Origin of the sequence: Mesorhizobium sp. WSM3864 (assembly GCF_002294955.1) — a bacterium.
Taxonomy (GTDB): Bacteria; Pseudomonadota; Alphaproteobacteria; order Rhizobiales; family Rhizobiaceae; genus Mesorhizobium.
Genome location: NZ_NSGD01000001.1, coordinates 678,947 through 734,904, shown reverse-complemented (window position 1 = coordinate 734,904; position 55,958 = coordinate 678,947). Strand labels below are relative to the sequence as shown.

The window sequence follows — 55,958 nt, the reverse complement described above, 5'->3', positions numbered from 1 at the left end:
GCCGGCGCTGCCTGCGGACTATACGCATTTCGACTACGTCAATCCCGATGCGCCGAAGGGCGGCAGCGTCACCTATTGCGTCGTCGGCAGTTTCGACAATCTCAACCCCTTCATCCTGAAGAGCCTGCGCACCACCGCGCGCGGCATGATCGACACGGTCTACGGCAACCTGGTCTTCGAGCCGTTGATGCAGCGCAACTACAACGAGCCCTTCAGCCTCTACGGCCTGCTCGCCGACAGCGCCGACATGGACCCGGGTCGCAAGAGCATCGAGTTCCACCTCAATCCCAAGGCCAAATGGTCGGACGGCCAGCCTGTGACGCCGGAGGACGTGCTGTTCACCTACGATGTCTTCAAGGACAAGGGCCGCCCGCCTTACAGCGATCGCATGAGCATGATTGCCAGGCTGGAGAAGACCGGCGACCACAGCGTGAAGTTCACCTTCAACGAAAAGGCCAATCGCGAATTTCCGCTGATCGTCGCGCTGACGCCGATCATCCCCAAGCACGCCTTCGACAAGGAGACTTTCGACAAGACCACGCTGAAGCCGCTGATCGGCAGCGGCCCCTATACCGTGGACAAGGTGCAGCCTGGGCAGCGCATCGTGTTCAAGCGCAATCCCAATTATTGGGGCAAGGACATCCCATCGAAGCGCGGCTTCGACAATTTCGACCAGATCACCATCGAGTATTTCCTCAACGCCAACGCCAAGACGGAAGCGTTCAAGAAAGGCATCTGTGCCCTCGACGACGAGACCGATCCGGTCAAGCGCGACCGCGATATCGACTTCCCGGCCTTTCGCAAGGGTGATGTGAAGCAGGAATATTTCGACACCGGTATTCCGCCGGTGGTGACGGGCTTCCTGTTCAACACCAGGCTGCCGAAGTTTTCCAATCCGGTCGTGCGGCGTGCGCTCGGCATGCTCTACGACTTCGAATGGGCCAACAAAAACCTGTTCGCCGGCAAGTTCAATCGAACCATGAGCTTCTGGCAGAACTCGGAATTGTCCGCGCTCGGCCATCCCGCCGACGAGCGGGAGAAGGCGCTGCTTGCCCCCTACCCCGGCCGCGTCCCTGCCGAGGTGATGGACGGAACCTGGCGGCCGCCGGTCACCGACGGCTCCGGCCAGGACCGCAGGGTGCTGCGAGCGGCTTTCGAGCTCCTGAAAAGCGCTGGCTATCACGTAGAGGACGGCCGGATGCTCGACCCTGAAGGCAATCCCTTTGGCTTCGAGATCATGACGTCATCGCAGGACGAGGAGCGGCTTGCGGCTCTCTATCAGCGCACGCTGGAGAAGATCGGCATCGATGTAACCATCCGCGGCCTCGACGGCGATCAAATCCAGTCGCGCAAACAGCGCTTCGACTTCGAGGTGCTGATCGGCACAAGCGGTTTCAACAATTCGCTCTCGCCCGGCAGCGAGCAGGTGGGGCGCTGGGGATCCGTCGCCGCCAAGCAGGAGGGTTCATTCAACCTGGCCGGCGTCGCCGATCCCGCGGTCGACGCGGCGATCAACGCGATGCTGAATGCCCGCACGAAGGAAGACTATGTCGCCGCGGTGCGCGTTCTCGATCGGTTGCTGATATCGGGCAACTACATGGTGCCCATGCAATACAACACGCAGCAGTGGCTGGCTTACTGGAGCTACCTGGAACATCCGCAAAAGACGCCCATATTCGGCTATCAGCTGCCGACATGGTGGCGAAAGCCCAACTGACGCGATCCCCCGCCTGACACCGACCAAGCAAGGAGACGAGCATGAGCGCGGAGAACTCGATCACCATCGATGTGGTGTCGGATGTCGTCTGTCCCTGGTGCTTCATCGGCCAGAAGCGGCTGGACAGGGCGATCGCCGCTGCCGGCGATATCGACGTGCACGTGCGCTGGCGGCCGTTCCAGCTCGATCCGACCATTCCGCAAGGCGGCATGGATCGCCGCGAATACATGCTGGGCAAATTCGGCAGCGAGGAACGCATCCAGCAGATCCATGCGCGCATTGAGCCGCTCGGCGAGGCGGAAGGGATCCATTTCGCCTTCGGCGCCATCAAGGTCGCTCCCAACACGCTGGACGCCCACCGCGTTATCCGTTGGGCGGGGCCTGCCGGCGAGGACGTGCAGAACCGGCTGGTGCGACGCCTCTTCCAGCTGAATTTCGAGGAAGGCGCCAATCTCGGCGACCATGCCGTCCTAACCGACGCCGCCCGCGAAGCCGGCATGGACGGTTCCGTGGTCGAGACGCTGCTGCCCACGGATGCCGATGTCGAGGCGGTGCGCAACGAAATCGCCACCGCCTCGCGCATGGGTATCACCGGCGTGCCCTGTTTCCTGCTCGAAGCCAAATATGCCGTTATGGGCGCGCAGGACGCCGACACGCTGGCCGATGCTATCCGCCAGGTCGCTGCGGCCAAGGCGCGCGGTGAGCTCGAAACGGCGGGCTAAACCAAGTTCGCATCACCCCTCCGCCTAGCGGACGCGGAAGTCTGCTGAGAGAGATCCCCGCGGTCTACGGCGTTGATTCGAGGTAGCCCGAGGTCTCCTGACGGCCACTTTCGAGCCCTTCAACCCGTGGACCAGCCGAGCATCGGGCTGAATATCCCTTCACAAAACCGTGTTTTCGGCTTCCCCTGGGGAAAGTCCTTTCCAGCCGAAACTCTGTTCCCAAACGGCTGAAACAAAACACGAATTCCCCGCCGATGGATATCAGCCGGCAAAGCTTTTCTGTTGCCTTCATGCCACGGCCGGTAACCCTGTTCCCATTCGGAGGAAGAAAATTAATGGAAAATGATCAATTGGTGTTACCATGTGTAACAAAACAGGAAAGGTTCGGGCGGGATCGTGATTCGGGTCGGTAGACCGCGACGTACAGTACCGGAGCAAACATCCAGCGAGGCGGCAAGGCCCTCGCCCCTGACGCCGGTATCGTCGATGCGCACATTCTGGGGGCTGATGCGAGCCTACTGGTTCTCCGACCGGTGGAAGGAAGCCTGGACCCTCACCCTCGTCATCGCGCTGCTGACAGCGCTCTCCAGCAAGGCTGGCGTGTGGTTTGCCATGGCATCGGGCGAGCTGGTGAATTCGATCGCCTTCTTCCACGACGCCGCCAATATCAATCCGCTCCAGACGCTTCTTACCAATGCCGGCATATTGGTGCTGTTGGTCGTGCTCAAGGACGCCGGGTTCACCGGAGTGCGAAATCTCGTTTCCGCAACCTTGCATCGCAAATGGCGGGGCTGGCTGAACAGCCAATTCAACCGAGCGCTGCTCGACGGCAACCATACCCATTTCCATGCCCAGCATGGCTCGGTTGCCGGCGGTATCGTCGCTCCCGACAACATCGACCAGCGCATCCAGGAATCGATCAAGGACATGACGGGCGGCGCCATCGGCCTCGCCATGGGCGTGCTGGGCGTGGCGACCTCGCTTTATTTCGTCGGCGAGAATTTGATCGGGGCCTCGGTGGAGGTCAAAGGGCTGGAGTTCCTCGGCAGCTACGGCAGTGCCGTGCTCGCCTTCCTGGCGGTCGCGACCTACGTGCCGCTCAACACCTGGATTGCGGTGAAGCTCGGCGGCCTGCTCGAACGTCTCAACATCCGCATGCAACAGGCCGAAGGCAGCTATCGCAGCGAATTGACGACCTTCCTGCGCCGCAGCTTCCACGTCGCCGCCTCACACGGCGAGGATGTGCAGAAGACGATGCACGACAAGCTCTATGTCGACATCGACAAGACCTGGGGGCGGCTGAACGTCGTCAACACCAGCTACATGTCGTTCGAGCTGATCTACAATTTCATCGGCGCCCGCATCGTTTCCTACGGACCCGGTCTCGTGCCCTTCATTCACAACGGCTTCGATCTCAAGGGCTACATAACCGGCTCCGAAATGGTCGCGCAGCTGATCAGCCAGTGTTCGTGGTTCATCCATGTCATGCCCGCGATCGCCACGCTTAGGGCCAACAGCCAGCGTGTGACCGAGCTCGCCAGCGCCATCGAGAACGTCCAGCAGCCGCAGGAGTTCTACCGCCAGACCGGCCGCTCCGACTTCAGCTATGCCACGCAAAATCCCGTTTTCGGCCTGACCATCCAGAAGCTGGAGCTCGCGCATCAGGGCGAGGACGCAACGCCCTTCCTGAGCGCCGCCAACCTGCGCTTCCGCCGCGGCGAGTGGACATTCCTCAAAGGCGAGTCCGGCTGCGGCAAGACCTCGCTGATCAAGGCGATCAATGGTTTGTGGCCCTATGGCCGCGGCACCATCGTGTTCCCGGAAGGGGTCACGAGCTTCTATGCCGCCCAGGAGGTCAAGCTGCAGCAAGTCTCGCTGAAGCAGCTCGTCTGTCTGCCGGGTTCGGAAAACGATCACACCGACGCGCTGGTGGCGGCCGCCCTGCACAAGGCCGGCCTCGGCGAATTCATCGGCCACCTGGCCGATGAGAGCCGCGAAGGCAAGCTCTGGGATCAGGTCCTGTCGGGCGGGCAGAAGCAGAAGCTGGTGGTCGCCCGCATCATCTTGCAGCAGCCGGGACTGCTCTTCCTCGACGAAGCGACCGGCGCGCTCGACCCCGAAGGCAAGATCGCCTTCCACGAAGCGATCAAGGCCAATTGCGCCGATGTAACCGTGATCAGCGTGATGCACGAGGCCGTTCCGCCGCGGTCGCTCTCCGGAGAGGAATTCTATCATAGCGTCGTGGCGATCTCCGATGGCGTCGCGACCAAGAAGCCGCTCGCTCCCGCTCTGCCGCGCGAGCTCACGACGATCCTCGCGCAGCCCCGGCCGGCCGAGGACAAATGGTTGCGCTTCCGGCGGCTCAAGCAGAAATAGCAATCAGCGCAAGCCGTGGTCCGTCGCCTCGGTAGCGGCCACTGTCGATCACAGTCTCGCGATCCGGCAACGCTTCGCTCATTTTCAGCGCTCTTCGCGATTGACTCGGCAAAACGCGCTCCTATGTTGCGCCCGCTCGCAGATTTGAAACCCACAGCGCCACGCGCCCTTCGGACGCGTAAAGGACGCTGTAGAATCTTAGAATTGCGCACGATCCTTTCCGAAAATCGGAGCCGATTTTTCGGGGAGTCATGCGCTACCCCGCGAGCAGAAAGGTCAAACCCGCCATGCCTGGCGACAGTCACAGTCGAACGCAACCGCCGTCCGCCTTGACGTGACCTGACGGCTCACGTCCTGCCGGACGGCAAGGAGTGAGCCATGAATGAATTCGCATCCGTATTGGACGACGAAGCGGTCGCCGTTGCCCGTGTTCTTGCCAACGACCACGTCGCGGACGTCGTCGAAGCCCTCAACCGCGAACCTCGCGAGACGGCCATCGAGCTGCTTTGCGCGGTGCCGTTCGAGCGGTTGGTCGAAATCTTCGACCAGCCGGAGCTCGAAAGCGCGCCGGAACTCGCCGCAGCCCTGCCGCGCGCGAAAGCAGGCAAGCTGCTCACCGCCATGTCGGTCGACCGCGCAGCCGACATCCTGCGCGAGCTCGATGAGCCTGCGCGCTCGGAACTGCTTGGCGCGCTTGCCCCACCGCTGCGCGCGACACTGCTTTCGATTCTCGGTTATCCCGAGGGCAGCGCCGCCTCGATCATGACGACCGAGTTCGTCAGCGTGCCTTCGGACTGGACCGTCGGCCGCACGCTCGACTACATCCGCAAAGTCGAGCGCACGCGCGAGACCGTCTGTGCGATCTACATCACCGACAAGGACACGCAGCTCCTGCTGCGGGCGACGGGCTTGCGCCGGCTGATCTCCGGCGAGCCTAAGGACTCGATCCTGTCGGTGGCGCCGGATCGCATGCCGGTCACGGTCACGCCGCTGACCGATCGCGAAACGCTGGCGCAGACGATCTCCAAATACGATCTGCTCGCCCTGCCGGTTGTGGATCACGGCAAGATCCTCGGCATCGTCACCATCGACGACATCATCGACACCATGGTCGAGGAAACGACCGAAGACGTTCATCGTTTCGGCGGCATGGAGGCGCTGGACGAGCCCTATATGAAGATGGGCTTCCTCGCCATGATCCAGAAGCGGGCCGGCTGGCTCTGCGCGCTGTTCCTCAGCGAGATGCTCACGGCGAACGCCATGCAGAGCTACGAGGGCGAGTTGGAGAAGGCGATCGTGCTCACCCTCTTCATCCCGCTCATCATGAGCTCGGGCGGCAATTCCGGCTCGCAGGCGACCTCGCTCGTCATCCGCGCGCTGGCACTGCGCGAGATCGGCCTTCGCGACTGGTGGCGTGTCGCCTTGCGCGAGCTGCCGACCGGTTTGGTGCTCGGCTCGATCCTCGGCATAGTCGGCATCTGCCGCATCGCGCTCTGGCAGTATTTCGGCTTCTACGACTATGGCCCGCATTGGATGCTGATCGCGGCAACGGTGGGCGCGGCGCTGGTCGGCATCGTGACCTTCGGCTCGCTGTCGGGATCGATGCTGCCTTTCGCGCTGAAGCGCATCGGCTTCGATCCGGCAAGCGCCTCGGCACCGTTCGTCGCCACGCTGGTCGATGTCACCGGGCTGGTGATCTATTTCTCGGTGGCTCTGGTGATCCTGCGCGGCACGCTCCTCTAGCCAAGAAACTTCGCGCCGCCGGCATGGCCGGCGGCGCCTTCCCGGCTTGGCTTCAAACGCGCTCGCCGTTCTTCACGCGATAGGTCGGCTTGTACATGGTGACCAGCTCCTCCGCCGCTGTCGGGTGGACGGCCATGGTGCGGTCGAAATCGTCCTTGCTCAGCCCCGCCTTCAGCGGAATGCCGAGCAGCTGCGCCATCTCGCCGGCGTCCGGTCCCAGGATATGGGCGCCGAGCACTTTCCGCGACGCGCCGTCGACCACCAGCTTCATCAGCATCTTTTCGTCACGGCCCGACAGCGTGTGCCGCATGGGACGGAAAGACGCGCGATAGATCTCGATGTCGGGGAAGCGCCTGACCGCCTCGTCCTCGGATAGGCCAACGGTGCCGATCTCGGGCTGCGAAAACACGGCCGTCGGAATGGTATCATGGTCTGGCGCTGTCGGATTGCCTTTGAAGGCTGTCTCGATGAAACACATCGCTTCGTGGATGGCCACCGGCGTCAGTTGCACGCGGTGGGTGACGTCGCCGATCGCCCAGATATTGTCGATGCTGGTGCGGGAAAATTCATCGACGATGATCGCGCCGGTCTTGCCGAGCTCCACGCCGATGCCTTCGAGTCCCATATTCTCCGTGTTCGGGATGCGGCCGATCGCCAGCATGACCTGGTCGACGGTCAGCGTCTGGCCACTGGAGAGCAGCACGTCCAGTCTGCCCTCAGCGGTCTTGCGCACCCATTCTGAGATCGAACGGCAGAGGATCCTGATCCCCTTCTTCTCCATGGTCTCGTGCAGCGAGCGGCGAAGGTCCATATCGAAGCGCGAAAGAATTTCTTGGCCACGGTAGACCAGCGTGGTGTCGACGCCCAGTCCATGAAAGATGTTGGCGAATTCGACGGCGATATAGCCGCCGCCCTCGATCATGATCGCCTTCGGCAATTCCTTGAGGTCGAAGGCTTCGTTGGAGAAGATGCAATATTCGTGGCCGGAAAGCGCCGGGTGCGGAGCCGGACGGCCGCCCGTGGCGATCAGGATCTGGTCGGCGCTGACGGTGCGGTCTTCGGCAGTGAGATAGACGGAATGCGGATCGACCAGCACGGCGCGCGAGTGGAAGGCCTCGCCGCCCGCACCTTCGACATTCCTCTTGTAGATCGCCTCCAGCCTGGCGATCTCCTTGTCCTTGTTGGCGACCAGCGTCGGCCAGTCGAAGCTTGCCTCGGGCACCATCCAGCCATAGCCGGCGGCATCGGCGAAATGTTCGGGGAATTGCGAGGCATAGACATAAAGTTTCTTCGGCACGCAGCCGCGGATGACGCAAGTACCGCCATAGCGATACTCCTCGGCAATGGCGACGCGCTTGCCGAGCGAGGCAGCCACACGGGCCGCCCTCACCCCGCCGGAGCCGCCGCCGATGACGAAGAGATCATAGTCGTAACCGGCCATCGAAAGGACTCCTGCGCAATGAAAGTGTGTCACAGGTAGGCGGACAGCAGGCAAAAGAAAAGCCCGGAAATCCGGGCTCTTCTGGTCCAGTCGGCCGTCGGCCGCTTGAAACGGATCAGTTCTGCGAATTGTCGGCAGGAGCCGAGTTGTCGGCAGGAGCCTGGTCGTCTGCAGGCGCCGAATTATCGGCAGGAGCGGAGCCGTCGGCAGGAGCGGTCGCATCCTTCGCAGGCTTGGCCGGAGCCGCGGCCTTTGCGGCGGCGGCGAGCGTTTCGCCGACCTGCTGGGCGAGGTCGCGGGCGACCCCGTTCTGCCAAATGTCGGCCGCCTTCACCAGGTCGCGCGTGACCGCCGGGCCGCTGTCGAGCAGCTTCTTGCCGGCTTCCGAGCTGTAGAAAGTGGCGATATCGTTGAGGTCCTTTTCGGAAAACACCTTGGCGTAGGCGAGCGCCGCCTCCTTCTCCAGGTCGGCGCGGCGCGCCGCCAAGCCCATGGCCTTTTCGGTGACCGTCTTGCCGATCAGTTCCTGCATGTCGGGATTCTTCTGGATCAGCTGGTTCTCAAGCGCGGCCGCCGCCTGCGGCAGGATATTGTCGAACGGGTCGGTGGCGTGGATAGCCGCAACTGCGGCCCGTGCGGCCTTCAGATGCGATTCGCTGATATCCTGCGAAAACGCCGGCGAGGACAGCGCAAGCACCGCTGAGGCCGCCAGAATGGTCGAAAGGCGGCGAACCCGTTTATGCAACATCATGGTCGATAGAACTCCCTGGTTTTCGGGCGGCATGGACGGTTTGGATGCCGTCGCCGCCGGCGATGACGGCGGTTGACGCCAGCCCGATGAATAGACCGTGCTCGACGACGCCTGGAATGGCGAAGAGAGCATTCGAAAGCGCTCTTGTATCCGGAATGCGGCCAAAAGATGCATCGAGGATAAAGTGGCCGCCGTCTGTAACAAATGGCTGCTCCCCCGTCATCCTCAATGTCACCGGGCCGGCAAGGCCGAGGCTTGCCGCCGCCGCGCCGACCGCGACCTCGGTGGCGCGCAGGCCGAACTTGTTGACCTCGATCGGCAGCGGGAAACGGCCGAGCGTCTCGACCATCTTGGACTGGTCGGCAATCACGATCATGCGCTGCGACGCCGCCGCGACGATCTTCTCACGCAGCAGCGCCCCGCCGCCGCCCTTGATCAACGTCAGCGCGGGATCGATCTCGTCGGCGCCGTCGATGGTGAGGTCGAGCTCCGGCGTTTCCTCGAGCGTCGACAGCGGCACGCCAAGCTCGCGGCAGAGTGCCGCGGTGCGCTCGGATGTGGGCACGCCGATGACGCTGAGGCCGGTCGCGACCTTTTCGGCGAGCAGCCGTACGAACTCGTCGGCGGTCGTGCCCGTGCCGATGCCGAGCCGCATGCCGCTGCTGACATGGGCGAGCGCTGCACGCGCGGCCTCGACCTTCATCTGCCTTGCGTCCATGCCGCTCCTGTCCCCGATTTCCATGGTTTGGCGCGCCTCCTAGCATTTTTGCCTGTCCCGTCAAAGGCTCTGCCTGTGGACCGATGGAGGCGGCTTGCTTGACCACCGCCCAGCTTGTATCGGCTGCGGAACCTCAATTATTCAGGACTGGCCATGACCCGACCGATCATCGTGTTCGACCTCGACGGGACGCTCATCGACACTGCGCCGGATCTGCTCGACAGCCTCAACCACAGCCTGGCGGCCGCGGAGCTTGCCGCGGTCGACCAAGCCGGCTTCAAGCGCTACGTCGGCCATGGCGGCCGCGTGATGATCGAGCGCGCGCATGCGGCGCAAAACAAGGCGCTGATGACGGAAGAGCACGACCGGCTGCTGAAGCTTTTCCTGGACCACTACACGATCAATATTCCAGGCAAGTCCCGCCCCTATCCCGGCGTGGTCGCGGCTCTCGACCACTTCCAGGCCGCCGGTTATCTGATGGCGGTTTGCACCAACAAGTATGAAGCGAATTCGGCGACGCTGATCGGCGCGCTCGGTCTCGACAAATACTTTGCCGCGATCTGCGGCCAGGACACTTTTGCCTTCCGCAAACCCGACCCGCGCCATCTGACCGAAACCATCAAACTGGCTGGCGGCGATCCGCACAACGCCCTGATGGTCGGCGATTCGCAGACCGACATCGACACCGCCAAGGCGGCCGGTATTCCGGTGGTGGCGGTCGATTTCGGCTATACGGATCGTCATGTGCGCGAGTTCGAACCGACGCTGGTGATCTCGCATTTCGACACGCTGACGCCGGAATTGGCCCAGCGTCTGATCGCGGCGGCGCGCTGAGCGCCTGCCCAGATCGAGCCGGCAGGAACCCGAAATCGGTCCGCAGGATAACGTCGGCACATTGCCTTGACTTCGCGCACCCGCCTCCCTTATATCGCGGCTCGCTTCGGCCTTCGGGCAACGAGCGGGCGATTAGCTCAGCGGGAGAGCACACCCTTCACACGGGTGGGGTCGCAGGTTCAATCCCTGCATCGCCCACCATCCAACTTCCCGAAAGTTGGATGATCCGGCCGCGATGAACCTCTTCAATTTCGTGCAGCGGGGCAGCTCGCGTCCGGGAGGCCGCTTAGATCAGGCCTCGGCGCACATTCAAATGCGTTACTCCCGTCACCAGAATGGCGCCGGTCATGAAGTAGAGCGTGGCTATGATGTTGCCCTGTTGGAAATGCAGCCCGGCAAACAGCAGGGCCATAACCACGGCAAGAAATGCGATTACACGCGAGAAGTTATCGGGCATGGGGCAGCGAACCTATGCAAATAGGATGGATAGCCGCCCTCAATCAGCCGCGTGCTCCATAGATCGGTTTTCGATTTTCCGCAATTGCCTTTTGAAGCACTGCCGCAGTGTGGTGCCTGCTGCGGGCGGTGTCGACAGCCGGGCCGCTGCCCTTGTTGCCGACATTGCATTCGAAGGCGCTGAGTTCGGTCGGGGTCGTCGGCCTGGTCCATGCAGGGTGGCGGCAAGCCGCTGCTGGACAATAGCGACGCTTCTGTGATCGCCTTCACATACGCCGCGGAGGCATCGCGCACAGATATTGCACCGGTGGTACTGGCTTCTGCTTCAATGCATGGGCTCCAACGGCCTCCGGGCCTGAAAGCTCGGCAGGGAGTTTCGATCACCTAGCCATTTTCAGATTTGCTGTTCGCGCGCGTCGGTCGCCTCCCGCCACGCGCGCGAACGGCGTTTCGTAGTTCGGTTCGCGTTCGCCAGCGCGCTCCGGTTTCCCGCTGCAAGGGACAGTTGCCGGACAATTTGATGCCGGCAGCGCACGTCTGGCGCCCGATCTACAAAGGCCGTCGTGTGTTGCCGCAATCGCACCAAAGGAGACAGGCCTTGATCGAGCATGCACTTGTCATACAATTTCCGCTCAACGAGAGGCGGAACCGCATCATGTCCACAGCCAGCGCAGACGACAGGAGCACCCTGCCGCGTCTGGCGCGGATCGATCCGCGCCAGTTCGATTTGCTGTTCGGCGGCTGCAAGGTCGAACGTTATGCCGCCGGCCAGCACCTGTTCGTCCAGGAGGACGCATCCGACCGCATCTACGGCGTGATGAGCGGCACGGTCGAGATTTCGCTCTATTCACCGGGCGGGCAGAAGCTGGTGGCCAATATCGAGCTGTCGCGCAGCCTGATCGGCGAGATCGGCGCGCTCGACGGACGCCCGCGCACGGCTACCGCCATCTGCCTCACCGCATGCGAGCTGGTTTCCCTCAGTCGCGCGCAACTCTTTGATCGCATTGAAAAAAATCCACCGCTGGCGCGCGCCATGATCGAGCTGTTGTGCACGCGGCTGCGCTGGGTCAGCGGCGAACTCGGCGACCAGGCCTTCTTCGGCATCGAGGCCCGGCTGGCGAAACGGCTGGTGTTCCTCAGCGGCGTCATGGCCGACCCCGCCGGCTGGATCCCGATTTCGCAATCGGAACTCGGCGAATTCCTCGGCGCGACGCGCGAGTCGGTCAACAAGACGCTCAACGACTGGCGCAACCGGCACATGATCGACATCAAACGCGGCGGGCTGCGCATCACCAATGCCGCCGCGCTGAACCACATCGCCGCTTCGCAGGACGACGACTGAACGATTCTGACCCGAATCAGAGCCGCGAAATCAGGTAGCGCAGCGCGGACCGGCTCGGCATGAAGAAGTAGCCGCCGCCTTTCGTGGTGACGAATTGCGGCATGTCCCTGAGCACTGTCACCTTTTCCCAGGACGGAATCGAGAATCGGCCGCCGCCGTCGCGCGCGCCGATCGTCGGATCCTTTTCGCCGACAAGGCCTTGGAACGAGCTCGACGAGACCCAGGTCTGCTGAATGAACTCGTATTGGCGTTCGATGTCGGCGTTGAGGCACATGAAGAGAAGCCCCTTCTCGACCTTCCCGCTGCGGTCCTTCTTCTCATAGGTGCGGCCGACGCGCAGGATGCGGTGGCGCTTGCCGATCCTGATCTGCGTCTCGCGATCCTCGCCAAGCGAGTCGCGCGGATTGGAACGGCGTATATGGGAGCCGATCGGACAGCGATGCCCCTGCGGGTCCTCGGCGCCGAGCGCGAAGTCGTTGTCGACGCCACGACCCGGGCGGCCATCGGGGTTGCGCACCAGCGAACTGCCGTCCTGCCAGCGGCCGAGCATCTTGGCCGCGACCCAGCGCGGCGTGATGGCGTTGTCGCCGGTCTCGCGCGCAGCCCGCGCGGCGGCATGCTTGCAATAGTCATCGAATAACTCGACATGCTGCTCGAACTGGCGCACGACCAGGAACGAGCCGTTGCGGCCGAAATCGCGCGGCGGCGGGGGCTGACCGGGGATCTGCCGGTTGCGCCGCACCTGAGACAGGATGCCGGTCCGATCCTGTGCTGCCCGGACGGAGGGCGAGGCTGGATAGAACCCATGCTCGTCGCGATAGCCGAACAGGAACTCGCCCGGCGCGACCAGGTGCATCGGCGCGGCACCCTTGCTGGCGCGCGACGTACCCCTGACGATCGGCTGCGAGACGCCGTCGGCAAAGCCGAAATGCTCGTAGGCGCGGGCGCGCTCCGGCTTGCCGTCGTTGCCAGCATGTTGCGTTGTCCCACCGTCCTTCTTTGGCTCGCGGTTCACGACAAGCGGCAATTCGGCAACGATCTTCATCCCTGCGCCTGTCGTCTTTCGCTTCGCGGCCGCAACCTCCCCCTTCAGTACCGCCGGCTCCGCGGCGTAGCAGATGACGACTGCGTCGACCGGCGCCGTGGCCGAACCCCACTGCCATTTGTCAGGCGCATCGGGGCCGGTGTCGTCGAGGATGCGGCTGCGCTCTGGATTGCCCATGCCGTGGCGAAAGGCAGCTGGGAATGTGTCCAGCGGATCGTCGTCGACGCCGCCCTTCAGCCCAAGACGGCGCAAACCGTCGGGACCGAACGCCACCGTCATGGCGCGTCCGGCCGGCACGCCGTCGCCGAAACTGGTCTTGTCGATGACGAAGTCCAGCCACGCTCTGCGTTGCATGGCCGGCAGTTCTTCCGGCACCCGGATCGCCAGCATATGCGCGTGGCCAAGCGCGCCGAACGGGCCGAAGAAAATGGATTGGATCTCGCCGGCTTCCAGTTCTTCCACGGGCGAAGGCGCCGGTTCACGGCCGACGGTTGCAGCCGGCCTCGCCTGCGGCCGCTGCAGCGAGCCGAACAGGCTCACCCAGTTGCGGGCCTCGCTGCCGGTGGCGGAAGCAATGCCGCGCCGGATCTTCGAGTTGATACGGATGCGCGCGGTGTTGAGATGCGGATAGGCAGAGTACCAGAACAGCGTCGGCACCTGCTGACGCCGCGCCCAGCGCTTGAAGCGGTCCCCGTCGCGCGCGCCGTCGAGGAAGAGCCAACGCGTGCGCGGGTAGCCTTCCGTGTTGCTCCATACGCCGGTCAGGCCCTCTGAGGCCTTGGCGATGAAGTCCTCGAGATAGCTTTCCCAGCTGCCGCCATAGTTGGAGAAGAACATCAGCTTGTCGGTGCCCGGCAGCAGCACCCAGCGGGCAAAGTGAATGGTGTTTATGGTGGCGAGGAACCCCGGCTTGAACACTTTCTGCGCCGATATCGAGATCAGGTAGAAGGAAAGCCTCAGCGCCAGTCGCCGCAAGGTGCCGGCCTTCATCGTCGATATCGCGGTGAGATGGTTTTGCGCGCAGTGGTCCTCATTGGCGAGGATTCTGTCCAGCGCGCCGAGATCGACCGGCGTGTTCTGCGGCCGGTCCTTGTCCTCGAGGCGCCGCAGGCTGAGGAAGCACAAGCCGATGAACAGCAGGGCTATCGCGAGCAGCCCCAGCACCGCCAGCAGAAGCGCGGTGCCGGCAATTGCGACGTTGGTGAAGGTGACGCCGTGGGGATTGCCGAACACGAGCACATAGGTCATGCGCCAGCAGGCAAGGATGACGATCGCGACCGTGGCGAGCACAGCCGGCGCAAGCAGTGTCGTCGTCAAGGCCCGCCACCAGCGGCCCGGAGGCCGCTCCAGCAGGCTCTCAGCCGGCTCGAAGGCCCAGCCGAACTGTCCTAGCGACTGGGCATGCCGGCGCGCCTCGGTGAGCACAGCAAGGGCGTTGCCAGTTCCCGCGCGCGGCTTTTCGACGATCTCGCGCACGCTGTCGGCGAGCTCTGCCTCGGCAAGGATGCGGCGCACCGAATGGCCAGGCGTTCCGGAAAAAACCAGCCCTGCCGTGCTGCCGAAGGACGGCGAGATCTCGATGTGATGCTTCTTGAGGAAGTCCGGCAGCGAAGCCTCGTCGGGCAGACCGCACACGGCCCTTAAGATCGGCCGCAGCCGGTGTCCTATGGCCTGCGTGATGGCACCGATGACATCGTCGGTGCTGCCGTCACCGGAGATTTCGAGGACGAGCGCGCCGGTCTCGAGGTCCGATTTCTCGTCCCTGCCGGTGGCGGCGACAGCCAGGCTGGCGAAGTGGACCGTGCCGACATTGTCGAGCGCATCGCCCACCTCGTCGATCGCCGGGTTGCCAAGTGCGCCGACCTTGTCGCGCACGGCATCCAGCGGCACCGCACGCCTGATCGGGCAAACCACGGTGACCATCGACTGGTCGACCGTGCGGCAAAGCGGCGAGCGCTCGAAATCGACCTTGAGGCTGGCCGGATAGGCGCCGACATTGACCATCTTGCCGGCTCTGCCGCGCGCGCGGCGGAGCTTGGGCTTGCTGAACAGGGCGCGAACGCATTCGCCGATCTGAATGCGGGCGATCTCGGCCCCGATGCACAGATGAATGCCGTGGCCGAACACCATGTAATCGCGATAAGGCCGCGAGGTGTCGAATTCGTTTGGCCTTTGCACGATTTCCGGATCGAACATGGCGGAAAGCGTCGCCGGCATGACGACCGTTCCGGCCTTCACAAGGCGCTCTCGCCGCGTGCCTTGGCCGATGACCGCGTCACGGGCGGTGTAGCGCCACGGGCCGACCCAGATCGGCTTGAAGCGCATGGCTTCCAGGATTGCCCTATCGAGTTTGCCGGTATCGCCCGCTGCAATGGCTGCGTCGACAGCCTGCCTTGCGTCTGACCGCGACAGGATGACGTCCAGGCAGTTGCCGCCGGCAAGCACATTGGTCGGAACGAAGCCGGCAATCATGCCGAGCATGATCGAATGGATATCGGGTTGCGATAGGCGCCCTTGATCCATGAGCGCGACGAGGCGCGCCAGCGGCCGTTCGACCTTCCCTCCCCTGTCCCTGATCGCGGCAATCGAGCGGTCGATGACCTTGATCAGACGATCGCCGGCGACGATCGCGAGCTGACGTGTCGTTGGGCTCGCTGTCGGATCGGAAAAGAACAGCGCGCTGAGCGCGATCGACCAGTCGGCGAATTCGGTTTCATCGTCGATCTCGAGGCCGAAATAGTCGCGACAGATGCGTACCGGAACGATCTTCATCAGCCCGCCGACGGCGTCGAAGCCAGGGCTGGCCCGGGTCATGATGTCGCGCGAATGACGCTCGGCGATCGGCCTGGCGGCGGCTTCGACTTCCGCCGGCGGAAAGGCGCTCAGCACGGCCGATTTCATTTGCCGGTAGGCCGCCCCGTCCTGCATGCCGAGGATGAAGTTCGATCCCCTGGCCAGTTCTGCCATTTCCGGCCCGTACGGTGTCTCGAACTCGTCGCCGCGCTCCAAAATGTCGCGCACATCGACGCCTTTGGTGACAAGCAGGAAATTGCCGAAGGCCAGGTTCGGCCAGAAGCGGCGCAGCAGCGCCAGCAGCCAGCGCGGGTCGTTGAAAAGGAAGCCGGCGATACGGGACGCAAGCCCCTTGGCGCGGAGCCGGTCGATATCGAAGGGCGGCATTTCGGCGACAGGGCGCTGGCTCTTCTGGGCAGCGCGGACAGCAGCGAAATACTTCAACTTGATCATGCGCGTTCGAGCCCCCCGGCTGTCCACGTCACTGCGTGCCGGCTATTGTCTGGCCTAGGTTTGGTTCGGTCCGGCGTATGTGATTTTTTTCACAATCATCGGTGTTCGGTTCCAGCGATCATGCGATGGACTTGGCCTGGCCGAAATTCGCGATCAGGAAGTTGTTCTTCGCAGGATCGACGAACGGTATCCAGCGAATCCGCTGCTCGGAAAAATCGGGATGCCTGGTTGCCAGAATGGCGCGTTCGCGTTCGGCCTCCTCAAGACGGCCGCTTCGCATCAAGGCGCCGATTTTGAGGAACCTGGCGTAGAAATAGCCCGGCGAAAGGTTGAGCGAGCGATCGGCAACCGCAATTGCCGCCGGCCAGTCCTCGACCAAACAGTATGCGGCAGCCAGCTCGCCCAGATTGTGAAAGCGGTAGAGGTCGAACGGGCTCAGCCGCTCGGTATCCAGGAAGAACGGGATCGCGCCGGCGGCATCGCCAAGCAGCAGCCGCGCGCTGCCCATTGCCGAGCGGGCGAAGGCAAAGCTCGGATTGATGTGGATCGCCTCGGCCAGATGCTCCGCCGCCGATGCCGGCTGGCCGCGCATGATGTCGGCCGCCCCGAGATAGGCGTGCGGCCGCGCGTCGAGGCTGTCCATCAAGAGCGACTTGCGCGCAAATTCTTCGACCTTGGCCAGGTCGTCGCTGTCGCCGAAGCGCAGCCATGCCCGCCAGAAATACCACCATGCCAGCTCGTTCAGCACGGCGCTGGAATTCGGATCTTCCTGGTAAGCCTTCTCGAAGAATTCGAGCGCGATCTCGGTGTCTTTGCGCGTGCGCCTGTTCATGTGCCAGCGGCCCCGCCGCACCAGCTGCCAGGTCTCGAGGCTTTCCCACGGCACCTGGAAGGTGCGCACCTGCTCGGCTCGGTCGACCTCCTTGTCGAGGATCGAAACGATCTCGCTGCCGATCTGGTCGCGCAGGCTGAAGATGTCGATGAGGTCGCGGTCGAAGCGCTGCGACCAGACCAGGCGCCCGTTTGACGTGTCGGTCAGCGAGGCGTTGAGGCGTATCTGGCCGCTGTGGCGCGCCAGCGTGCCGCCGACGATGTAGCGCGCGCCAAGCGCATTGCCGATGAGCCTGGTTCCGAGCTGGTCGTCGCGAAACTGGAAGCTGGAGCCCTTCGCGATCACCGAGAGCCAGCGGGTGTTGGACAGGCCGTAGATGATGTCTTCCGCAATGCCGTCGGCCATGTAGCCGACGTCAGGCTCGCCTCCGTTGCTGCCGTGAAACGGCAGCACCGCGATTGCCGGCGGGCCCTTCGATGCGAGTCTGTCATGGACGGGAGCGGTAGGGATGACGGCCAGGGGCGCAGCCATCGCCGCGCCGTTGCCGCCGCGTCCGGCGATCAGCACACGTACAGGCAGGGCGATGTTCTTGAGCATGAACTCGCCAAGATCGGTGAAAACCGCCGCCGTCTTGTCCTTTACGTGGTGCCAGGTCGTCTCTGAGATAGCTAGACCGTCATGCGGAGCGAATTCCTGGAGGCGCGCGGCAATGTTGACGTCGTCGCCATAGAGGCGGCCCTCGCGGACGATGACGTCTCCGGTGTTGATCCCGGCCCGGAACGGCATGCGCATCTCATCCGCGGCCGAGGCATTGAGCGCCATGATCCGGTCCTGGAAATCGAACGCCGCGCGCAAGGCTTCGATTGGATTGCCGAATTCGGCCATGATGCTGTCGCCGGCAACGCCAAACGTGCGGCCGCCAAAGGCGCCGCAACTGTCGGTGATGATATCGCGCCTTTCCTCGAAGGCCGCGACGGCGCGCTCGTCGTCGATGCCCATCAGCCGCGAAAAACCAACGGCGTCGATAGAAATGATTGTCGCAAGCTGACGGGTATAGTTCCGTTCAGCCATGGTTGAGCCCCCGGTCCCTGTTTTCGGTCCAGAACAGGCGACTTCCGCTCCAAAAAACACTTCGCCGTTTGCCGATGGAAGATCCCCGGCAGGCTCGGCGCGCCGTTGCCACCCTGTTGGTCCGGGACTCTAACAGGGTCTGGCCAAAAGCTCTACCACGAACAGCTAATGGAAGGCGGTTTCGGCGCAAGCCATAGTTAGTCGTTCGTTACCTGAAGTCCGATGTTGCAGAAGCCTCCTTACTTGTTGGATTCACGCCGTTTTACTTATTTAAGCTTTCGCGAATAGAGGTCGCGCCGGCCGTGACGGACCAACTGTGGAGCAAGGCGTTGCCCGCCGTTGGCGGAACCAACGGGCCAGGATTCGAGTTGTCAGCGCGTTCATGCCACCACGAGAGATTGAGGGCAGTCATGCGCGGTGTTCTTTTGGCAAGCGGTATCGCGTTTTTCCTTGTCGGCGGGTCGGCTTTCGCGGCCGAAGCGCAAGCGCTGCCGCCGCAAAATGCCAAGAAGCTCTCGGAAATCCTGACCAAGGTCGAGAAGCGGAGCGACTTCCAATATATCAAGGAGGTCGGCTGGAGCAGCGACGGCTATACCGTTACCTATTACACGACCGACAAGGCCAAGGTCGAAATCACCTACGATCCGGTCACCGGCGAACCGAAGTAACGCCTGATACGGCCGCCCGCAGCTGGGCCGGCGCCTCCCTATCCGAGACTTGCGTCGATGCACTTTTGATGGCTGACTGCGCGCCATGATTGCGGGCACGGGGGTGCATGGTAATGGTTGGCTACGTTCTAAAGCGCATCCTGATGGTGCTCGCCGGCTATCTGATCGCGGTGCTCGTCGGATTGGTCGCGTTGGTCGCGATCTATGCAGCGCTGAGCTCGCTGCCCAACGCCCCAAGCTATTTCGAGCTGATGCAGTTCACGCCTGTCGCCGTGCTGGTCGTGCCGCCGCTTGGCATGTTCGTCTATTTCCTGACCATCGTGGCGACCGGCATGCAGACTCTGATCTTTGCGCTTATCGCCGAGGTCTTCTCGTTGCGGAGCTTCTGGCTGCATATGCTGTTCGGCGGCGTGGTTGCGGCCGCCGGTTTCATGCTGCTCTCGCCGGACGCGCCGCACGATCCGGAACGCTGGGCCGACCTTGGCATCATCGTCGCGGCCGGGCTGGTGGCCGGTTTCGTTTATTGGCTCATTGCCGGACGTGACGCCGGTTTCAGGCGCCCGCTCATCGAGCGCTTAGGTTGACGGTGCGCGCACCGCTTCGGTCGCATCCAGCGCCTGCATCAGCTTCGAATCGCGATCGTAGACGTCGTCGAAATATTCGACCTTGCCGGACATGTCCGGCCAAGCGGTGAAATAGGCGACATAGACCGGGATGACGCGCGTGACATTCTCGGTCGAATGACCGTGCTTCAGCTTCTCGGCGATGTCGTCGACCGACGTGCCGAGCACAGCGGCCGCCATGCCGCGCGGATCCTGCAGGCGGATGCAGCCATGGCTCAGCGCGCGCATGTCGCGCCCGAAGAACGACTTCTGCGGCGTGTCGTGCATGTAGATGGCGTGCTTGTTGGGGAAGAGGATCTTCAACTCGCCAAGCGCATTGGCCTCGCTCGGCTGCTGGCGCACGCTGAACGGGATTTTGGCACCGTAGGCGCCCCAGTCCACCGCCGCAGAGGGAACTCGCCTGCCGCTGGAATCCGTCACCTCATAGCCGGCGCGGTCCAGATAGCCCGGATCGCTGCGCAGCCTCGGCAGCATCTCGTTGACGATGATCGACTGCGGCACGCCCCAATAGGGGTGGAAGTCGACCTGCTTGATCTGGTTGTAGAAAAATGCGGTCTGGTTGGTGACCTTGCCGATGACCACGCGGGTCTTCAGCTTCTCCTCGCCATTGTCGATGTAGCTTGCGGTGAAGGCCGGCTGGTTGATGAAGACGCGCGGGCTGCCAAGATCGGAGGGGAGCCAGCGCAGCTCTTCAAGCGCCGCCATGACCTTCTCGACCTTGTCGGCCTTGGACGTTCCGGCGAGCGAGGCGACGGTGCGCGGGCCGATGACGCCGTCGCCCTTCATGCCGGCCCGCTTCTGCACCGCCTTGATCACCGGCACCAGGTCAGGATCGTAAAGCTCGCTCTTGCCGAGCCGGGCGAGGGTCTCGCCAAAGTCACCGCCCATCTCGTCATCGAGGTTGCGCGCGATCAACGTCAAAAGCTTGGGCAGTTCCGGGCTGCTTTCACCGGGCTTAAGAAGCAGCTTCGGATCGACGACGATGTCGTTCTCCTCGCTTGCCTGAAGAGACTCCAACTCGACGCGCAGCGCCTGATATTCAGGGTTCTGCGGGTGCCGCGATTCGAGATAGGTGCGCACCTCTTGCGTGTGCGCCAGCGTCTTCAGCACGCCTTCGAGGTCGAGCGGCTTGGCCGGAAAATCGTAATAGCCGGTCATGCGGTTCGGATCGACTCGGCCGCTCTGGGCGTCATGGGCGTATCGCAGCACGCGCGCCGATAGCGCCATCTCGAAGCGAACCAGTTCCTTGGTCCGCGCTTCGGGCAAGTCGACATTCGTGGCCGCCGCCGGAACATCGACGGAGTAATCGGCAGGTGTCAGGCCGTAGCTCGCCGCTTCGCCAAGCACCCGCACGGCATCCTGCGCCCTGCTGTTGGGTGCATCCCCTGTCACCCAGATGAAATCCGGATTGGCCGAATAGTAGGCGATGAGCGCCTTGGCGATATCGGGCTCGGCAAAGAGTTCATAATCGCTCAGGCCTGCCAGCGCATCGCGGAACGCGCTTCCGCTCACGGAGGGCACAAAGGCAGCATCTTGCGCAGTCGCGGGCGGCGGGGCGGGCAGCAGCGACTTGAAGTCGACGCGCACAAGCTTGTCGGCCCTGTAGGTATTGTAGGTCGGGCTGCTGATCCTGACGCTACCGCCTGTGCCAGGCTGCACCTTGCGCGGCTTTGGCGGCGGCGGAAATTCTCCTTGGGAATTGTGCCGGATGCCGCCGCCGAACAGCATGTCGAACAGCCCCTGCGCGCTCGCCGGCTGCTGGCCGAAGGCAAGTGCCGCCGCGATCGCGATCGGCATGACGGCCTTTTTGTTCCCGAGGATTTTCATGCTTCACCCGCACCGGTTGCAACCGGTTTCCCGTTCCGCGCCGCTAGACGGTCCCGCCCTCCGCATGGCGGATGTAATGCGCGACTGTACCGATTCATACTGATTCCGTTAAGCTTCCATAAATTTTCGCGACCGTGTTGCAGAACAGTTTCACATCCGTGTGAGACACAATGCGGCAGGGCGGCTCCCGGTTTCAGAGGCCTCGGTAACAATCAGGCGTTGGCGCCATGCGGCCTGGGCCACCATGACCGGCCTTCCTGCCTGACAAACATCGGCCCGTGACAAACAGCGGTCTTTGTGATCGAAATTCCGGCGGGCGCGAGCCATGGCCTGGAGGATGCGCAGTGAAGAAGGGATATCGCGAACTTCTTGACGAGGCGAATGCCGAGATCGAGGTGGTTTCGCCTGAGGAAGCGGCCGGGCTGCTGGAGGATGACGGCACCATCTTCGTCGATTTGCGCGACCCCCGCGAGGTCGAGCGCGACGGCAAAATTCCCGGCGCCAAGCATGTAACGCGCGGTATGCTCGAATTCTGGATCGACCCCGAAAGCCCTTATCACAAGCCGTTCTTCGCCTCCGGCAAGACCTTCGTCTTCTTCTGCGCCGGCGGCTGGCGTTCGGCGCTGGCGACCAAGACGGCGCAGGACATGAGTCTCGCGCCGGTCAAACACATCCTTGGCGGCTACACAGCCTGGAAGGCTGCCGGCCTGCCGGTCGAGCCAGGGCAGAAGAAGAAGGCCGACTGAGCCATTCGCAACTACGGACGGAAGACGGCAGCAGGCCCCTCCCGCGTTAATTTTCAATGCAGCGCCGGTTGCCGTTCCTCGGCGACGAAGCCCACGGCGCGCGCGACCACATCCTTGTCGGCAAGGATGCGGCGGTGACCAAGCCCTTCGGCCCAATGCAGGCTCACATGATCGCCGGCTCCCGCATACCGTTTTGCGTGATCGGCATGGACTTCGCGGTCGTCCGGCGCATGGATGATCAGCGTCGGCACCGGAGCCTCGGCGAGCTGGCGGTCGCCCGTGAAATCGCTGAGCGGCCGTCCCGACAAATGCTTCACCCGATCCGCCATGGCGACCCGAGAGCGCGGCCCGACATTGAGCCGGTGGCTGAAATCGTCGAAGATCGCCGGCAGCGAGCTCGGCGCCGCGATCAGAACCAGTTTGTCGGCCGCAAGCGGCGGCATGCCTTTCACTGAAGCGGCAACCGCATTGGCCGCGACAGCGCCGCCGAAGGAATGGCCGACGGCGGCGGCAAACGGGCCGAACCATTCGCCGACGACTCGCACCGCGTCGACCGCGGTCACCATGTTGAGATGTCGGCCGAGCGAATGGCCGTGGCCCGGCAGGTCAAGCGAGACCACCTTGTAGCCGGCGTCGCGAAACCCATCGATCAGAGTTCGCATATATTCGGTGCGCGAGCGCCAGCCATGGATGACGAGCACGGTACCGCGGGAGCCCCTGCCCGGCCCCGGCCGGAACTCATGCACCGCAACGCAATCCGCCTTCGTCTTCAGCCGGTGATGGCGCGCCTCGGCCATGAAGCCTGCAGCGCGCTCGACCGCGCGGCGCTCGCCATCGCTCAAGGCCTTGACGTTTGGCGTGCGGCAGAACAATTCGAACGCGGCGCGGCCACTGAGACGCGGCGCGACACGCTCGGCCGCCCCGAAGACGCCTCGGATGACCTTCAATCCAAATGATGCCATAGTGTCGGTCCAACCATTCGTTCAAGCATGAACATAATAGTTCAAACATGAACATTAAGCAAGAGCTGCCCTGGGACAATCCGCGCTTTCGCAACTGGGTTGCGGTGGCGCGCGCCTGCCATGTGCTGGAGCGCACGCTGGCGGTGAAGCTGGCGCCGCTCCACCTCAAACCGGCGCAGCTCGACGTGCTGATGAACCTCTACCGTCATCCCGGGATGTCGCAGCACGACCTTGCCCGCAAGCTCTTGGTCGGCCGCTCGAACATCACGATGCTGTTGCCGCAACTGGAAGCCCGCGGCCTGCTGCGTCGTGAGGGTGACGAAAAGGACAAACGCGTGCTGCGGTTGAACCTCACCGAAGCCGGCGAGGCCCTGCTGATGCGGGCGCTGAAAGTACATATGGCGCTCATCGAGAAGGCGATGAGCCAGTCGACGCCGGAGCAGTGCGACATGGTCGGCGAGCAGATGCGCAAGATCGCCGATGTCCTGAAGGAGGCCTGACCGGGCGCTCGAGGCCGCTACCACATGGTCTGCTTTGCCCGCTCCGGCCATTCCTTGTCATATGCGGCGCCATTGATATTCCTGCGGCTGGTGATCTCGAGGATCTGGCCGGGCGTCGGCAGCGACTTCGGGTCGACATGCCTTGCCGGGTTCCAGAGCTCCGAGCGCACGATGGCGCGTGCGCACTGGAAATAGACCGCGTCGACGGCGACGACGGTGACCGACCGTGCCGGCTTGCCATCGACCATGAAGGACGCGCAAAGCTCGGCATCGGCTGTGATATGGGCGCGGCCGTTGACGCGCAGCGTCGTGCCGGAGCCCGGCACAAGGAAGAGCAGCCCGACGCGCGGATCGCGAATAATGTTCTTCAGCGAATCGGCGCGGTTATTGCCGCGCCTGTCGGGCATCATCAGCTTTTTTTCGTCCAGGAGGCGCACGAAGCCGGCGAGATCGCCGCGCGGCGAGCAGTCCAGCCCCTCCGGCCCGCAGGTCGCCAGCGCCACGAAAGGCGAGGCTTCGATGAAGGCTGCATACTGCGGGATCACATGGTCGAGCTCCTTGGCGACCGAGGCCTCGCCAGGCAGGCCGTAGAGGGCTTCGAGCTGTTCGACCGATGTGATGAGCGACATCTTTTCGCCTCCTGACCTTTTGCCGGCGCTACTTTATGTCCATGACGCTTTGACCACACCCAATCGAACGTCTTGGCGCGAGGCTAGCGGTCGCGGCTGAGCCCCTTCTCGGCCAGCTCGGCAAGGTAGGCGTTCCAGCGCTCGTCCTTTTCATGCCCGAGCGTGTGAAGATAGTTCCAGGTGAAGATGCCGGTGTCGTGGAAATCGTCGAAGGTGATGCGCACCGCGTAATTGCCGACCGGCTCGATCTTAAGAATCGCGACATTGCGCTTGCCGGGCACAGTCACGCGCTGATCCGGCGAATGGCCCTGCACCTCGGCAGAAGGCGAGGCCACGCGCAAGAACTCCGCCGGCAGTTCGAACGGCTGATGCCCGGCAAAGGTCACGGTGAGCAGCTTGCGGTCCTTCGAGACCCTGAGTTCCTTCGGCGCCGTCATGCTTCTTCCTATATGCGTTGCGCCCTTCCCTACGCCGGTTCGCGCAGTGCGAAAAGGTGATAGAAGGCAGCCGACAGAGAATGTCGGTCGGGGAATGTTACCAAAGATCGAGAGCTTCTATCTTGAATGCGCGGTTGGATCGTATCACATAGCCGTATATAACGACGCTGCTCAGGCCACGGAAGCGCTTGCAATGGACATGATCGACCCCTTCGGTCGCACGATCAGCTATCTGCGCGTGTCGGTTACCGACCGCTGCGATTTCCGCTGCACCTATTGCATGGCCGAGGACATGACCTTCCTGCCCAAGAAGGATCTGCTCTCGCTCGAGGAGCTCGACCGGCTCTGCAGCGTCTTCATCGAAAAGGGCGTCAGGAAGCTGAGGCTGACTGGCGGCGAGCCGCTGGTGCGCAAGAACATCATGCATCTGGTTCGCGAGCTGTCGCGGCATCTTGAGAGCGGCGCGCTGGAAGAGCTGACGCTCACCACCAATGGCTCGCAGCTGTCGCGCTTTGCCGCCGAGCTCGCCGACTGCGGCGTGAAGCGCATCAATGTCTCGCTCGACACGCTCGATGCCGACAAATTCCGCCAGATCACCCGCTGGGGCAATCTCGGCAAGGTCATGGAAGGCATCGACGCCGCGCAAGCGGCGGGCCTGAAGGTCAAGCTCAATGCCGTGGCGCTGCGCGACTTCAACGACGCTGAAATACCGGAGATGCTGCGCTGGGCGCATGGTCGCGGCATGGATCTGACGGTCATCGAGACCATGCCGATGGGCGAGATCGACGCCGACCGCACCGACCAGTATCTGCCGCTGTCGTTGCTGCGCGCCTCGCTTGAGCGCCAGTTCACGCTGACCGACATTCCTTATAAGACCGGCGGCCCTGCCCGCTATGTCCAGGTCGCCGAGACCGGCGGTCGGCTCGGTTTCATCACCCCGATGACGCATAATTTCTGCGAAAGCTGCAACCGCGTCCGGCTGACTTGCACCGGCACGCTCTATATGTGCCTCGGCCAGGAGGACGCCGCCGACCTGAGAGCGCCGCTGCGCGCCTCCGAAGGCAATGAGCTGGTCGGCGAGGCCATAGACGAGGCGATCGGGCGCAAGCCGAAGGGCCATGATTTCGTCATCGACCGCCGCACCAGCCGACCCTCGGTATCGCGCCATATGAGCGTCACCGGCGGCTGATTTTTTCTCCGATTTGGTGCAGGATCACCCTCGGTCACGGACCTTGGGGGCATCATGAAGTGTGTTCATCTCGTCCAGGGCGCGCCTTTGGTGGTCGCCTTCTCGTTGCTGACGATTGCGACGACAGCGGCAATCGCAAAGCCGTTCACCTACGTCAATGCGCGCTTCGGCACGTCCTGCACCTTTCCCGATGAGATTTTCAGCGACCGCTTGCCCGAGCCAGAAAACGGCGATGGGCAGCAATGGAGCGCGCCCGACGGCGCCAGCCTGACCTGCTCGGGCATTTATAACATCGACAACGACACTCCGAAGGGCTTGGTCGCCGACGAAAAGGCAAACACCGGGCCGGGCTACAAGATCACTTACAGCAAGTCCGGGAAGAATTGGGTGGTGGTTTCTGGCATCAAGGGCGACAAGGTCTTCTACGAACGGCGCCTGTTCGGAAAGGATGGTGTCATCCGCACCGTCTGGATCGAGTATCCTTCCTCGCTTAAGGCGAAATACGATCCGCTGACCGGGGCGATCGCCGCCAGCCTGCGCGGCCCTTGAGCTGCGCTCGGCGCACTGGAAATAAACCATCCGCGCCGACTTCCACCCGATTTACCGCCGACTTGTTCCGGCCTAGCCTCATGAAGCGATTTTCGCATTCAGGGGGAATTCTCATGCGCAAATTCTTGGCTTCGCTTGCAATGCTCGGGATTGCCTTGGTGCCTGCGGCCGCTCAGTCGATCGGTGGCACCTACACTGTCGCCGGCACCAATTTCGACGGATCGAAATATGGCGGCGAGGCAACCATCACGCTGACCAGCGACACAACCTGCACGATCCATTGGGAAACCGGCGGCTCGTCCTCCGACGGCATTTGCATGCGCAACGATGATGCCTTTTCCGCCGGCTATGTGATGGGCAAGGAAATCGGCCTCGTCGTCTACAAGGTGGAGAAAGACGGCTCGTTGCACGGGCTGTGGACCATCGCCGGCCAGAACGGCAACGGCACCGAGACGCTGACGCCGAAATAATCGCTCCGGGATTGCAGCCGATATTGAGGGCCGCAGGAACCTCCGTGGCCCATTTCTTTGACGTTGCTGTCTTGCCGCTGGCTGTTAGACGCTTGCGAGAGAACATAACCCGGAAGCGCCCTTGCCTCTTTCGCCAAATCTTCGCGGCGCACTGTTCATGGTCGTGGCCATGATCGGCTTCACCTTGAACGACGCGATCACCAAATTCTCATCCGAATCGATGAACATGGCGCAGGTAATGCTGGTGCGTGGCGCCTTCGCCTCGCTCTTCGTCGGTCTGCTCGCCTGGCGGCGCGGCGCGCTTGCTGATCCGCGCGCCATGCTGCAGCCGATGGTCGCGTTGCGCGTCGCCGGCGAAGCCGGCGCGACCGTGTCGTTCCTGATCGCCCTTGCCCATTTGCCGATCGCCAACGTCTCCGCCGTTCTGCAGGCGCTGCCGCTGGCCGTGACGATGGGCGCCGCACTGTTCTTCGGCGAGGGCGTCGGCTGGCGCCGCTGGCTCGCCATTGCCGTCGGCTTTGCCGGCGTGCTGATCATCGTGCGGCCGGGCTTCGAGGGTTTCAGCGCCTATTCGTTGCTGGCGCTGGCGAGCGTCGGCTGCTGCGCGGTGCGCGATCTCGCCACCAAGCGCATCCCGCAAGCGATCCCGACCATGCTGGTATCGACCGCGACTGCGCTGGCCATGACGATCCTGGGTGCGCTGCTGCTCCCGCCGATGGGCGGCTGGACGCCCATGACCGCCAAGGCGACGGCGCTGCTGGCGCTGGCCGCCGTGCTCGTGCTCATCGGCTATCAGTTCATCATCATGGCGATGCGCTCGGGCGACATCTCCTTCATCGCGCCCTTCCGCTACACGGCGCTGCTGTGGTCGATAGTGCTCGGCCTCGTCATCTTCGGCGATATCCCCGACCTGCCGATGATCGTCGGCGCCGCGATCATCATCGGCTCCGGCCTCTACGCGCTCTACCGCGAGCGTGTCGTCGGCAGGCGCCAGCCTGCCGCCGAAAGCGCTGGACCCGACATGGCGCCGGACGGCATATAGTCCCGATGGACCGAAGCGTTGCAGGCATCATCCTGGCGGGAGGCCAGTCGCGCCGGATGGGCGGCGGCGACAAGACGCTGCTTTCGCTGGGCAAGGTCAGGCTGATCGAGCATGTCGCCGCGCGTCTCACACTGCAGGTCGCCACGCTGGCGCTCAACGCCAACGGCGATCCGGCACGGTTTGCTGGCACCAACCTTCCGGTGCTTGCCGATACGATAGAGGGCCATGCCGGCCCGCTCGCCGGCATCCTCACCGGCATTGAATGGGCGGCAGCGGACACGGGCTACCGGTCGCTGGTCAGTGCGGCCGGCGACACGCCGTTCTTCCCTGGCGATCTCGTCGAGCGATTGGCCGTTGCCGCTCGGGCACGGCCGGGCGCGATCGCGGTCGCCAGTTCCGACGGCAGGTGGCACCCGACCTTCGCGCTCTGGCCGCTCGGCCTGCGCGATGCCCTGCGCCATTTCCTGGTTGAGGAGGACAATCGCCGGGTCTCGGCCTTCATGGATCGGCATGGTTTTGTCGAGGTGGAGTTTCCGATGCTCGAAGCCGGAGGCGAGCGGATCGACCCGTTCTTCAATATCAACACGCCCGACGATCTTGCGGAGGCCGAGCGTCTGTTGCAAAGCCTTGAGCCATGAGACGCGTGTTCGGCATCACCGGCTGGAAGAACTCCGGCAAGACGACCCTGACTGAGAAGCTGGTCGCCGAACTGGTTCGGCGCGGCTGGACGGTCTCCACGGTCAAGCATGCCCATCATGACTTCGACATCGATAAGCCCGGCACAGACAGTTTCCGCCACCGCCAGGCCGGCGCGATGGAGGTCGCGATCGTCTCCGGCCGGCGCTGGGCATTGATGCACGAACTGCGCAACGAGGACGAGCCGACACTGGACGACATCCTGGCGCGGCTAGCGCCCTCGGACATCGTGCTGGTCGAAGGCTACAAGCGCGAAGCACACCAAAAGATCGAAGCGAGACGGCTGGAGGCCAAGGACCGGACGCCGCTTTCGATCAACGACCCGAACATCGTGGCTGTCGCCGCCGACTTTCCGGTCGAAGGCGAAAAGCTGCCCGTCTTCAACCTCGACGATACGAAATCGATAGCCGATTTTGTCGAGCGCGCGACCGGTCTCGTCAGTCCGGGCAAGTAACGCAGCGGCACACGGCGGTCGCCGTTCGCTGTTGTTTTTGCAGTTGCTTTTTTCTTGCAAAGAATGGGAGTATCCCGCGCAGCGGGCGGTCAAAAAGGCTCCGCCCACAAGAGCCGCACGGGACAGCGGCCATGACAATATGAGAGGATTATCATGCGTATTGCACTGCGTATCGCGCTTGCCGCTTCGGCCGCGCTGCTGACACTTGGCGTCGCCCAGGCTCAGGAAAAGACCCTGAGGATCGGCACCGAAGGCGCGTACCCGCCCTTCAACAACCTGACCTCGGACGGCCAGCTGGTCGGCTTCGACATCGACATCGCCAAGGCCCTCTGCGACGAAATGAAGGTGAAGTGCACCTTCGTCGCGCAGGATTGGGACGGCATCATCCCGGCGCTCCAGGCCGGCAAGTTCGACGCCATCGTCGCTTCCATGTCGATCACGCCAGAGCGCCAGGAAAAGGTCGACTTCACCCACAAATATTACAACACGCCGTCGGCGATCGCCGTGCCGAAGGATTCGCCGCTCAAGGGCGTGACCAAGGAAGACCTCGCCGGCAAGACGATCGGCGTCGCCACCACGACGACCCACTTCAATTATGCCTCGAAGACCTACACCGACAGCACGATCAAGGGCTATCCGAGCAGCCCCGAGGAACAGGCCGACCTCGCCAATGGCCGTCTCGACGCCATCGAGGACGACATCGTCGTGCTGCAGCAGTGGCTGGATTCGCCCGACGGCGCCTGCTGCAAGATCCTCGGCCAGCCCTCGCCGCAGCCGGTCGAGATTTTCGGACCGGGCGCCGGCATTGCCGTGCGCAAGGGCGAGACCGACCTGGTCAACAAGCTGAATTCCGCGATCGACGCTATCCGCAAGAACGGCAAGTACAAGGAAATCAACGACAAGTACTTCAAGTTCGACGTCTACGGCGCCGAGTCCTGATCATTTGCGCTCAGGGCGGTGAGGATCACCTCGCCGCCCTGCCTCCATTCCGGGATCGCCACGGAGACACGCCCCGCCAATGCCAGCCCAAAGCATTTGGACACTTCTCAGTTGGGGACCGGATGGCTGGAGTGACGACATTGCGTCTGGTGTGCTGGTCACGGTCGCGCTTGCGCTTGCGACATTGCCGATAGGCCTGGCGATCGGGTTCTTCGTCGCCTTCGCCAAGCAGCACGAGGAGCCCGCGCTCCGGCTCGCGGCCAACATCTACACCACTGTTTTTCGCGGCCTGCCCGAGCTGGTGACGCTGTTCCTGTTCTTCTTCGGCATGCCGCTGCTGCTGCAATATGTCGTCCGCCTGTTCGAGCCCGAGGCGACAATCGACGTGAACAGCTTCATTGCCGGCATGATCGTGCTGGCGCTGATCTTCTCCTCCTACGCCAGCGAAGTCTTTCTCTCCGCCTTTCGCGCCATTCCCAAGGGCCAGTATGAGGGCGGCTACGCCATTGGCCTTTCGAAATGGCAGACGATGCGCCTGGTGATCCTGCCGCAGCTGCTGCGCATCGCCTTCCCGGGTCTGGAGAATTGCTGGCTCAGCCTGCTCAAGGACACCTCGCTGGTGTCGGTCGTCAATCTAGCGGAAACCCTGCGCAATGCCGGTGTCGCGGCGCGCGTCACCAAGCATTCCTTCCTCTTCTACAGTGTCGCGGCGCTGGTCTTCCTTGTGCTGGCCATCCTGTCCTCGGTCGCCACCGGCTATATCCAGCGCTCGCTCGGGCGGAGGGAGGCACGATGAGCGTCAGCCAGGCTATTGCGGTTGACAGGCCACCGCCCCGGGCTCGCGGCTGGCCGCGCGTGCGCATCATAGGCTACGCGATGGTCGGCCTCTGGAGCCTTTTCGGCATCGGCATCGTGGCCTATCTGGTCCACGCCTGGAACGCCGATTTCTTCGCCAGATACGCCCCGGCCTATCTGCAGGGGCTCGCAACCACCCTGTCGCTGGTCTCCGTTTCGATGGTGGCGGGCGCTATTCTCTCGTTGCCGGTTGCCTACGGCCGGATGTCCAAGAACCGCATCCTTTCCGGATTGGCTTATTGCTACGTCTACTTCTTCCGCGGCACCCCGCTGCTCGTGCAGACCTACCTCGTCTATTACGGCATCGGCTCGTTCCGCCCCGAGCTGCAAACCGTCGGACTATGGTGGTTCTTCCGCGAGGCGTTCTACTGCGGCGTCTTTGCCTTCTCGCTCAACACCGCCGCCTATCAGGCCGAGATCCTGCGCGGCGCCATCGAAAGCGTTCCGCGGGGCCAGTGGGAAGGCGCGGCGTCGCTTGGCCTGCACAAGCTGCAGACGCTGCGCAAGGTGATCATGCCGCAGGCGATCATCGTGGCGCTGCGGCCTTACGGCAACGAGCTCATCCTGATGATCAAGGCTTCCGCGATTGTCGCCATCATCACCGTCTACGACCTGATGGGCAACGCGAAGCTCGCCTACGCAAAATCCTTCGACATCCAGGCCTATATCTGGGTGGCGATCGTCTACCTGGTGCTGGTCGAGATCCTGCGTCACGGCGTCGAATGGATCGAACGCCGGATCACCATTCACCTCAAACGATAGAGCGTCGTCAGCGGACGGGCCTGCACCAGTCGATGCGGCTTTGCGCGCCTTGACGAATTTTTCGCATAGCCTAGACCTTCCGCCACTGAAATCTCTTGTTGGAAGGCAGGCTTATGGCATCGGTTGCATTTCTCGGTCTTGGCGTCATGGGCTATCCGATGGCCGGGCACCTCAGGAACAAGGGCCACCACGACATCACTGTCTATAACCGCACGACCGCCAAGGCAGAGCAATGGGTCGCCCAGCATGGCGGCAGCCTGGCGCTGACACCGGCCGAGGCGGCCGAAGGCAAGGATTTCGTCTTCTCCTGCGTCGGCAATGACGACGACCTGCGCTCGGTGACGACAGGCGCCAGCGGCGCCTTTGCCGCCATGAAGACGGGCTCCGTCTTCATCGACAACACGACAGCCTCGGCCGAAGTCGCGCGCGAACTGGCCGAAGCCGCCGACAAGGCCGGCTTTTCCTTCCTTGATGCGCCGGTATCGGGCGGCCAGGCGGGCGCCGAGAATGGCGTGCTGACGGTCATGGTCGGCGGCGAGCAGGCCGCCTTCGACAAGGCCAGGCCGGTCATCGATGCCTATGCCCGCATGGTCGGGCTGATGGGACCCGTGGGCGCCGGCCAGCTCACCAAGATGATCAACCAGATTGCCATTGCCGGCCTCGTCCAAGGGCTGGCCGAAGGCATCCATTTCGGCAAGAAGGCCGGCCTCGACATCGACAAGGTCATCGAGGTGATCTCCAAGGGTGCTGCCGGCTCCTGGCAGATGGAGAACCGCCACAAGACGATGAACGCCGGAAAATATGACTTCGGCTTCGCCGTCGACTGGATGCGCAAGGATCTCGGCATCTGCCTCGCCGAGGCCAACCGCAACGGCGCCAAGCTGCCGGTGACCGCGCTGGTCGACCAGTTCTACAAGGACGTGCAGGACATGGGCGGCAGGCGCTGGGACACGTCCTCGCTGCTCGCCCGCCTGGAAAAATAGACGGCGATGGTCCTGCCCGATCCGAGCTGGAGCGCCGACGAGATCGTCGCCCATCTGCGTTCGATCGGCAGCGAGAAAAACCGCGCCGGCATGGCGCGATTCGGCATCAACACGAGAACCGCGCTCGGCGTCGGCAATTCCGATCTGCGGCCGCTGGCGCGCAAGCTGAAGAAGAACCAGGAACGGTCGCTGCTCTTGTGGGACACCGACATTCGCGAAGCGCGATTGATGGCCGCTTTCACCGGCGAGCCGAAGAAGCTCGACATCGGTCAATGCCGGCGCTGGGCCGCCGATTTCGACAGTTGGGAGATTGTCGATACCGTTGCCGACCTGTTCGCCCAAACACCGTTCTGGCGTGAGCTGGTCGAGGAATTCGCCAAGGACGAGCGCGAATTTGTCCGCCGCACCGCCTTTGCCATGCTGGCCTGGGCGGCGGTGCATCTGAAGAAGGAGCCGGACGCGAGCTTCCTCGCTGCTCTGCCGCTGATCGAGACGCATGCGGGCGATCCGCGCAACTTCGTCCGCAAGGCGGTGAACTGGGCGCTGCGGCAGATCGGCAAGCGGTCGGTGGCGCTGCACGCCCCTGCCCTTGCGCTGGCCGAGAAACTGGCGGCGTCGTCCGACAAGACGGCACGCTGGATCGGCAAGGACGCGGTGAAGGAACTTTCGGATGTCAAACAGCTCGAACGGCTCGCGACCACACGACCTTGATCTCAGCGAAGTAAGCTCACGACGCTTTTACTCGCTTCGGAAATGGGACTGGCGGAGGATGACGACCATGAGCAGGCGTTTCAGATCAAGCGCGACGCTGGCGATCGTGCTTATGCTCGCCACCGCGAGAGCCGACGCCGCGGCCGACGTCGCGCATATCTTCTGGAAAGACTTGCGCCCGGCGACGCAGGCGGTCGCCGAGGACGCCAACCTGCCGATGATCGCGGCAAAACTGCCCGATCACGGTGAGACACTGTCGCTCAATCTGCAGGACAAGACCGTTCAATTGTCCGGCTACGCCTTGCCGGTCGATCGCGAGGGCGACCTCGTCTACCAGTTCCTGCTGGTGCCTTGGACCGGCGCCTGCAGCCACATGCCGACGCCGCCGCCGAACCAGATCGTGCTGGTAACGCCGGCGCATCCTTACAGGATGGCGGAGGCATACCAGCCGGTCTCCGTCACCGGCGTGCTGAAGCCCGGCATGGAGAAGAGCCAACTCTTCATCCTGGACGGCGTCTTGATCGTGCAGTCCGGCTATACCGTGCGCAAGGCCGAGGTGGCTGATGTCGACAGCGTGCCGGACGCCGTCACGCTCCCGGTCAACTCGCCGTGGAATTTCCTCAACAAAAAGAAGAACTAGGTCTCGCAACTTCGCGCATACCGGGAAGCGCGAGCGCCAGATCCTCAGGCCGCGTTGGCCCCCGACTCCTTGTCCAGGATCATGTAGTCGAGCGGGATCTCAGTCGTGTACTTGATCTGCTCCATGGCAAAGGAGGACGAGACATCGCGGATCTCGATCTTGGCGATCAGCCGCTTGTAGAAGGCGTCGTAGGCGGCAATGTCGGGCACCACGACGCGCAAGAGATAGTCGACGTCGCCGCTCATGCGGTAGAACTCGACCACTTCCGGAAATTCCTGGATGACCTCGGAGAAGCGCCGCAGCCATTCATGGCTGTGCGAATTGGTGCGGATCGAGACGAAGACGGTGACGCGCACATTGACCTTCTCATGGTCGAGAATGGCCACGCGCCGCTTGATGACGCCCTCTTCCTCGAGCTTCTGGATGCGCCGCCAGCACGGCGTGGTCGACAGGCCGACTTTCTTGGCGACATCGGCGACCGCAAGCGTCGCGTCCTCCTGCAGGAGGCGAAGAATTTTTCTGTCTAGGCGGTCCATGGGAAGGCTCCAGCGGAATAGTTTGGCTATAATCCTTTTTATCAGGCCCTTTCACAAGAAAGAAATTCTGCCGACACCGGTAAAAGCGAGTGATTTCTTGCAAGATCACTAATTGAGGCGATAGCGGATTTCCGAGCGCAGGAATGGCAGCAAATCCATTTCAAACCATGGATTCTTCTTCAGCCAGCCGGTGTTTCGCCATGACGGATGCGGCAGCGGCAGCACTTTCGGCCCGGCCGCAGCATCCCAGACAGCGCGCCAGTTTCTGACCGTTTCCGTCAGCGACGGCCCACGCGCCGTGCCCATGTGCCAGGACTGCGCATAACCGCCGATCGTCAGTACCAGATCGATCTGCGGCATCAGCGCCATCAGATCGGCGCGCCAGGCGGTGGCGCATTCGCGCCGCGGCGGCAGGTCGGCGCCCTTGGTGTCCTGGCCCGGAAAGCAGAAACCCATCGGCACGATGGCGAATTTTTCCGTGTCGTAGAACTCGTCGGGGGTGACGCCGAGCCAGTTCCTCAAGCGATCCCCGGAAGCGTCGGTGAACGGCATGCCCGAGATGTGGACTTTCGTGCCCGGCGCCTGGCCGGCAAGCAGGATGCGGGCCTTCGACGAAGGCACAAGCACCGGGCGCGGCTGATGCGGCAGGGGCCGGCCGCGCGGCTGCTCGACGCAGATGCGGCAAGCCCGCACCTTGGCGGCAAGGCTCTCCAGCGCTTCGCTCATGTCCGGCGGGTTCTCCAAAAACAAGCCTCAAGCAGCAGCGCTTGGCCGGCTGGAGAGCGCTGCGTGCCAGCGCAGCACGTTCCCGCATTCCTCAGGCACCTTGATGCGTGCCGGCTTCATGAAATCGATGGCGATCAGCCCGGTGATGTCGGCGACCGAATAGGTGTCGCTGGCGGCAAATTCCCTATCCGCCAACTCCCGGTCGAGAAGATGCAGGAACTCGATGGCCTTCGGCTTGTTGGCCTCGCCCCATTCCGGGATCTGCGGCACCTCCCATTCCTTCATTGCCGGATGGATGTGCCGGAACGCGGCGGCCACGCAGCTCATCAGGTTTAGCTCCAGACGCCTTTGCCACATCTCCACCAAGGCCTTGCCGAGCGCGCCTGTTCCGAACAGGGCGGGCTCGGGGTGCAATTCTTCGAAATACCGGCAGATGGCGATGGATTCGGTGATGATGGTGCCGTCGTCGAGCTCGAGCACGGGCAGCCGCCGCAGCGCATTGCGCGACGCCACCGGCTCCTTGCGATGCTCCAGCGCGCTCATGTCCACGGGCACCAAAGGGACGGCTAGCCCCTTTTCAGCCAGGAAAACCCGCACCCGCCTGGGGTTGGGCGCCCGGCCGCCATCGAACAGCTTCATTCCAGTCTCCGATCTTCATCCCGATCTTAGGGCGCGCTGCAATGCATGTCGCCCAAAACTGCACAGCGGTTTGGCAAGACCACATGTTGACCAACAGAGCATCACCGGAGCGGCATCACCAGAAACGAACAAGCTCACGCAGCGCATCGCCGAGCGAAGCCAGTGCGCCGTGCTTGCTTTCGACGGGTTGATTGTGATGGCTGTCGCGCCAGTCCTGCGGCTGATCGAAGGAGCCAGCCCAGATGCCCACCTTGGCAGCCCGCGCGACGGCCTCCTCGGTTTCGAAGTCGCCGAAGGCGACGGCCCATCCGGACTGTACCTGCGCCCGGTTGAGGTCCGTGTCGCCCGCCTTGCAGTCGCCGAGCAACCGGCCGTAGCGGTCGCGCTGCCAGCCGCTGCAGGAGACCGGCCTGTCGGCGATCAGCTGCACCAGCGACTGCCGCGCAAGCCTGCCGCAGGCATAATCGGCCCCGTCCTTGCGGCACGTCTGTGTGTATTCCGGCGCGTCGATGCCGCGCATGCGGATGCGCTCGGCGCCAAGCGTGATCGAATCACCGTCCTTGACGATGGCCGTGCCTTGCTCCTGTCGCATCTCGAACCGGTCGAGCCGCGCCGCCACCAGGATGGACAGGCCAAGCAGGATCACGGCCAGCCCGTAATCCAGAAGCCTGCGCAAAAGGCTTCGCGGAGGCCGCGGAACATAGCGCCGGCGCGGTCTTCGCGACCAGGAACGGCTCATATGGCAAACAGTCTCTTAATCATTCGAACGTAGCTTAACGAACTGAAAATCGCTGCGCGCAGAAATTGAACTTGCATGCCTTTGCTACGCTCGGACACAGCGGACAAATTCATTGTGGACCGCAGGAAACCGCATCGCAACAGCGATGTGGCTCGCGCGGTGCGCAGGACGCGTGACCGTCTTTCGCAGCAGGCCGGCAGCCTCGATTTCGACCGCGAACTGCTCAAGCTGCATGCACGCGCCATGGTGGTCAGTGCGGCGGCGATTCCTCTGCTTGTGCTTGTAGTAGCGGCCATCGGCCGCTTCGCGGGCCTGGGCAACCAGGTCGCCGTCTGGGCTCTCTTCATGCTGCTTTGCTACGCTATCGTCACTTTCATGGCGCGGCGCGTCGAGCGCGCGGAAGCGGCCGAGCTCGACCCTGTGCAGACGCGCCGCGATTTCCTGATCGGCCATTCGCTCTGCGGCCTCGGCTGGGCCTGGTTCGCCTGGCTGGGATGCGCCACATGCCAGGTCGACCAGTTCCATGTCGTCAAGGCCATGGTGCTCCTGGTCGCCATGGCGACGACTGCGGTGATGGCATCGTCGCTGGGCGGCGCGCTACTGGCGACCTTCGCCGTTCCCGTGGCGGTCTATGTCTATGCCGTCCTGCGCCTGTGGATGCCGATCGAAGGGATCATGGCGGCGCTTCTGGCCGCTGCCCTGCCCTTCTTCGGCTACGTCGCGCGCCATCTCAACCAGTCATCCTGGATGCTGCTCTCCTTCCGCTCCGAGAAGGACGCGCTGATCGCCGAGGTGGAGACTGCCAAATCCATGTCCGACGAGGCCAGGCGCCGTGCCGAGGACGCCAATCTGGCGAAGTCGCGCTTCCTCGCTTCGATGAGCCATGAGCTCCGGACGCCGCTCAACGCCATCCTCGGTTTCTCCGAAGTGATGGCCAATGAAGTGCTCGGGCCGATGAACAACCTGACCTATCGCGATTACGCGCATGATGTGCACGAATCCGGCCAGCATCTGCTCGACCTGATCAATGAGATCCTCGACCTGTCGCGCATCGAGGCCGGCCGCTACCAGCTCAACGAGGAGCCGGTGGCGCTGGTGACGATCGTCGAAGATTGCTGCCATATGATGGAACTGAGAGCCCGCAACAAGGACATCCGCGTCATCCAGGAGTTCGAGACCGCGCTGCCGCGCCTGTTCGGCGACGAGCGTGCCATCCGGCAGATCGCGCTCAATCTGCTGTCCAATGCCATCAAGTTCACGCCGTCGGGCGGCGAAGTGCGTGTGCGCGTCGGCTGGACGGCGGGCGGCGGTCAGTACATCTCGGTCAAGGACAACGGTCCCGGCATTCCGGAAGAGGAAATCCCCGTGGTGCTTTCCGCCTTCGGCCAGGGCTCGATCGCCATTAAGAGCGCCGAACAGGGAACGGGCCTAGGACTGCCGATCGTGCAGGGTCTGCTCGACATGCATGGCGGCGAGTTCGAGCTGCACTCCAAGCTGCGCGAAGGCACCGAGGCCATCGCCATCTTCCCGCTGAGCCGAGTGATGGAGGAATTGCCCGCGCTGCCGACCAAGGCTGTCGCCGCCCGCCGGCGTTAGCTCCGGGACGCCGGTTGGACCCGAACCGCCGCCGCCATACCGGAGCTCGTGAGCGCTGCGGCCTTGACGAGACCGGCGGCAAGTCCAGCCCCAACTCCTTCGCCGTGACTGACAGCAAGATCGAGCAGTGGCTCGAGCCCAAGCCGTTCGGCGACTTTGGCTTGGCCCGGCTCCGGCGACAGGCTGGCGAGCAGGCAATGGTCGATCGCGGAAGGATCGGCTTTGTTCAGAACCGCGGCGGCAGCCGTCGCGACGAACCCGTCGAGCAGCACAGGAATCTTCTGCATGCGGGCTGCAAGAATGGCGCCGCAGATTGCCGCGAACTCGCGCCCGCCGACGCGGCGCAAGGCTTCGAGCGGATCGCCGAGACCGGCGCCGTGGAAAGAAAGCGCCCGGTCGACCGCTTCGGCCTTGCGCGCCATCATCGCCGTGTCCGCGCCCGATCCAGGGCCAACCCAGTCGGAGCCCTTGCCGCCAAAGAGGGCAGCGCTGAGCGCGGCCGCGATGGTTGAATTGCCGACGCCCAGATCGCCAAGACAAAGAAGATCGGCGCCCCCCGCGACCGCTTCCATGCCGAAGGCCATGGTGGCGGCGCAGCCGCGCTCATCGAGGGCCGCTTCTTGCGTGATGTCGCCGGTCGGAATATCCAGCGCCAGGTCGAAGACCTTCAGGCCGAGATCGTTGGCGATGCAGATCTGATTGATCGCTGCACCTCCGGCGGCGCAGAGTTCGACGGCATTGGCGGTCGCCGAAACCGGCCGCGGCGAGATGGCATGCCGAACGGCACCGTGATTGCCGGCAAAGATCGCCACAAGCGGACGATTGACGGCCGGCGGCGCACGCCCGCTCCAGGCGGCGAGCCATGCCGCGACATCTTCGATCCGGCCAAGCGAGGCTTTCGGCTTGTCGGCCTTGGCAAACAGAGTGCGGACGCGGATTTCGGCGGCGGCGTCGGCCGGCGGCAGCGTTGCCAGCAGAGTGCGGAAATCATCGAAAGGCTTTGCGGTCATGTCGAATGCGGTCTCTTTGCAGGAACAGCCAGCGGCATAGCCGCCTTCACCGCCTGGCACAACCGCCCGGCAATGCCGCGAAAGCGCCGGTCGGTGGCGCATCGCGAAGGGCTTGCATTGGCGTTGCGGTTGCACCATGTGGAGTGAAGGCAAGAGAACAGCATGACGGCCATCGAGTCTCCCTGCATACTCGTCTGTTCCATCGATATGAAAACCGGCTTCTGTTTCGGTTGCGGCCGCACGCGCGATGAGATCGCCGGGTGGATCGCGATGACGCCGGAAGTCCGGCGTGCAGTCATGGCCGAGTTGCCGGCGCGGCTCGAGACGGTCGAACGCCGGCCCCGCCGCGAGACGCGGCGCGCCCGCATGGCGCGCGAGCGCGGCGTGTTGTGAAAGAGCTGGCTGTGAGAAAGGGCTGGCCATGAATCGCCTGTTCTGGGTCGTCATGCTGGTGATCGGCGCCGGCTTGATCCTGCTGATGATGAATGATTCCGCCGGCCGCACCTTCGGCATCGAGAACAACGATTTCAGCAGGCTGATCTGGGTTGGAGTCCTGGTGGCGGTGATCGGCGCCAGCCTTATTCGCTCTGGCCGGCCGCTCGGTGACATGGCGCGCAACTTCGGCGTCTGGGCGGCAATCGTGCTGGCGCTGATCGCCGGCTACCAGTACCGCTACGAGTTGCAAGATGTTGTCAGCCGCGTCACCGCCGGCCTTGTTCCGGGAAGCCCCTTGGCGCTGGGCGTCGATAATGGCCGTGCCACCGTGACGCTCGACAAGGCCGGCAATGGCCATTTCGAGGCGCGAATCCTCGTCAACGGCAGGCCGGTGCGCACGGTGGTCGACACCGGCGCGACCAGCACGGTGCTGACGGCGGACGACGCCCAGGCGGCCGGCTTCAACCCAGCGGCGCTGAGCTACACCGTGGACGTCTCGACCGCCAACGGCATGGCGCGTGCGGCAACGGTCAGGACCGACGAGATGGCGATCGGCGGCATCGTGCGCAAGGATATGCCGGTGATGGTCGCGGCGCCCGGCATGCTCGAGCAAAGCCTGCTCGGCATGAACTTCATCGGCTCGCTGTCGGGCTTCGAGGTGCGCGGTGACCGCATGATCCTGCGCGACTAGATCCCCGGTTTTCTGCCCGGAATTGCGTCTAGACAAGCGGTTCGCCGTTTCTGTGGAACGGTGAAAACCGCCGATCCGCCTCAAGCGGCTTCGGTTTCCGCCGCCGCGAAATCTATTGCCGCGAACGCCGTCTTCAGCACCTCTGGCCCGGCCCCGGGTCTGTTGGCGTCGGTGGACAAAATCTGCCGGTAGCGGCGCGCGCCCGGGAGACCGTGGAACAGCCCGACCATATGGCGCGTGACATGGCCGAGCCGTCCGCCCTTCTCGATGTGGCGCGCGGCGTAAGCGGCCATGGCGTCCATCAGCGCCGCGTAGTCGAAAGCGACCGGCGCCTCGCCGTAAAATGCGGCATCGATCCCGGTGAGGATGCCGGGCGTATGATAGGCCGAGCGGCCGAGCATGGCGCCGTCGACATAAGCGAGGTGCGCCTCTGCCTGGTCAAGGGATTGAATGCCGCCGTTGATGCCGATGAATTGGTTGGCCATCCTGGCCTTGAGCCGATAGACGCGCGGATAGTCGAGCGGCGGGATCTCGCGGTTTTCCTTGGGACTAAGCCCCTCCAGCCACGCCTTGCGGGCGTGCACCCAGAGCGCATCGGCGCCGGCCGTCAGCACGCCGTCTGCGAGCGTGTCGAGAGCGGGTTCGGGGTCCTGGTCATCGACGCCGATGCGGCATTTGACCGTGACGGGGATTCTCACCGCCGCCTTCATCGCCGCGATGCATTCCACGACCAGCACCGGCGTCTTCATCAGGCACGCGCCGAAAGTGCCCGACTGGACGCGGTCGGACGGACAGCCGACATTGAGGTTGATTTCGTCGTAACCGAACGCCTCGCCGATCACCGCCGCTTCGGCAAGCTTTCGCGGATCCGAACCGCCAAGCTGAAGCGCAACCGGATGCTCGGCACCGTCGAAGCCGAGCAGGCGCTCGCGTGCGCCATGGATGACTGCGTCCGCCACCACCATTTCCGTGTAGAGCAACGTGCGACGCGTCAGCTGACGGTGAAAGAACCGGCAATGCCGGTCCGTCCAGTCCATCATTGGTGCTATGGCTATTTTGAAATCTTGATACTTCGACATTTCTTGTTGTTTCAAGGATGTTGGGCCACGTCGTGTGCGCTCTTTTCTCCCACGGGACGGGCCGTTTTTCCGGTTTCCGATGCGTCCGTGCACACGGGGCGCAGAGGAATTGGACACCTTCCCTAAACTAAAATCCGGCTCTTGGAGAGCCCAGGTTCGTCACGGGGCATCTCAAGAAAGGTTTTGCGCCGCAGGAACGCCGAGATCGGCGCACGATGCAGCGCCGATCTTTCGCGATCCGGTGGCGCTCCATCCGCCCGGCCTGAAAAAGATGGGCATCAAAATCCGGATCCAAGGATCTCTGTCGGTACCCGGTTAGATTTCAACCGAACGTTGCGCGCCTTTTTTGGCGAGGAGCAGCGCCATTTCTTCCGCAATTAGCGCCTGCTTATGGAACTTTCTGGCCGGTGTTCCATTGCAATCGCATGCAAGAATCTGTCCAGCGGATCCGGACGCGGGCACCGTCCCTACGCTACTCATTGGTGCTGCCGATATACAATGAGGAGGAGGTGTTGCCCCGGCTGGTCGAGCGGATCAGCGCACTGACCGCAAAACTGGACGGAGACACCGAAGTCATCTTCGTCGACGACGGAAGCAGCGATCGAAGCGTCAGCTATTTGCGCGGCATGGTCGCCGCCGAACCGAGCTTCCGCCTGATCGAGCTCTCCCGCAACTTCGGCCACCAGGTCGCCATCAGCGCCGGCATGGAAGCGGCCTCCGGCGAGGCCGTCATCGTCATGGACGCTGACCTGCAGGATCCCCCCGAGGTCGTTCTCGACCTGGTGGCGAAGTGGAAGGACGGCTTCGAGATCGTCTACGCAAGGCGCGTCAGCCGCAAGGGCGAAACCTGGTTCAAGCGCTTTACCGCCAGCCTGTTCTATCGGCTGCTGGAGAGGATGACACCGGTCGAGATCCCGCGCGATGTCGGAGACTTCCGCCTCGTCGGCCGGAAGGCGCTGGACACGTTCAAGCGCATGCCGGAGCACGACCGCTTCGTCAGGGGCATGTTCGGCTGGATGGGTTTCAAGCAGGCGGCGGTGCCGTTCGAGCGCCCGGCGCGGACGCTTGGTGAAACCAAATACCCGTTCTGGAAGATGATGCGGCTTGCCATCCATGGCATCATCGGCTTTTCGGAGCGGCCTCTGCAACTGGTGCTGTTGACCGGGTTGGCCATCTCCGCTCTCGCCCTGGCGTTCGGCGCATACGCCATCGCGGCCTGGATCCTCGAAACCGGCGTGATTGCCGGCTGGACATCCACGGTGGTGATCGTGTCGCTGCTAATCGGCATCAATCTTTTCATGACCGGCGTGATGGGCCTTTACGTCGGCAGCATCCATGCCGAGGTCAAACGGCGCCCGCTCTACGTTATCGAAAGGCTGAGTGGCTTCGACCGGCCGATGCGCGTCGCCTCCCGCGACAAGCGCGCTTCGTTTCGCAAGTCCAGGAACGGGGTCACGGCGGATGTCCGAACTCTTCGACAGCTATAGGTCCAGCTACAGTGAGGCAGTCGAGGGCTCGATCCGGTTCTCCGGGCTGCGCCATGATTTCTTCCTGCGTGCCAAGGCCGAGCTTCTGCGACGACTGGTCCTCGAGCAGGACCTCCGGCGGGGCGGCGCAGGCGTGCGCGCGCTCGATGTCGGTTGCGGCGTGGGCTCGCTTCATCCGCATCTCGCCGATGTCTTCGATCGACTCGACGGCTGCGACGTGTCGAAGGAGTCCCTCGCGCGTGCCAGCGCAGAGAACCCGCACGTCGCATACACCGTGTGCAACACCTCACGCTTGCCTTACGCGGACGGCATGTTCGATCTGGCGTTCGCCAGTTGCGTCGTCCACCACGTGCCGCCTGCGTCGTGGCTGGGTTTCATCCGCGAGATGCGGCGCGTCGTTCGGCGAGGCGGACTTGGCTGCATCATCGAGCACAATCCCTACAACCCGCTGACCCGTATGGCGGTGTTGAGATGTCCATTCGACAAGGACGCCGTCCTGCTTCGCGCTGGCAAGGCGGCATCGCTGCTTGAGCAGGCGGGCTTCCGCGACGTGCACTGCGAGCATTTTCTGCTCCTGCCGTCGGCCAAGCCGCTTGCCCGGAAACTGGAAGGCGCGCTCGCTTGGCTGCCGCTCGGAGCGCAGTATGCCTGTGTCGCCCGCGCCTGAGAATCGTCGCGTCGCCGGCACGAAGCTCCTGGGGCGCTTCGCTTCAGTCGGCCTTGTCGCCACAATCCTCTATGCCGTCCTGACTACAATCTTTGCCCAATCGAACTGGCTCGGGCTCGCGCCCGTCGAAGCCTCGCTCGCCGCTTACGCGGCCGCCGCCCTGTTTTCCTATCTGGCGCACAAATCCTTCACCTTCATGTCGGCCGGCTCGCACCGGTCACAGGCGCCGCGTTTCGTATTGCTGACGATTGCCGGCCTCGCTATGGCTTACGCGGCACCGTACCTGCTGACGGTGACATTCGGCCTGCCGCTCGCCGTTCCCGTTCTCCTCACTTCCTTGGCCATCCCGGCGCTTAACCTTCTTGTGCTCGATCGCTGGGTCTTTGCAGAGCGCCGCCTGCGCGATGACGGGCCGTCCTGAGGATCAAAGCGTGTCCAACCGGAAAGATCTCAGCTTGATGGCGCGGTTGTAGATGTTGCTCGCATCGGCGCTTTGCGGAATGCCGTCGCGATAGTCGATGGCCATGTCCAGTGTCGCCTTGCCAGCCAGCACGGCGTGCGGAATGACGAAGGACACAGTTGTCGCCACGTCGCCCGACAGCGTCCCCCGATACACCTCGGCGCCATTGGCCGAGACGACGATCCTCTGCCAGGTCTGCGGCGGGCGAATAACGGCGGCCATTTCCAGCGTTGCCCGAAGCCCGTCGCGGAGCGGCGGCAGGGCAAGGCGCAGGCGAGAGCTCTCGCCCAGCGAATGGGTGCCGTCCGCCACTGGCCCCGACCAGCCGCAGACCATCATGGTGGTTGCTTCCCGGGCGCCGTCGGAGCGGAACGATACGGTCCGGCCTGGCGTGTAGCGCCCCACGGCGTCCCGGTTGAGGCATGTGGTGGTCTTGTCGATGTAATAGGCGCGGTAATCGTCGTTGACATTCGGGCTGAGGGCAAGCGCCAGGATGGCGATCTCGGCTGCCGCAAGCGCGCCCGCCAGCGCGTAGCCGGCACCCAGGATTACCGGCCTGGTCGATTCCGTCAGCTCAGACCAGCGCAAGATAGCCTCCAAGCCAGGCCACGGTCATGAAGTAGCAGGTGAAGAGGACGACAATCAGCGCAGCGACCAATGTCGCCTTCGAGCCTGACAACAGCACCGCCGTCAGCATCGTCAGCGGCGCGAGGCCGACGACATAGCGGACCATCGAAGCCAGATTCGAGGTCAAAGGCAGGATGATGGACATGGCGCAGAACAGGGCCGCGCCAATTTGCCTGCGCGCCGCGAGCACCGCCGCCAGCGCCAGTCCCACGATTGCCGTCGACGCGCTCCATTGCGGCGCACTGGGCCACCAACCGGCCCCGGGGTGATAGGACAGCCCCGCCCAGAGGAACAGCAGCGGGTTGCCGGCCACGCGCCCGAACGCGCGCTGGACATGCACGAAGGCAAAGCCGTCCCCGACCGTGACGTAAAGGTAGACCATGTAGGCGAACAGGCCGGCGGGCGAGATGAGTATGGCGATGATGAGATCCGGCCGGCCGAGCAGCCAGCGTGGGAAGCCGATGGCCGATCCGCCCTTGGCGCGATGCTCCTCGAACATGCGAATGACGATCGCGAACACGGCCAGCACGCCGACGACCCGCGTTGCCGAGAGCAGCGCGCAAGACAACCCCGCGGCGAGATGGTTCGAGCGTTTGAGGGCCAGGAAGAGGCAGGACGTCAAAAGCACGAAGAGCGGCTCGGTGAGGAAGGTGGCAAAATAGAACGAGAACGGGCCGCTCAGCAGGAAGGCGCAATAAAGCACATAGGCCCGCATATTCCTGTCCATGAGCGGCCATGCCACCAGGCACGAGACATAGCCGCACGCCAGCGATGCCGCCGTCGCAATCGCGATCGTGGAGAAGGGCAGAATCGTGCGGACCGCCGCCACCAGCATCGGATAAAGCGGAAAGAACCCCCAGCGCCCGACATTGCTGCGGCCAGGAATGGGAAAGCGCTCATAGCCCTGTTCGGAAATGCCGACATACCAGGAGCAATCCCATTTGCAGAAGGCGCGGGCATAGGCCGCTAGGCTCGGATCCGGCGACACCGATGCGAATGCGGCGTAGCGGATGACAAGACCGCTCAACAAAAACAGCAGCGGCACTGCCGCCACCGCGATCACCGTGAGGCGAATGCCGCTCTTCGCACGCGCCACATCAACTGCCAAATCCGCCTCCAACCGCCCGGATGGCATCCGCGTCGTGCCGGCATCCCTCGCCAACACGCCTCTCGGTCCAACGCTGCATACCTAAAGGGGCGGTGGGATTTTTAGTTCCGCTGCACGATATTCCAGCCGCCATGGCATCCGGTGGACAATCTGCCGGTAGAGCGCCGCCGGCAGGCGATGGAACAGCCCGGCGTGTGACACGACCAGCCGCTGGCCCCGGTCGGAGCCTCCCTCACGCGCTCTTCAGGGAGAATTGAAACGACGCAACTCGTGCCAGTAAGGACACAACACCACCGGGACGTCGACCTCAGGCCGACGTCTCATGCTGCCGAAGGATTCGAACGTGCTAGCGCCTTAGAGCGTAGACATTGTCCATCGACACGCTGCCCAAAGGCAGCGCCATCTCGTCGTCGAGAATCCGAGTGATGCGGGCAAAGCCGACAAAAGCTTTTCTCGCCTCCTCAGCCGACATCTTGCCAGCCATAGCTGCCGAGCAGCAATTCACGGCGCATTGATAAACGGGGCCGCGTCTCCCCGTTGGCCACTTCCGCAGGAACACCATCGCTTCGGAGACGCTGTCGACTTCCTCCAAGGGGTATCCCTGCCCACGCGCGATCCGCACTGGGGTAAAGAAATGCAAGCGATCCATCACTATCCTCCCGGCCGACCGCAAAGCGGCCGAACCCGCATAAACGCATGTCCAGGGGTTTGGTTCCACACAATTTTGGTTGCTGCTCGAAAAAGTTCGGAACCGGACAGGGCGCGATCAGCAAGCCGACTCAAGTAAAGGCGATTCCTGTTTTGGCGCGACGAGAAGCGCGATTCTCATTGAATGACTTTAAGGCCAAAGCCGGCAAATGGATTGCTTGTAGGTTCCCCAGCGGCAGGCTTACCCTCACCAGTTAACGCGGGTCGCCGCGTTTTGCAAAAGGGGACAGTTGCAATGACCATACAAGGCGCTTCGCCGGACCTCTACAACGAGGATCTGGCTCCGGCAACAGTCAGGAACTGGGGGCCGTTTTCAATCTTCAACGTCTGGACCTCGGACGTCCACAGCCTCTGGGGCTATTATCTCGCCGCTAGCCTTTTTCTGTTCTGCGGCGGCTTCGTCAACTTCATCATCGCCATCGGCATCGGCTCGCTGATCATCTACTTCCTGATGAACCTTGTCGGCTATGCCGGCGTGAAGACCGGCGTGCCCTACCCCGTGCTTGCGCGCACCTCCTTCGGCATCTGGGGTGCCAACATTCCGGCGCTGGTGCGCGCCGTCGTCGCCTGCTTCTGGTATGGCGCGCAGACGGCCGCCGCGTCGGGCGCGATCGTCGCGCTGCTGACGCGGCTGCAGTGGTTCGACGAGTTCAACAAGACCTCGCATCTGCTCGGCCATTCCACGCTGGAGGTGATCTGCTTCGTCGTCATCTGGGCGCTGCAGCTTTTGATCATCCAGAAGGGTATGGAAACGGTGCGCCGGTTCCAGGACTGGGCCGGACCCGCCGTTTGGGTGATGATGCTGATCCTGGCGATCTATCTCTGCGTCAAGTCGGGCACCTTCGCCTTCACCAGCGATATTCCGATGGACGTGCTGCTCGACAAGACCAAGGATGCCGGCGTGCCAGGCGAGCCGGGTTCGTGGACCGCGCTGTTCGCGGTGGCGGCAATTTGGGTAACCTACTTTTCGGCGCTCTATCTCAACTTCTGCGACTTCGCCCGCTACGCGCCCAACAACGCGGCGCTGCGCAAGGGCAACATCTGGGGTCTGCCGGTCAACCTGATCCTGTTCTCGCTGGTCGCCGGCGTCACCACGATCGCCGCCTACGACGTCTATCACGAGGTGCTGCTCCACCCCGACCAGATCTCGGCCAAATTCGACAGCTGGTTCCTGGCGGCCCTTGCCGCGCTGACCTTCGCGGTGGCGACCCTCGGCATCAACGTCGTGGCGAACTTCGTCTCGCCGGCCTTCGACTTCTCCAACGTCTTCCCGCGTCAGATCGACTTCAAGAAGGGCGGCTATATCGCGGCGCTGATCGCGCTGGTGCTCTATCCGTTTGCGCCGTGGGAAGGCAGCGCTGCCTCCTTCGTCAACATCATCGGCGCGACGATGGGGCCGATCTTCGGCGTGATGATGGTCGACTATTATCTGATCCGTAAGGGCGAGGTCGACGTCAACGCGCTCTACCGCGAAGATGGCGAGTTTCGCTTCCAGGGCGGCTGGCACGTCAACGCCTTCATCGCCGCCGGCATCGGCGCGATCTTCTCCTCGATCCTGCCCAACTTCACCAACTGGCTGCCGTCCTGGTGGGGCGTCTATGGCTGGTTCTTCGGGGTCGCGATCGCGGGCGCCGTCTACTATGTGCTGCGCACAATGGCGCTCGGCGCCGGCGCACGCATGGCCAAGGCTTGACACAGTCTGGGCGGCGAAAGCCGCCCCATTTACTTCGTCTCATCTCGGGCCGGCCCATGCGGGCGTCCTTGCGCTCGAAAAAGTTGCGTCAGGGCAGTTCGAGCTCGGGCTCAATGATGTAGATGGTGGGATCCATTTCTTCAGGAGACACGACGACCACGTCCTTGCCTGTTGCGTCTATATAGCCGTCCGTAACAGCAAAGCCCGCCAGAAGCTGGTCGTCCGTGAGAGGATACCAGGAACCGAATTCGTGAGAGTAAGACGCGATAGCCAACCTTGCCAAAATCGCGTTGTTATATAGATCGACCTCATAGTCCTCAGAAAATTTTCCGGCCGAGTATCTCTTATAGCCATCGATATAAGGATCGCGAGAATTCTTACCTCGATACTTGTCGACAATGGCGCCGACGGTGACCTTATCCTTGCTGCCATTAAAGTATATTTTTCGTAGCAGGAATCCCCAAGCGCCTACTCCGTACTCCGGGGCCTCATATATGGCAGTTTGATTTCCATGACGATCCGGCAACGTGCATCCCATATATCCGTTCATGCTGTCTCTCTGCCAATTGGAGATGTTGATGGCACCCGGATTGTTGGTTCGGAGAGCTCTTCGAGTAAGCGTATTTGACGAGTCGTAGTCGGCGTCCGGTTGGCCGCTGAAGAAGTTGCCAAGGCCGGCCAGGCTTCTGAAGTCGAATTGAGTGCCTTGCGCATATTTCGCATCGTCACGAAAAGGCGGATCCAGACGGCGCATGATGTTCGTGTCCCAAAACGGCAACCCCAGCGCTTTGCCGGTCCGAATGCTCACGACACCGTCAGCGGTTATCCCATGCGCCGCCTGGAAGGCCTTCGTGGCGCTCTCTGTTTGCGGGCCAAACAATCCATCAACATCGGAAGAGTAAAACCCTTTGTCCTCGAGCACGCATTGAAGGAGCGCGACCCTGCGATCAGGAACCTGGCTTTTGGTCAATCGAAACACCGGATCCTGCGATCCGCCGGCTGCCCGCCGAACACCGGCAAAGGCGACGAGAAACGGCAGGGTTGAGCTTGCGAGCACGTGCCTTCGTGTCACCGGAAAGGTGGAAGTCTCCGATACTTTCGCAAGAATTCCCGCTTGTCGCTTCTGACCAAGATTTTCGAAGTCGAACATCGCCATTCTCCAAGCCGCCGAGCACCATTTGCTGGCACTGACGCCGTGCTTAGCTAGGCGAGTTCTGCCAAAGCGCTCCACGCCCAGCGATACACCTTGGCTCCGGACCTCATCTTATCGTATCTTTGCCTCGGAACGTAGCTTATGCGGAGGGCGCAAGTTGGAGAGGCGAGTTCCCGTCCGGGTTGAGAATGTTCGTTTAGACGAACTTGCGCTCGCCAACCAACGCCGGCGCTGTGCGCTTACCCGCCAAGAGCTCCAAAACGCCCTGCGCCCGACTTTTCGATCCTTAACTGCTCACCATGATGTTCGTCCGACCTTTTTCTAAATGTGGAGAATGGCAATGGAAGAGAATGGGTTTCGTCTGATCGTCCGCTGCATCGGTTCCGTCGCCCTGTTTGCTTTTTCCTCCCAAAACGCATTCGCAACCGATAGCGCGCGATGCGTTGCGAACATCGAAAAAGTGATTGCCGATGGGTCGGTTCCGGCGAAGGCAACGCCGCTGCCCTCGGAGCTCAGCGCGAAGCTTGACGCTGCGGTTCGATCCGCGCTGCCCAAGACGGCGGCACCAGGTGTCATCGTCGGCGTGGTGACACCTTCCGGAACATGGAAGGCGGCGTATGGCAAGGCCGACCCTTCCGCCGGCACACCCATGGCTGTGGGGATGCACACGCGCATCGGTTCAGTTACCAAGACATTCACCGGCACGGCGATCATGCAGCTGGCCGAAGCTGGGAAGCTGTCGCTTGACGACAAGATCCAGAAATACGTGCCCGGCATCCCCAATGGCGATCGGATCACGCTCCGCCAGCTCGCCGATATGACCAGCGGCATTGCGAGCTATACCCAAAGTGCAAAATTCCAAGATGTCTTGTTCTCCAAGCCTCAAACGATCTTCACGCCCAAGGAGCTGGTAGCCATCGGCGTGGCAGAATCGCCTCTCTTCGAGCCCGGAGCCTCGTTCAACTATTCGAACACCAACACGATCCTGCTCGGCATGGTCATGGAGCAGGTTACTGGAAAGACCGTCGGCGAGGTTTTCAAGGAGCAGATCTTTGATCCGCTGAAGCTCAAGAATACGTCCTGGCCGGGCGACTCGGTGGATTTGCCGGTGCCCTATGCTCAGGGCTTTACCCTGCAGGGGGATTTTGCCAAGCCGGATGCACCAAGCAACGCGACGAACTGGAACCCATCCTGGGGATGGACTGCAGGGGAACTGATTTCCAATATCGACGATTTGCTGGTTTATGCTCGGGCACTGGGCACCGGGAACGGCTTGCTGGGGGCAGCTGCGCAGAAGGAGCGGCTGACCTTCCCGGGCGCGGCCGGCTACGGGATCGGCGTCGGTTGCATCGGCGGCTGGGTGGGCCATACGGGCGAACTGCCAGGCTACAACACGACCTTGTTTTACAAGGCAGGTGCGGACATAGCCGCCGTGGTCCAGACCAACAGCGACATTGCTTCCGGCGATTGCAAGGCGGAGCCGACGCTGACCGACGATCCACGCGACACGGTCTGCTCTTCGCCTGCAACGCGTGTATTTGTTGCGGTTTCAGAGGCTCTTGGCCAGCCGTATACGCCGCCCAACCCCCACTGAATGCCCGATGAGAGCCGAGACGGCTCGACAATTTTGCAGTGGCTCACTCGTTGTGAGCCGCTCCGTCTCCTGAAGCACGGCGGAACTCTGTGTCGGGCTTTCCCGGCATCGCTCTAATATGAACCGATGAGTTGGAACAGGAATCGCGTGCCGGTATCGGCCAGCTCTTGGCTGTCTTGGAACGGTATTGCGACTATCGCCCTTGCATTGAGGTGTTGTCCGAAAGAAGCTGCCACCCCCACCCCGGCCGAGCCCAGTTCTGCCTCGGTGTAATCCACGCCCGTGTCGTGGTTCCAGATCGCGCCATAGTCGACGAAGGCAAACACGTTCAAATTCGAGAAAGGCGAAGATTCCGGGAGTTGGATGTTTCGCCCCAGTTCCAGCGCGGAGGCTATCCCACTGTCGCCGGAAGCCGCCGAGCCGTCGAAGGCCAGCCCATAGGGATCGCCGCCGAGCACGAGTTGCACCGCCGATGGAAGCACCGTGGGCGCATACTGGGCAGCGACGCGAAGACGAATGGTGGTCATCGAGACGATCTCCTTGCGCAGGTCGAGATCGGCGCGGAAAAACCGATAGTCGTCGGGAACGCCTTCACGCGGCGCATGGGGGTTGCTGCTGTCGCTCGCGCCGAGGGCGTCGAGACCTTGGCCGAAAGTGCCGGTCAACGAAATGGCGCCCTTGTCCAGCTCGCCGATATAGTTCAGGGACGTTGCCAGCCACCGCAGGTCTTCGTCCGTCGCCCTTTGCCCGCTTGCGTCCAGCGAGTTGTCTTTGAAGTTCAGTTCAATCCGGCCAAAAAGACTATGATTGATTGTCCGCAGGAAGGGGTAGTTGGCATAGACTGTCCCGAAGGTCGACTGAATATCGAGTTCGAGAGGCCCGAGATCGCCGCCGGGTTCGGAAGATACATGGCCGAGGCTGTAGCCCACATGCAATCCGTCATACCCTACCGGAACATCCTGCGAGCCCAGGACGAATTTGAGCTCGTCCGGGCTGGCGGGAATGGTGACCCCAACGATTTTCGTCGCCTCAAACAGCCTCAGCGCATCGTTTAAGGTACCGGTGCCGGTCAGCTGGTACGGACCGACCGCGTCGCTGCCAAAATTATCGAATATCCCTGTTGCGCTGGCACGGTTGAAGCTGATGTCCAACTTCAGATCCCCGCCCGCCGAGGGCGTTTCGGGACGCGTGAAGACGCCTTCAATCGTCAGGCCGGCAAGGTCGCTCATCAACAGCAGTACGCGCTCGGCTTCCTTGATGCGGATCGGACGCATGGCGACGATGCGATCGATATAGGGCCGCAGACGTTCCTCGACGTTGGGCACGGCACTCTTGATGGTGACCTTTCGCACGTAGGATTCATACAGAATGATGACCACGTTACCGGAAGAGACGTCCTGCTTGGGCACGACCGCCCACGAGAAATATCCTTCCCGCTGGTAGATGGCGTCGATCCTCTCCGCGATCGCGTAGACTTCTGCGAGGCTGATCCTTTTGTTCAGATCCCCGGCCCAGGCAGCTCGAAGTGTTTCATTTGGGACCGTGACGGCGCCTCGAACGGTTACCGATCGCAATATGAACTTTATTTTTCGAGCCGCGGCGGGCGGAGTTTCCTTGCGGGCATCGGAAACCGAAAGATCGATCGTGCCGGGCTTTCGCGGGGCCGAGTAGCGCCGGATGATTTCGTTCTGATCTGACACCACCGAACCAATTTGATCGGAGATCGTCTGAGCCTCCGTTGGCCCGACGGTCAGGGCCCAGGCAGCAAGAATCGCAAGAATAACGATCGTCGGCTGCACGAGCGCGAGCAGCTCAGGCAATGCTTTGCGGCTAGGCACTTGTAAGCCTGGCTGAGACTTGCTCACAAACTCACGATGCCCCCTGACATGTAGACTTGAGCAAACCTTATCAAATCTCCCGTTTTGCGCCAGCTTCTCGAAAGGAGAATCATCTCCAGATTGCGTGAAGGTGGTTCTCAGCGGCCTTTCATCGGAACGGTCGCCTGCCTCAGATTTCGGTGAACGATCGAGGAATCGGATTCGCCCTGCTCCGGCGCGGAGGGTTGGGACTTGAGTAGTCGGGGCGGCGAAAGCCACCCTTATTTCAACCTATTTGGCGACCATCTCGGACAGTCTGCGCACCGTGTTCCAGTTGCGCGATGTGCCGATCCCCATGCGCTTGTGGTTTGCTGCGGCGAGCAGCCGCGAGCTTGGCCGCTCGCGCGAAAAGACGACCCAAATATCGCCGTCGACCGACAGCACCTTCTCGTCCGCGGCGGCATAGGCTGTAAGAGCCGCTGCGGCTTCTTCAGGCGCCGGCCGGCGCATCACCCGCACCGCGACCTGATCGCCGGCTTTTGCCGATTCGTCCGGGAACGGATTGGCGGCAGCAAGCTTCAGCCAGTCTTCTGAGCCGCGCACGATGATATCGACATGGCGGCCGAAAGTCTCTTCGAAGGCCTTTTCCAGCCGCCGTTCGAGACCGGAAACGCTGGCCGTCCGCGCCTCGAAGACCAGATTACCCGTGGCGACCAGCGTGCGGACGTTTTTCAGCCCGATGGCTTCGGCCATCGCCTTGAGCTCGGACATGACAACGCGCCGCCCCTCGCCCAGGATGATGCTGTAGAGCAGCGCGACGTAAGTTCGCATGGTCGCCGGCCGATCGTTCAGACCAGCCGCGACTGCTCCACCGCCGCTTCGATGAAGCTTGCGAACAGCGGGTGCGGCTCGAGCGGGCGGCTCTTCAGTTCAGGGTGGTACTGCACGCCGATGAACCAGGGATGGTCGGGATATTCCACCGTCTCCGGCAGCACCCCGTCTGGCGACATGCCGGCAAAGACCAGGCCACAATCCTCAAGCCGCTGCTTGTAGTCGATGTTCACCTCGTAGCGGTGCCGGTGGCGCTCGGAGATCTGCGTGTCGCCGTAGATCTCGGCGATCTTCGATCCCTTGGCGAGGTCGGCTTGATAAGCGCCGAGGCGCATGGTGCCGCCGAGATCGCCGGTAGCCCTGCGCTTCTCCAGCATGTTGCCCTTCAGCCATTCCGTCATCAGGCCGACCACCGGCTCCTCGGTCGGGCCGAATTCGGTGGAAGAGGCATGCTCGACGCCGGCGAGCGACCGCGCAGCCTCGATGCAGGCCATCTGCATGCCGAAGCAAATGCCGAAGTAAGGCACCTTGCGCTCGCGCGCGAACTTCGCGGCCAGGATCTTGCCCTCGGATCCGCGCTCGCCGAAACCGCCGGGAACGAGGATGCCGTGCACCTTCTCCAGCCACGGCGTCGGGTCTTCCTTCTCGAAGATCTCGCTCTCGATCCAGTCGAGCTTGACCTTGACGCGGTTGGCAAGCCCGCCATGCGACAGCGCCTCGATCAGCGATTTGTAGGCGTCCTTGAGGCCGGTGTATTTGCCGACGACGGCAATCGTCACCTCGCCTTCCGGATTGTGGATGCGGCTGGAGAGCGCCTGCCAGGGCTCCATGCGCGGCTTCGGCGCCGGATCGATGCCGAAGGCGGCGAGCACCTCGGAATCCAGCCCTTCCTTGTGATACGCCATCGGCACGTCGTAGATGTGCGGCACGTCGAGCGCCTGGATGACGGCGCTCTCGCGCACATTGCAGAACAGCGAAAGCTTGCGGCGCTCTTCCTTGGGGATCGGCCGGTCGGCGCGCACCAGAAGGATGTCAGGCGCGATACCGATGCCGCGCAATTCCTTGACAGAATGCTGCGTCGGCTTGGTCTTCAATTCGCCGGCGGTAGGGATGTACGGCATCAGGGTGAGATGCACATAGACCGCGTTGTTGCGCGGCAGGTCGTTGCCGAGCTGGCGAATCGCCTCCAGGAACGGCATCGCCTCGATGTCGCCGACAGTGCCGCCGATCTCGCACAGCACAAAGTCGTAATCGTCATTGCCCTCGAGGACGAAATGCTTGATCTCGTCGGTGACGTGCGGGATCACCTGCACGGTCGCGCCGAGATAGTCGCCGCGCCGCTCGCGCTCGATGATGTTCTTGTAGATGCGGCCGGTGGTGATGTTGTCCTGCTGGTTGGCCGAGCGGCCGGTGAAACGCTCGTAATGGCCGAGATCCAGATCGGTCTCGGCGCCGTCGTCCGTCACGAACACTTCGCCATGCTGATACGGCGACATCGTTCCGGGATCGACATTGAGGTAGGGATCGAGCTTCTTGATCCGCGCGCGATAGCCACGCGCCTGCAGAAGAGCCCCAAGAGCTGCTGCAGCGATGCCTTTTCCGAGTGAGGAAACCACGCCGCCTGTGATGAATACATATCGCGCCATGGGAGTCATCGCTTAACGCGGCCTGATTGATTCCGCCAGAGAAAAAACCGCCGCGAAGGCTTTTTCCCAAATGGCGCTCGTGTCCGGATGGGCATTTCTCTGAAGCATGCCGCCCAAAACTGTGCAGTGGTTTTGGGAGAACGGCAGGCATCAGAACAGAAACTCGAAAGCGCGGCACCTGCGTCTTTCAACGCGACGCGCTTTGATCAAAGAAAAAGGGCCGGTGGTGCCGGCCCGCCCTTTCGGCAGTTTGCTTCAACGCGTTAGATAATAACGACCTTGGTGCCGATCTTGACGCGGCTGTAGAGATCCATGACGTGCTCGTTGATCATGCGGAAGCAGCCGTTGGAAGCGCTGGTTCCGATCGACTGCGGTGCAATGGTGCCGTGGATGCGCAGATGCGTGTCCTTCTTGCCGTCATAGAGGTAGATGGCGCGCGCGCCGAGCGGGTTTTCGCCGCCGCCGGGCATGCCGTCCTTGTACTGGCCATAGTGCTTCGGCTCGCGCTTCTGCATGTCGAGCGTCGGGATCCAGCGCGGCCATTCCTGCTTGTCGCCGACGGCCACCGTCCCCTTGAACTGAAGGCCTTCACGGCCGACTGCGATGGCGTAGCGGCGCGCGGTGGAAAACGATTCGACGAGGTAGAGACGGCGAGCAGTCGTGTCGATGACGATCGTCCCGGGCTCATAGCCGGTGAAGGCAACGTCCTGCGGCACGAACTCCGGCTTCACCTTGAACGG

General features: G+C 62.8%; 53 protein-coding genes, 1 tRNA gene and 1 pseudogene (2 of these 55 running past the window's edge). 31 read left to right on the top strand and 24 right to left on the bottom strand.

The genetic code is table 11. The features are described 5' to 3' along the window. The 4 genes from CK215_RS03610 to mgtE all read left to right on the top strand — a co-directional run. Positions 1-1,717: the 3' portion of an extracellular solute-binding protein gene (locus CK215_RS03610; RefSeq protein ID WP_095830092.1), read on the top strand. The gene continues 104 nt to the left of window position 1, outside the view; the window shows 1,717 of its 1,821 coding nt (coding positions 105-1,821); its start codon lies beyond the left edge, outside the window; it ends in the stop codon at positions 1,715-1,717. 41 nt (positions 1,718-1,758) lie between these two features. Further along, positions 1,759-2,439, top strand: coding sequence for a DsbA family protein (locus CK215_RS03605; RefSeq protein WP_066989826.1), 681 nt, complete (start codon positions 1,759-1,761; stop codon positions 2,437-2,439). Positions 2,440-2,925: 486 nt separating this feature from the next. Continuing rightward, positions 2,926-4,815, top strand: coding sequence for an ABC transporter ATP-binding protein/permease (locus tag CK215_RS03600; protein WP_170950208.1), 1,890 nt, complete (start codon positions 2,926-2,928; stop codon positions 4,813-4,815). 378 nt (positions 4,816-5,193) lie between these two features. Beyond that, a complete protein-coding gene (gene mgtE, locus CK215_RS03595; RefSeq protein ID WP_095830090.1) occupies positions 5,194-6,558 on the top strand; it encodes a magnesium transporter in 1,365 nt (454 codons plus the stop codon). Positions 6,559-6,610: 52 nt separating this feature from the next. Here mgtE and gor read toward each other — a convergent pair whose 3' ends face one another. From gor to rpiA, 3 genes are all read right to left on the bottom strand, one after another. Then, positions 6,611-7,999, bottom strand: coding sequence for a glutathione-disulfide reductase (gene gor, locus CK215_RS03590; RefSeq protein WP_095830089.1), 1,389 nt, complete (start codon positions 7,997-7,999; stop codon positions 6,611-6,613). Between the two features lie 115 nt (positions 8,000-8,114). Then, entirely contained in the window at positions 8,115-8,750 is a 636-nt protein-coding gene (locus CK215_RS03585) for a DUF2059 domain-containing protein (RefSeq protein ID WP_095830088.1), read from the bottom strand. Then, the gene (rpiA, locus tag CK215_RS03580) at positions 8,737-9,468 is read right to left on the bottom strand and encodes a ribose-5-phosphate isomerase RpiA (protein WP_095830087.1); all 732 of its coding nucleotides are present in this window, start codon (positions 9,466-9,468) and stop codon (positions 8,737-8,739) included. The genes CK215_RS03585 and rpiA overlap by 14 nt, the downstream gene beginning before the upstream one ends. Before the next feature lie 153 nt (positions 9,469-9,621). On the opposite strand from rpiA, the gene CK215_RS03575 reads away from it, so the two are divergent. Further along, positions 9,622-10,302 (top strand): phosphoglycolate phosphatase, encoded by a 681-nt coding sequence (locus tag CK215_RS03575; protein ID WP_095830189.1) that lies wholly within the window; start codon positions 9,622-9,624, stop codon positions 10,300-10,302. A 126-nt stretch (positions 10,303-10,428) separates the two neighbouring features. Then, a tRNA-Val gene (locus tag CK215_RS03570) sits at positions 10,429-10,503 on the top strand. A gap of 85 nt (positions 10,504-10,588) precedes the next feature. Here CK215_RS03570 and CK215_RS31220 read toward each other — a convergent pair. Continuing rightward, on the bottom strand, positions 10,589-10,759 hold the full coding sequence (locus CK215_RS31220) for a hypothetical protein (protein ID WP_164750822.1): 171 nt from the start codon (positions 10,757-10,759) through the stop codon (positions 10,589-10,591). A 654-nt stretch (positions 10,760-11,413) separates the two neighbouring features. On the opposite strand from CK215_RS31220, the gene CK215_RS03565 reads away from it, so the two are divergent. Further along, positions 11,414-12,100 (top strand): Crp/Fnr family transcriptional regulator, encoded by a 687-nt coding sequence (locus CK215_RS03565; protein WP_095830188.1) that lies wholly within the window; start codon positions 11,414-11,416, stop codon positions 12,098-12,100. Between the two features lie 16 nt (positions 12,101-12,116). Here the strand turns inward: CK215_RS03565 and CK215_RS03560 are convergent, their stop codons facing one another. Both CK215_RS03560 and CK215_RS03555 read right to left on the bottom strand, forming a co-directional pair. Beyond that, positions 12,117-16,391 carry a cytochrome P450 gene (locus CK215_RS03560; protein WP_095830086.1) on the bottom strand — a complete coding sequence of 1,425 codons (4,275 nt, stop codon included), beginning with the start codon at positions 16,389-16,391 and terminating at the stop codon, positions 12,117-12,119. A gap of 118 nt (positions 16,392-16,509) precedes the next feature. Then, on the bottom strand, positions 16,510-18,294 hold the full coding sequence (locus CK215_RS03555; RefSeq protein WP_066989845.1) for an adenylate/guanylate cyclase domain-containing protein: 1,785 nt from the start codon (positions 18,292-18,294) through the stop codon (positions 16,510-16,512). 410 nt (positions 18,295-18,704) lie between these two features. On the opposite strand from CK215_RS03555, the gene CK215_RS03550 reads away from it, so the two are divergent. Both CK215_RS03550 and CK215_RS03545 read left to right on the top strand, forming a co-directional pair. Continuing rightward, a complete protein-coding gene (locus CK215_RS03550; protein WP_066989847.1) occupies positions 18,705-18,962 on the top strand; it encodes a PepSY domain-containing protein in 258 nt (85 codons plus the stop codon). Positions 18,963-19,075: 113 nt separating this feature from the next. After that, the gene (locus tag CK215_RS03545; protein ID WP_095830085.1) at positions 19,076-19,546 is read left to right on the top strand and encodes a hypothetical protein; all 471 of its coding nucleotides are present in this window, start codon (positions 19,076-19,078) and stop codon (positions 19,544-19,546) included. On the opposite strand, the gene CK215_RS03540 is transcribed toward CK215_RS03545, so the two are convergent. Continuing rightward, positions 19,538-21,412, bottom strand: a complete 1,875-nt coding sequence (locus CK215_RS03540) for a murein L,D-transpeptidase (protein ID WP_066989851.1) — start codon at positions 21,410-21,412, stop codon at positions 19,538-19,540. The two genes, CK215_RS03545 and CK215_RS03540, sit on opposite strands and share 9 nt — an antisense overlap. A 344-nt stretch (positions 21,413-21,756) precedes the next feature. On the opposite strand from CK215_RS03540, the gene CK215_RS03535 reads away from it, so the two are divergent. Next, positions 21,757-22,158: a rhodanese-like domain-containing protein gene (locus CK215_RS03535; RefSeq protein ID WP_095830084.1), complete on the top strand. Its 402-nt coding sequence runs from the start codon at positions 21,757-21,759 to the stop codon at positions 22,156-22,158. A gap of 53 nt (positions 22,159-22,211) precedes the next feature. On the opposite strand, the gene CK215_RS03530 is transcribed toward CK215_RS03535, so the two are convergent. Beyond that, positions 22,212-23,120, bottom strand: coding sequence for an alpha/beta hydrolase (locus CK215_RS03530; RefSeq protein ID WP_095830083.1), 909 nt, complete (start codon positions 23,118-23,120; stop codon positions 22,212-22,214). 47 nt (positions 23,121-23,167) lie between these two features. On the opposite strand from CK215_RS03530, the gene CK215_RS03525 reads away from it, so the two are divergent. After that, positions 23,168-23,620, top strand: coding sequence for a MarR family transcriptional regulator (locus CK215_RS03525; protein WP_066989856.1), 453 nt, complete (start codon positions 23,168-23,170; stop codon positions 23,618-23,620). Between the two features lie 17 nt (positions 23,621-23,637). On the opposite strand, the gene CK215_RS03520 is transcribed toward CK215_RS03525, so the two are convergent. Both CK215_RS03520 and CK215_RS03515 read right to left on the bottom strand, forming a co-directional pair. Next, positions 23,638-24,249, bottom strand: a complete 612-nt coding sequence (locus CK215_RS03520; protein ID WP_095830082.1) for a pyridoxamine 5'-phosphate oxidase family protein — start codon at positions 24,247-24,249, stop codon at positions 23,638-23,640. Positions 24,250-24,332: 83 nt separating this feature from the next. After that, positions 24,333-24,686, bottom strand: coding sequence for a DUF971 domain-containing protein (locus CK215_RS03515; protein ID WP_066989863.1), 354 nt, complete (start codon positions 24,684-24,686; stop codon positions 24,333-24,335). A gap of 193 nt (positions 24,687-24,879) precedes the next feature. Between CK215_RS03515 and moaA the strand changes: the two genes are divergently transcribed. The 12 genes from moaA (at position 24,880) to CK215_RS03455 (ending at position 33,976) form a co-directional block, all read left to right on the top strand. Further along, complete coding sequence (gene moaA / locus CK215_RS03510; RefSeq protein ID WP_095830081.1) at positions 24,880-25,875, top strand: GTP 3',8-cyclase MoaA; 996 nt, start codon at positions 24,880-24,882, stop codon at positions 25,873-25,875. A 54-nt stretch (positions 25,876-25,929) separates the two neighbouring features. Further along, complete coding sequence (locus CK215_RS03505) at positions 25,930-26,424, top strand: hypothetical protein (protein ID WP_095830080.1); 495 nt, start codon at positions 25,930-25,932, stop codon at positions 26,422-26,424. Positions 26,425-26,537: 113 nt separating this feature from the next. Beyond that, positions 26,538-26,894, top strand: a complete 357-nt coding sequence (locus CK215_RS03500; RefSeq protein WP_067320009.1) for a hypothetical protein — start codon at positions 26,538-26,540, stop codon at positions 26,892-26,894. Positions 26,895-27,015: 121 nt separating this feature from the next. Then, a complete protein-coding gene (locus tag CK215_RS03495) occupies positions 27,016-27,936 on the top strand; it encodes a DMT family transporter (protein WP_095780504.1) in 921 nt (306 codons plus the stop codon). A 5-nt stretch (positions 27,937-27,941) separates the two neighbouring features. Next, complete coding sequence (gene mobA, locus CK215_RS03490) at positions 27,942-28,574, top strand: molybdenum cofactor guanylyltransferase MobA (RefSeq protein ID WP_095830079.1); 633 nt, start codon at positions 27,942-27,944, stop codon at positions 28,572-28,574. After that, positions 28,571-29,086: a molybdopterin-guanine dinucleotide biosynthesis protein B gene (gene mobB, locus CK215_RS03485; RefSeq protein WP_095830078.1), complete on the top strand. Its 516-nt coding sequence runs from the start codon at positions 28,571-28,573 to the stop codon at positions 29,084-29,086. The genes mobA and mobB overlap by 4 nt, the downstream gene beginning before the upstream one ends. 153 nt (positions 29,087-29,239) lie before the next feature. Continuing rightward, entirely contained in the window at positions 29,240-30,025 is a 786-nt protein-coding gene (locus CK215_RS03480) for an ABC transporter substrate-binding protein (protein ID WP_066992755.1), read from the top strand. A gap of 79 nt (positions 30,026-30,104) precedes the next feature. After that, positions 30,105-30,821, top strand: coding sequence for an ABC transporter permease (locus tag CK215_RS03475; protein WP_066992752.1), 717 nt, complete (start codon positions 30,105-30,107; stop codon positions 30,819-30,821). After that, a complete protein-coding gene (locus tag CK215_RS03470; protein WP_095830077.1) occupies positions 30,818-31,642 on the top strand; it encodes an ABC transporter permease in 825 nt (274 codons plus the stop codon). The genes CK215_RS03475 and CK215_RS03470 overlap by 4 nt, the downstream gene beginning before the upstream one ends. 113 nt (positions 31,643-31,755) lie before the next feature. Then, complete coding sequence (locus CK215_RS03465) at positions 31,756-32,625, top strand: NAD(P)-dependent oxidoreductase (protein ID WP_095830076.1); 870 nt, start codon at positions 31,756-31,758, stop codon at positions 32,623-32,625. 6 nt (positions 32,626-32,631) lie between these two features. Next, positions 32,632-33,336 carry a DNA alkylation repair protein gene (locus CK215_RS03460; RefSeq protein WP_095830075.1) on the top strand — a complete coding sequence of 235 codons (705 nt, stop codon included), beginning with the start codon at positions 32,632-32,634 and terminating at the stop codon, positions 33,334-33,336. A 67-nt stretch (positions 33,337-33,403) separates the two neighbouring features. Beyond that, positions 33,404-33,976, top strand: a complete 573-nt coding sequence (locus tag CK215_RS03455; protein WP_066992741.1) for a DUF3299 domain-containing protein — start codon at positions 33,404-33,406, stop codon at positions 33,974-33,976. 44 nt (positions 33,977-34,020) lie between these two features. On the opposite strand, the gene CK215_RS03450 is transcribed toward CK215_RS03455, so the two are convergent. The 4 genes and pseudogenes from CK215_RS03450 to CK215_RS03435 form a co-directional block, all read right to left on the bottom strand. Further along, on the bottom strand, positions 34,021-34,512 hold the full coding sequence (locus CK215_RS03450; protein WP_066992738.1) for an Lrp/AsnC family transcriptional regulator: 492 nt from the start codon (positions 34,510-34,512) through the stop codon (positions 34,021-34,023). A gap of 108 nt (positions 34,513-34,620) precedes the next feature. Then, a pseudogene (locus CK215_RS03445) lies at positions 34,621-35,326 on the bottom strand (uracil-DNA glycosylase family protein). Next, positions 35,266-35,877, bottom strand: a complete 612-nt coding sequence (locus CK215_RS03440) for a glutathione S-transferase (protein ID WP_095830074.1) — start codon at positions 35,875-35,877, stop codon at positions 35,266-35,268. The pseudogene CK215_RS03445 and the gene CK215_RS03440 overlap by 61 nt, the downstream one beginning before the upstream one ends. Positions 35,878-35,992: 115 nt before the next feature. Then, a complete protein-coding gene (locus CK215_RS03435) occupies positions 35,993-36,616 on the bottom strand; it encodes a thermonuclease family protein (RefSeq protein WP_095830073.1) in 624 nt (207 codons plus the stop codon). 75 nt (positions 36,617-36,691) lie between these two features. Here CK215_RS03435 and CK215_RS03430 point away from each other — a divergent pair, with 75 nt between their 5' ends. Beyond that, a complete protein-coding gene (locus CK215_RS03430) occupies positions 36,692-38,212 on the top strand; it encodes a HAMP domain-containing sensor histidine kinase (protein ID WP_095830072.1) in 1,521 nt (506 codons plus the stop codon). Here CK215_RS03430 and CK215_RS03425 read toward each other — a convergent pair. Further along, the gene (locus CK215_RS03425; RefSeq protein WP_095830187.1) at positions 38,209-39,222 is read right to left on the bottom strand and encodes a nicotinate-nucleotide--dimethylbenzimidazole phosphoribosyltransferase; all 1,014 of its coding nucleotides are present in this window, start codon (positions 39,220-39,222) and stop codon (positions 38,209-38,211) included. The two genes, CK215_RS03430 and CK215_RS03425, sit on opposite strands and share 4 nt — an antisense overlap. Positions 39,223-39,384: 162 nt before the next feature. Between CK215_RS03425 and CK215_RS03420 the strand changes: the two genes are divergently transcribed. Together CK215_RS03420 and CK215_RS03415 are read left to right on the top strand one after the other, a co-directional pair. Next, positions 39,385-39,615, top strand: coding sequence for a DUF1289 domain-containing protein (locus tag CK215_RS03420; protein ID WP_066992723.1), 231 nt, complete (start codon positions 39,385-39,387; stop codon positions 39,613-39,615). Positions 39,616-39,643: 28 nt separating this feature from the next. Then, the gene (locus tag CK215_RS03415; RefSeq protein ID WP_095830071.1) at positions 39,644-40,348 is read left to right on the top strand and encodes a TIGR02281 family clan AA aspartic protease; all 705 of its coding nucleotides are present in this window, start codon (positions 39,644-39,646) and stop codon (positions 40,346-40,348) included. Between the two features lie 80 nt (positions 40,349-40,428). On the opposite strand, the gene dusA is transcribed toward CK215_RS03415, so the two are convergent. Continuing rightward, positions 40,429-41,427, bottom strand: coding sequence for a tRNA dihydrouridine(20/20a) synthase DusA (dusA, locus tag CK215_RS03410; protein WP_095830070.1), 999 nt, complete (start codon positions 41,425-41,427; stop codon positions 40,429-40,431). 425 nt (positions 41,428-41,852) lie between these two features. On the opposite strand from dusA, the gene CK215_RS03405 reads away from it, so the two are divergent. From CK215_RS03405 to CK215_RS03395, 3 genes are read left to right on the top strand one after another with little or no spacing between them, the layout of a single operon-like run. Beyond that, entirely contained in the window at positions 41,853-42,914 is a 1,062-nt protein-coding gene (locus CK215_RS03405; protein WP_095830069.1) for a glycosyltransferase family 2 protein, read from the top strand. Next, complete coding sequence (locus tag CK215_RS03400; protein ID WP_095830068.1) at positions 42,889-43,581, top strand: class I SAM-dependent methyltransferase; 693 nt, start codon at positions 42,889-42,891, stop codon at positions 43,579-43,581. The genes CK215_RS03405 and CK215_RS03400 overlap by 26 nt, the downstream gene beginning before the upstream one ends. Further along, a complete protein-coding gene (locus CK215_RS03395) occupies positions 43,559-44,002 on the top strand; it encodes a GtrA family protein (RefSeq protein ID WP_066992710.1) in 444 nt (147 codons plus the stop codon). Before CK215_RS03400 ends, CK215_RS03395 begins: the two co-directional genes overlap by 23 nt. 3 nt (positions 44,003-44,005) lie before the next feature. Here the strand turns inward: CK215_RS03395 and CK215_RS03390 are convergent, their stop codons facing one another. From CK215_RS03390 to CK215_RS03380, 3 genes are all read right to left on the bottom strand, one after another. Further along, positions 44,006-44,629 carry a hypothetical protein gene (locus CK215_RS03390; RefSeq protein WP_245418589.1) on the bottom strand — a complete coding sequence of 208 codons (624 nt, stop codon included), beginning with the start codon at positions 44,627-44,629 and terminating at the stop codon, positions 44,006-44,008. After that, positions 44,616-45,776 (bottom strand): hypothetical protein, encoded by a 1,161-nt coding sequence (locus tag CK215_RS03385; RefSeq protein WP_245418588.1) that lies wholly within the window; start codon positions 45,774-45,776, stop codon positions 44,616-44,618. The genes CK215_RS03390 and CK215_RS03385 overlap by 14 nt, the downstream gene beginning before the upstream one ends. A 346-nt stretch (positions 45,777-46,122) precedes the next feature. Next, positions 46,123-46,425: a DUF982 domain-containing protein gene (locus CK215_RS03380; protein WP_095830067.1), complete on the bottom strand. Its 303-nt coding sequence runs from the start codon at positions 46,423-46,425 to the stop codon at positions 46,123-46,125. A 294-nt stretch (positions 46,426-46,719) separates the two neighbouring features. On the opposite strand from CK215_RS03380, the gene CK215_RS03375 reads away from it, so the two are divergent. Continuing rightward, a complete protein-coding gene (locus tag CK215_RS03375; RefSeq protein ID WP_095830066.1) occupies positions 46,720-48,177 on the top strand; it encodes an NCS1 family nucleobase:cation symporter-1 in 1,458 nt (485 codons plus the stop codon). 88 nt (positions 48,178-48,265) lie between these two features. Here the strand turns inward: CK215_RS03375 and CK215_RS03370 are convergent, their stop codons facing one another. Beyond that, positions 48,266-49,327, bottom strand: coding sequence for a peptidoglycan-binding protein (locus CK215_RS03370; RefSeq protein WP_170950206.1), 1,062 nt, complete (start codon positions 49,325-49,327; stop codon positions 48,266-48,268). A gap of 343 nt (positions 49,328-49,670) precedes the next feature. Between CK215_RS03370 and CK215_RS03365 the strand changes: the two genes are divergently transcribed. Further along, entirely contained in the window at positions 49,671-50,924 is a 1,254-nt protein-coding gene (locus CK215_RS03365) for a serine hydrolase domain-containing protein (RefSeq protein WP_095777709.1), read from the top strand. Between the two features lie 113 nt (positions 50,925-51,037). On the opposite strand, the gene CK215_RS03360 is transcribed toward CK215_RS03365, so the two are convergent. From CK215_RS03360 to CK215_RS03345, 4 genes are all read right to left on the bottom strand, one after another. Further along, positions 51,038-52,744: a ShlB/FhaC/HecB family hemolysin secretion/activation protein gene (locus tag CK215_RS03360; protein WP_095830064.1), complete on the bottom strand. Its 1,707-nt coding sequence runs from the start codon at positions 52,742-52,744 to the stop codon at positions 51,038-51,040. A 288-nt stretch (positions 52,745-53,032) separates the two neighbouring features. After that, positions 53,033-53,572 carry a DUF1697 domain-containing protein gene (locus CK215_RS03355; RefSeq protein WP_095830063.1) on the bottom strand — a complete coding sequence of 180 codons (540 nt, stop codon included), beginning with the start codon at positions 53,570-53,572 and terminating at the stop codon, positions 53,033-53,035. Between the two features lie 17 nt (positions 53,573-53,589). After that, complete coding sequence (locus CK215_RS03350; protein WP_082953678.1) at positions 53,590-55,227, bottom strand: CTP synthase; 1,638 nt, start codon at positions 55,225-55,227, stop codon at positions 53,590-53,592. A 254-nt stretch (positions 55,228-55,481) separates the two neighbouring features. After that, positions 55,482-55,958 carry the final stretch of a L,D-transpeptidase gene (locus CK215_RS03345; RefSeq protein ID WP_095777712.1) on the bottom strand. It continues 648 nt past the right edge of the window, so 477 of the gene's 1,125 nt are visible here — the last part of the coding sequence; its start codon lies beyond the right edge, outside the window; the stop codon is at positions 55,482-55,484.

Bases quoted from the DNA above. Each gene is read 5' to 3' on its own strand.
- CK215_RS03555 (WP_066989845.1), bottom strand. From the start codon at position 18,294: ATGGCTGAACGGAACTATACCCGTCAGCTTGCGACAATCATTTCTATC.
- CK215_RS03380 (WP_095830067.1), bottom strand. From the start codon at position 46,425: ATGGATCGCTTGCATTTCTTTACCCCAGTGCGGATCGCGCGTGGGCAG.
- CK215_RS03575 (WP_095830189.1), top strand. From the start codon at position 9,622: ATGACCCGACCGATCATCGTGTTCGACCTCGACGGGACGCTCATCGAC.
- CK215_RS03365 (WP_095777709.1), top strand. From the start codon at position 49,671: ATGGAAGAGAATGGGTTTCGTCTGATCGTCCGCTGCATCGGTTCCGTC.
- CK215_RS03415 (WP_095830071.1), top strand. From the start codon at position 39,644: ATGAATCGCCTGTTCTGGGTCGTCATGCTGGTGATCGGCGCCGGCTTG.
- CK215_RS03500 (WP_067320009.1), top strand. From the start codon at position 26,538: ATGCGCAAATTCTTGGCTTCGCTTGCAATGCTCGGGATTGCCTTGGTG.
- CK215_RS03375 (WP_095830066.1), top strand. From the start codon at position 46,720: ATGACCATACAAGGCGCTTCGCCGGACCTCTACAACGAGGATCTGGCT.
- CK215_RS03605 (WP_066989826.1), top strand. From the start codon at position 1,759: ATGAGCGCGGAGAACTCGATCACCATCGATGTGGTGTCGGATGTCGTC.
- moaA (WP_095830081.1), top strand. From the start codon at position 24,880: ATGGACATGATCGACCCCTTCGGTCGCACGATCAGCTATCTGCGCGTG.
- CK215_RS03520 (WP_095830082.1), bottom strand. From the start codon at position 24,249: ATGTCGCTCATCACATCGGTCGAACAGCTCGAAGCCCTCTACGGCCTG.
- CK215_RS03455 (WP_066992741.1), top strand. From the start codon at position 33,404: ATGAGCAGGCGTTTCAGATCAAGCGCGACGCTGGCGATCGTGCTTATG.
- mgtE (WP_095830090.1), top strand. From the start codon at position 5,194: ATGAATGAATTCGCATCCGTATTGGACGACGAAGCGGTCGCCGTTGCC.
- CK215_RS03550 (WP_066989847.1), top strand. From the start codon at position 18,705: ATGCGCGGTGTTCTTTTGGCAAGCGGTATCGCGTTTTTCCTTGTCGGC.
- rpiA (WP_095830087.1), bottom strand. From the start codon at position 9,468: ATGGACGCAAGGCAGATGAAGGTCGAGGCCGCGCGTGCAGCGCTCGCC.
- dusA (WP_095830070.1), bottom strand. From the start codon at position 41,427: ATGTCGAAGTATCAAGATTTCAAAATAGCCATAGCACCAATGATGGAC.
- CK215_RS03565 (WP_095830188.1), top strand. From the start codon at position 11,414: ATGTCCACAGCCAGCGCAGACGACAGGAGCACCCTGCCGCGTCTGGCG.
- CK215_RS03530 (WP_095830083.1), bottom strand. From the start codon at position 23,120: ATGGCATCATTTGGATTGAAGGTCATCCGAGGCGTCTTCGGGGCGGCC.
- CK215_RS03540 (WP_066989851.1), bottom strand. From the start codon at position 21,412: ATGAAAATCCTCGGGAACAAAAAGGCCGTCATGCCGATCGCGATCGCG.
- CK215_RS03600 (WP_170950208.1), top strand. From the start codon at position 2,926: ATGCGCACATTCTGGGGGCTGATGCGAGCCTACTGGTTCTCCGACCGG.
- CK215_RS03400 (WP_095830068.1), top strand. From the start codon at position 42,889: ATGTCCGAACTCTTCGACAGCTATAGGTCCAGCTACAGTGAGGCAGTC.
- CK215_RS03480 (WP_066992755.1), top strand. From the start codon at position 29,240: ATGCGTATTGCACTGCGTATCGCGCTTGCCGCTTCGGCCGCGCTGCTG.
- CK215_RS03420 (WP_066992723.1), top strand. From the start codon at position 39,385: ATGACGGCCATCGAGTCTCCCTGCATACTCGTCTGTTCCATCGATATG.
- CK215_RS03475 (WP_066992752.1), top strand. From the start codon at position 30,105: ATGCCAGCCCAAAGCATTTGGACACTTCTCAGTTGGGGACCGGATGGC.
- CK215_RS03470 (WP_095830077.1), top strand. From the start codon at position 30,818: ATGAGCGTCAGCCAGGCTATTGCGGTTGACAGGCCACCGCCCCGGGCT.
- CK215_RS03515 (WP_066989863.1), bottom strand. From the start codon at position 24,686: ATGACGGCGCCGAAGGAACTCAGGGTCTCGAAGGACCGCAAGCTGCTC.
- CK215_RS03440 (WP_095830074.1), bottom strand. From the start codon at position 35,877: ATGAAGCTGTTCGATGGCGGCCGGGCGCCCAACCCCAGGCGGGTGCGG.
- CK215_RS31220 (WP_164750822.1), bottom strand. From the start codon at position 10,759: ATGCCCGATAACTTCTCGCGTGTAATCGCATTTCTTGCCGTGGTTATG.
- mobA (WP_095830079.1), top strand. From the start codon at position 27,942: ATGGACCGAAGCGTTGCAGGCATCATCCTGGCGGGAGGCCAGTCGCGC.
- CK215_RS03350 (WP_082953678.1), bottom strand. From the start codon at position 55,227: ATGACTCCCATGGCGCGATATGTATTCATCACAGGCGGCGTGGTTTCC.
- CK215_RS03395 (WP_066992710.1), top strand. From the start codon at position 43,559: ATGCCTGTGTCGCCCGCGCCTGAGAATCGTCGCGTCGCCGGCACGAAG.
- CK215_RS03450 (WP_066992738.1), bottom strand. From the start codon at position 34,512: ATGGACCGCCTAGACAGAAAAATTCTTCGCCTCCTGCAGGAGGACGCG.
- CK215_RS03525 (WP_066989856.1), top strand. From the start codon at position 23,168: ATGAACATTAAGCAAGAGCTGCCCTGGGACAATCCGCGCTTTCGCAAC.
- CK215_RS03585 (WP_095830088.1), bottom strand. From the start codon at position 8,750: ATGATGTTGCATAAACGGGTTCGCCGCCTTTCGACCATTCTGGCGGCC.
- CK215_RS03560 (WP_095830086.1), bottom strand. From the start codon at position 16,391: ATGATCAAGTTGAAGTATTTCGCTGCTGTCCGCGCTGCCCAGAAGAGC.
- CK215_RS03425 (WP_095830187.1), bottom strand. From the start codon at position 39,222: ATGACCGCAAAGCCTTTCGATGATTTCCGCACTCTGCTGGCAACGCTG.
- CK215_RS03505 (WP_095830080.1), top strand. From the start codon at position 25,930: ATGAAGTGTGTTCATCTCGTCCAGGGCGCGCCTTTGGTGGTCGCCTTC.
- CK215_RS03430 (WP_095830072.1), top strand. From the start codon at position 36,692: ATGCCTTTGCTACGCTCGGACACAGCGGACAAATTCATTGTGGACCGC.
- CK215_RS03355 (WP_095830063.1), bottom strand. From the start codon at position 53,572: ATGCGAACTTACGTCGCGCTGCTCTACAGCATCATCCTGGGCGAGGGG.
- gor (WP_095830089.1), bottom strand. From the start codon at position 7,999: ATGGCCGGTTACGACTATGATCTCTTCGTCATCGGCGGCGGCTCCGGC.
- CK215_RS03405 (WP_095830069.1), top strand. From the start codon at position 41,853: ATGCAAGAATCTGTCCAGCGGATCCGGACGCGGGCACCGTCCCTACGC.
- CK215_RS03370 (WP_170950206.1), bottom strand. From the start codon at position 49,327: ATGTTCGACTTCGAAAATCTTGGTCAGAAGCGACAAGCGGGAATTCTT.
- mobB (WP_095830078.1), top strand. From the start codon at position 28,571: ATGAGACGCGTGTTCGGCATCACCGGCTGGAAGAACTCCGGCAAGACG.
- CK215_RS03545 (WP_095830085.1), top strand. From the start codon at position 19,076: ATGGTTGGCTACGTTCTAAAGCGCATCCTGATGGTGCTCGCCGGCTAT.
- CK215_RS03435 (WP_095830073.1), bottom strand. From the start codon at position 36,616: ATGAGCCGTTCCTGGTCGCGAAGACCGCGCCGGCGCTATGTTCCGCGG.
- CK215_RS03465 (WP_095830076.1), top strand. From the start codon at position 31,756: ATGGCATCGGTTGCATTTCTCGGTCTTGGCGTCATGGGCTATCCGATG.
- CK215_RS03460 (WP_095830075.1), top strand. From the start codon at position 32,632: ATGGTCCTGCCCGATCCGAGCTGGAGCGCCGACGAGATCGTCGCCCAT.